Source organism: Bradyrhizobium sp. CW1, from assembly GCF_023100665.1.
GTDB classification, from domain to species: domain Bacteria; phylum Pseudomonadota; class Alphaproteobacteria; order Rhizobiales; family Xanthobacteraceae; genus Bradyrhizobium; species Bradyrhizobium canariense_D.
On record NZ_CP064684.1, the window covers coordinates 8,199,611 to 8,254,306 of the forward strand.

55 protein-coding genes, 1 tRNA gene and 1 pseudogene (2 of these 57 only partly in view) are annotated in these 54,696 nt (G+C 64.9%); 29 read left to right on the top strand and 28 right to left on the bottom strand.

The genetic code is table 11. The features are described 5' to 3' along the window. Positions 1-27, bottom strand: the start of a protein-coding gene (locus IVB54_RS39090) for a hypothetical protein (protein WP_157642950.1). 159 nt of this gene lie to the left of the window's left edge; the window shows 27 of its 186 coding nt (coding positions 1-27); its start codon is at positions 25-27; its stop codon lies beyond the left edge, outside the window. A 44-nt stretch (positions 28-71) separates the two neighbouring features. Further along, positions 72-158 (bottom strand) — tRNA-Leu (locus IVB54_RS39095). 163 nt (positions 159-321) lie between these two features. Between IVB54_RS39095 and IVB54_RS39100 the strand changes: the two genes are divergently transcribed. Then, positions 322-1,287: a complex I NDUFA9 subunit family protein gene (locus IVB54_RS39100; RefSeq protein ID WP_018455737.1), complete on the top strand. Its 966-nt coding sequence runs from the start codon at positions 322-324 to the stop codon at positions 1,285-1,287. A 33-nt stretch (positions 1,288-1,320) separates the two neighbouring features. Here IVB54_RS39100 and IVB54_RS39105 read toward each other — a convergent pair whose 3' ends face one another. Continuing rightward, a complete protein-coding gene (locus IVB54_RS39105) occupies positions 1,321-2,127 on the bottom strand; it encodes an undecaprenyl-diphosphate phosphatase (RefSeq protein ID WP_026233013.1) in 807 nt (268 codons plus the stop codon). Positions 2,128-2,297: 170 nt separating this feature from the next. On the opposite strand from IVB54_RS39105, the gene IVB54_RS39110 reads away from it, so the two are divergent. From IVB54_RS39110 to IVB54_RS39120, 3 genes are all read left to right on the top strand, one after another. Then, the gene (locus IVB54_RS39110) at positions 2,298-2,990 is read left to right on the top strand and encodes a glutathione S-transferase family protein (protein WP_018455735.1); all 693 of its coding nucleotides are present in this window, start codon (positions 2,298-2,300) and stop codon (positions 2,988-2,990) included. After that, positions 2,939-4,129: a tRNA epoxyqueuosine(34) reductase QueG gene (queG, locus tag IVB54_RS39115; protein ID WP_018455734.1), complete on the top strand. Its 1,191-nt coding sequence runs from the start codon at positions 2,939-2,941 to the stop codon at positions 4,127-4,129. The genes IVB54_RS39110 and queG overlap by 52 nt, the downstream gene beginning before the upstream one ends. A gap of 200 nt (positions 4,130-4,329) precedes the next feature. Further along, on the top strand, positions 4,330-5,127 hold the full coding sequence (locus IVB54_RS39120; protein ID WP_018455733.1) for an acyl-CoA thioesterase domain-containing protein: 798 nt from the start codon (positions 4,330-4,332) through the stop codon (positions 5,125-5,127). A 17-nt stretch (positions 5,128-5,144) separates the two neighbouring features. On the opposite strand, the gene IVB54_RS39125 is transcribed toward IVB54_RS39120, so the two are convergent. Both IVB54_RS39125 and IVB54_RS39130 read right to left on the bottom strand, forming a co-directional pair. Beyond that, the gene (locus tag IVB54_RS39125; protein WP_018455732.1) at positions 5,145-5,612 is read right to left on the bottom strand and encodes a nuclear transport factor 2 family protein; all 468 of its coding nucleotides are present in this window, start codon (positions 5,610-5,612) and stop codon (positions 5,145-5,147) included. A gap of 144 nt (positions 5,613-5,756) precedes the next feature. Beyond that, a complete protein-coding gene (locus tag IVB54_RS39130; protein ID WP_018455731.1) occupies positions 5,757-6,569 on the bottom strand; it encodes an alpha/beta hydrolase in 813 nt (270 codons plus the stop codon). A 249-nt stretch (positions 6,570-6,818) separates the two neighbouring features. Between IVB54_RS39130 and infC the strand changes: the two genes are divergently transcribed. Then, complete coding sequence (gene infC / locus IVB54_RS39135) at positions 6,819-7,358, top strand: translation initiation factor IF-3 (RefSeq protein WP_085349942.1); 540 nt, start codon at positions 6,819-6,821, stop codon at positions 7,356-7,358. Between the two features lie 117 nt (positions 7,359-7,475). On the opposite strand, the gene IVB54_RS39140 is transcribed toward infC, so the two are convergent. Beyond that, positions 7,476-7,880 (bottom strand): hypothetical protein, encoded by a 405-nt coding sequence (locus IVB54_RS39140; protein ID WP_026233012.1) that lies wholly within the window; start codon positions 7,878-7,880, stop codon positions 7,476-7,478. A 270-nt stretch (positions 7,881-8,150) separates the two neighbouring features. Here IVB54_RS39140 and rpmI point away from each other — a divergent pair, with 270 nt between their 5' ends. Both rpmI and rplT read left to right on the top strand, forming a co-directional pair. Then, complete coding sequence (gene rpmI, locus IVB54_RS39145; protein WP_007598540.1) at positions 8,151-8,351, top strand: 50S ribosomal protein L35; 201 nt, start codon at positions 8,151-8,153, stop codon at positions 8,349-8,351. Positions 8,352-8,432: 81 nt separating this feature from the next. Further along, complete coding sequence (rplT, locus tag IVB54_RS39150; protein WP_007598538.1) at positions 8,433-8,792, top strand: 50S ribosomal protein L20; 360 nt, start codon at positions 8,433-8,435, stop codon at positions 8,790-8,792. 1 nt (position 8,793) lies between these two features. Here the strand turns inward: rplT and IVB54_RS39155 are convergent, their stop codons facing one another. Then, entirely contained in the window at positions 8,794-9,204 is a 411-nt protein-coding gene (locus IVB54_RS39155; RefSeq protein WP_026233011.1) for a hypothetical protein, read from the bottom strand. A 151-nt stretch (positions 9,205-9,355) separates the two neighbouring features. Here IVB54_RS39155 and pheS point away from each other — a divergent pair, with 151 nt between their 5' ends. Genes pheS through IVB54_RS39170 form a run of 3 tightly spaced genes read left to right on the top strand, consistent with a single transcriptional unit; the run spans position 9,356 to position 13,636 of the window. Next, complete coding sequence (gene pheS, locus IVB54_RS39160; protein WP_026233010.1) at positions 9,356-10,438, top strand: phenylalanine--tRNA ligase subunit alpha; 1,083 nt, start codon at positions 9,356-9,358, stop codon at positions 10,436-10,438. Continuing rightward, positions 10,435-12,843, top strand: coding sequence for a phenylalanine--tRNA ligase subunit beta (gene pheT, locus IVB54_RS39165; RefSeq protein ID WP_247777013.1), 2,409 nt, complete (start codon positions 10,435-10,437; stop codon positions 12,841-12,843). The genes pheS and pheT overlap by 4 nt, the downstream gene beginning before the upstream one ends. Before the next feature lie 22 nt (positions 12,844-12,865). Then, positions 12,866-13,636, top strand: coding sequence for a sulfite exporter TauE/SafE family protein (locus IVB54_RS39170; protein ID WP_018455726.1), 771 nt, complete (start codon positions 12,866-12,868; stop codon positions 13,634-13,636). Positions 13,637-13,799: 163 nt separating this feature from the next. Here IVB54_RS39170 and IVB54_RS39175 read toward each other — a convergent pair. Together IVB54_RS39175 and IVB54_RS39180 are read right to left on the bottom strand one after the other, a co-directional pair. Next, a pseudogene (locus tag IVB54_RS39175) lies at positions 13,800-14,660 on the bottom strand (IS30 family transposase); the annotation flags it as partial. 158 nt (positions 14,661-14,818) lie between these two features. Beyond that, complete coding sequence (locus IVB54_RS39180; protein WP_247777014.1) at positions 14,819-16,207, bottom strand: FAD-dependent oxidoreductase; 1,389 nt, start codon at positions 16,205-16,207, stop codon at positions 14,819-14,821. 192 nt (positions 16,208-16,399) lie between these two features. Here IVB54_RS39180 and IVB54_RS39185 point away from each other — a divergent pair, with 192 nt between their 5' ends. Next, entirely contained in the window at positions 16,400-17,377 is a 978-nt protein-coding gene (locus IVB54_RS39185) for a YiiX/YebB-like N1pC/P60 family cysteine hydrolase (RefSeq protein ID WP_018459587.1), read from the top strand. Between the two features lie 103 nt (positions 17,378-17,480). On the opposite strand, the gene IVB54_RS39190 is transcribed toward IVB54_RS39185, so the two are convergent. After that, positions 17,481-17,756, bottom strand: coding sequence for a metal-sensitive transcriptional regulator (locus tag IVB54_RS39190; RefSeq protein WP_007598521.1), 276 nt, complete (start codon positions 17,754-17,756; stop codon positions 17,481-17,483). A 50-nt stretch (positions 17,757-17,806) separates the two neighbouring features. On the opposite strand from IVB54_RS39190, the gene IVB54_RS39195 reads away from it, so the two are divergent. Beyond that, the gene (locus IVB54_RS39195; protein WP_247295837.1) at positions 17,807-20,242 is read left to right on the top strand and encodes a heavy metal translocating P-type ATPase; all 2,436 of its coding nucleotides are present in this window, start codon (positions 17,807-17,809) and stop codon (positions 20,240-20,242) included. A gap of 300 nt (positions 20,243-20,542) precedes the next feature. On the opposite strand, the gene IVB54_RS39200 is transcribed toward IVB54_RS39195, so the two are convergent. Both IVB54_RS39200 and IVB54_RS39205 read right to left on the bottom strand, forming a co-directional pair. Continuing rightward, positions 20,543-21,490, bottom strand: a complete 948-nt coding sequence (locus IVB54_RS39200) for a hydroxymethylglutaryl-CoA lyase (RefSeq protein WP_018459589.1) — start codon at positions 21,488-21,490, stop codon at positions 20,543-20,545. Continuing rightward, positions 21,487-22,680: a CoA transferase gene (locus IVB54_RS39205; RefSeq protein ID WP_018459590.1), complete on the bottom strand. Its 1,194-nt coding sequence runs from the start codon at positions 22,678-22,680 to the stop codon at positions 21,487-21,489. The genes IVB54_RS39200 and IVB54_RS39205 overlap by 4 nt, the downstream gene beginning before the upstream one ends. A 192-nt stretch (positions 22,681-22,872) precedes the next feature. On the opposite strand from IVB54_RS39205, the gene IVB54_RS39210 reads away from it, so the two are divergent. Both IVB54_RS39210 and IVB54_RS39215 read left to right on the top strand, forming a co-directional pair. Continuing rightward, positions 22,873-23,613 (top strand): sulfate transporter family protein, encoded by a 741-nt coding sequence (locus IVB54_RS39210; RefSeq protein ID WP_247777015.1) that lies wholly within the window; start codon positions 22,873-22,875, stop codon positions 23,611-23,613. A 219-nt stretch (positions 23,614-23,832) separates the two neighbouring features. Continuing rightward, complete coding sequence (locus IVB54_RS39215) at positions 23,833-24,624, top strand: phytanoyl-CoA dioxygenase family protein (protein WP_018459592.1); 792 nt, start codon at positions 23,833-23,835, stop codon at positions 24,622-24,624. A gap of 52 nt (positions 24,625-24,676) precedes the next feature. Here IVB54_RS39215 and IVB54_RS39220 read toward each other — a convergent pair whose 3' ends face one another. From IVB54_RS39220 to nth, 3 genes are read right to left on the bottom strand one after another with little or no spacing between them, the layout of a single operon-like run. Next, complete coding sequence (locus tag IVB54_RS39220) at positions 24,677-26,305, bottom strand: MFS transporter (protein WP_018459593.1); 1,629 nt, start codon at positions 26,303-26,305, stop codon at positions 24,677-24,679. Next, the gene (locus IVB54_RS39225; protein WP_026233848.1) at positions 26,292-27,428 is read right to left on the bottom strand and encodes an HlyD family secretion protein; all 1,137 of its coding nucleotides are present in this window, start codon (positions 27,426-27,428) and stop codon (positions 26,292-26,294) included. Before IVB54_RS39225 ends, IVB54_RS39220 begins: the two co-directional genes overlap by 14 nt. A 34-nt stretch (positions 27,429-27,462) precedes the next feature. Further along, complete coding sequence (nth, locus tag IVB54_RS39230; protein WP_026233849.1) at positions 27,463-28,215, bottom strand: endonuclease III; 753 nt, start codon at positions 28,213-28,215, stop codon at positions 27,463-27,465. A 22-nt stretch (positions 28,216-28,237) separates the two neighbouring features. On the opposite strand from nth, the gene IVB54_RS39235 reads away from it, so the two are divergent. Beyond that, positions 28,238-28,771 carry a DUF2244 domain-containing protein gene (locus IVB54_RS39235; protein ID WP_247777016.1) on the top strand — a complete coding sequence of 178 codons (534 nt, stop codon included), beginning with the start codon at positions 28,238-28,240 and terminating at the stop codon, positions 28,769-28,771. Positions 28,772-28,827: 56 nt separating this feature from the next. Beyond that, complete coding sequence (locus IVB54_RS39240; RefSeq protein WP_018459598.1) at positions 28,828-29,724, top strand: bifunctional helix-turn-helix domain-containing protein/methylated-DNA--[protein]-cysteine S-methyltransferase; 897 nt, start codon at positions 28,828-28,830, stop codon at positions 29,722-29,724. A gap of 94 nt (positions 29,725-29,818) precedes the next feature. Here the strand turns inward: IVB54_RS39240 and IVB54_RS39245 are convergent, their stop codons facing one another. The 8 genes from IVB54_RS39245 to dnaK form a co-directional block, all read right to left on the bottom strand. Next, entirely contained in the window at positions 29,819-30,442 is a 624-nt protein-coding gene (locus IVB54_RS39245; protein WP_018459599.1) for a 2,3-bisphosphoglycerate-dependent phosphoglycerate mutase, read from the bottom strand. An 81-nt stretch (positions 30,443-30,523) separates the two neighbouring features. Continuing rightward, positions 30,524-31,339, bottom strand: a complete 816-nt coding sequence (gene dapB, locus IVB54_RS39250; RefSeq protein WP_018459600.1) for a 4-hydroxy-tetrahydrodipicolinate reductase — start codon at positions 31,337-31,339, stop codon at positions 30,524-30,526. A 258-nt stretch (positions 31,340-31,597) separates the two neighbouring features. Continuing rightward, positions 31,598-31,909, bottom strand: a complete 312-nt coding sequence (locus tag IVB54_RS39255; RefSeq protein ID WP_018459601.1) for a DUF1330 domain-containing protein — start codon at positions 31,907-31,909, stop codon at positions 31,598-31,600. A gap of 23 nt (positions 31,910-31,932) precedes the next feature. Further along, entirely contained in the window at positions 31,933-32,643 is a 711-nt protein-coding gene (pyrF, locus tag IVB54_RS39260) for an orotidine-5'-phosphate decarboxylase (protein WP_018459602.1), read from the bottom strand. 6 nt (positions 32,644-32,649) lie between these two features. Further along, entirely contained in the window at positions 32,650-33,228 is a 579-nt protein-coding gene (locus IVB54_RS39265) for an NAD(P)H-dependent oxidoreductase (protein ID WP_026233850.1), read from the bottom strand. A 57-nt stretch (positions 33,229-33,285) separates the two neighbouring features. Then, positions 33,286-33,885, bottom strand: coding sequence for an rRNA adenine N-6-methyltransferase family protein (locus IVB54_RS39270; protein ID WP_007598495.1), 600 nt, complete (start codon positions 33,883-33,885; stop codon positions 33,286-33,288). Positions 33,886-33,973: 88 nt separating this feature from the next. Further along, complete coding sequence (dnaJ, locus tag IVB54_RS39275; protein WP_018459605.1) at positions 33,974-35,107, bottom strand: molecular chaperone DnaJ; 1,134 nt, start codon at positions 35,105-35,107, stop codon at positions 33,974-33,976. A gap of 275 nt (positions 35,108-35,382) precedes the next feature. Then, entirely contained in the window at positions 35,383-37,284 is a 1,902-nt protein-coding gene (dnaK, locus tag IVB54_RS39280) for a molecular chaperone DnaK (protein ID WP_007598490.1), read from the bottom strand. A gap of 394 nt (positions 37,285-37,678) precedes the next feature. Between dnaK and IVB54_RS39285 the strand changes: the two genes are divergently transcribed. Both IVB54_RS39285 and pncA read left to right on the top strand, forming a co-directional pair. Continuing rightward, the gene (locus IVB54_RS39285) at positions 37,679-38,620 is read left to right on the top strand and encodes a hypothetical protein (protein WP_018459606.1); all 942 of its coding nucleotides are present in this window, start codon (positions 37,679-37,681) and stop codon (positions 38,618-38,620) included. 146 nt (positions 38,621-38,766) lie between these two features. Then, positions 38,767-39,489: a bifunctional nicotinamidase/pyrazinamidase gene (gene pncA / locus IVB54_RS39290; RefSeq protein ID WP_026233851.1), complete on the top strand. Its 723-nt coding sequence runs from the start codon at positions 38,767-38,769 to the stop codon at positions 39,487-39,489. Between the two features lie 142 nt (positions 39,490-39,631). On the opposite strand, the gene grpE is transcribed toward pncA, so the two are convergent. Continuing rightward, a complete protein-coding gene (gene grpE / locus IVB54_RS39295; protein WP_018459608.1) occupies positions 39,632-40,249 on the bottom strand; it encodes a nucleotide exchange factor GrpE in 618 nt (205 codons plus the stop codon). Between the two features lie 96 nt (positions 40,250-40,345). Beyond that, positions 40,346-41,434 (bottom strand): heat-inducible transcriptional repressor HrcA, encoded by a 1,089-nt coding sequence (gene hrcA / locus IVB54_RS39300; RefSeq protein WP_007598483.1) that lies wholly within the window; start codon positions 41,432-41,434, stop codon positions 40,346-40,348. Positions 41,435-41,615: 181 nt separating this feature from the next. On the opposite strand from hrcA, the gene rph reads away from it, so the two are divergent. The 3 genes from rph to hemW are packed head-to-tail and all read left to right on the top strand — an operon-like array spanning position 41,616 to position 44,117. Beyond that, entirely contained in the window at positions 41,616-42,329 is a 714-nt protein-coding gene (rph, locus tag IVB54_RS39305; RefSeq protein WP_007598482.1) for a ribonuclease PH, read from the top strand. Between the two features lie 11 nt (positions 42,330-42,340). Continuing rightward, a complete protein-coding gene (gene rdgB / locus IVB54_RS39310; protein WP_018459609.1) occupies positions 42,341-42,976 on the top strand; it encodes an RdgB/HAM1 family non-canonical purine NTP pyrophosphatase in 636 nt (211 codons plus the stop codon). Next, positions 42,963-44,117 (top strand): radical SAM family heme chaperone HemW, encoded by a 1,155-nt coding sequence (hemW, locus tag IVB54_RS39315; RefSeq protein WP_247777017.1) that lies wholly within the window; start codon positions 42,963-42,965, stop codon positions 44,115-44,117. The genes rdgB and hemW overlap by 14 nt, the downstream gene beginning before the upstream one ends. A 51-nt stretch (positions 44,118-44,168) precedes the next feature. Here hemW and IVB54_RS39320 read toward each other — a convergent pair whose 3' ends face one another. Beyond that, entirely contained in the window at positions 44,169-45,359 is a 1,191-nt protein-coding gene (locus IVB54_RS39320) for a penicillin-binding protein activator (protein ID WP_018459611.1), read from the bottom strand. 408 nt (positions 45,360-45,767) lie between these two features. Between IVB54_RS39320 and rsmI the strand changes: the two genes are divergently transcribed. From rsmI to IVB54_RS39355, 7 genes are all read left to right on the top strand, one after another. After that, positions 45,768-46,718, top strand: a complete 951-nt coding sequence (gene rsmI / locus IVB54_RS39325) for a 16S rRNA (cytidine(1402)-2'-O)-methyltransferase (protein ID WP_018459612.1) — start codon at positions 45,768-45,770, stop codon at positions 46,716-46,718. Further along, positions 46,705-47,106, top strand: coding sequence for a YraN family protein (locus IVB54_RS39330; protein ID WP_018459613.1), 402 nt, complete (start codon positions 46,705-46,707; stop codon positions 47,104-47,106). The genes rsmI and IVB54_RS39330 overlap by 14 nt, the downstream gene beginning before the upstream one ends. A gap of 10 nt (positions 47,107-47,116) precedes the next feature. Next, a complete protein-coding gene (gene gshB / locus IVB54_RS39335) occupies positions 47,117-48,061 on the top strand; it encodes a glutathione synthase (RefSeq protein WP_018459614.1) in 945 nt (314 codons plus the stop codon). Between the two features lie 364 nt (positions 48,062-48,425). Beyond that, positions 48,426-49,229 (top strand): Flp pilus assembly protein CpaB, encoded by an 804-nt coding sequence (cpaB, locus tag IVB54_RS39340; protein WP_018459615.1) that lies wholly within the window; start codon positions 48,426-48,428, stop codon positions 49,227-49,229. Between the two features lie 10 nt (positions 49,230-49,239). Further along, positions 49,240-50,757: a type II and III secretion system protein family protein gene (locus tag IVB54_RS39345; protein WP_247777571.1), complete on the top strand. Its 1,518-nt coding sequence runs from the start codon at positions 49,240-49,242 to the stop codon at positions 50,755-50,757. Positions 50,758-50,814: 57 nt separating this feature from the next. Next, the gene (locus IVB54_RS39350; protein WP_018459617.1) at positions 50,815-51,549 is read left to right on the top strand and encodes a pilus assembly protein CpaD; all 735 of its coding nucleotides are present in this window, start codon (positions 50,815-50,817) and stop codon (positions 51,547-51,549) included. Then, on the top strand, positions 51,546-52,835 hold the full coding sequence (locus IVB54_RS39355) for an AAA family ATPase (RefSeq protein WP_018459618.1): 1,290 nt from the start codon (positions 51,546-51,548) through the stop codon (positions 52,833-52,835). The genes IVB54_RS39350 and IVB54_RS39355 overlap by 4 nt, the downstream gene beginning before the upstream one ends. Positions 52,836-52,904: 69 nt before the next feature. Here the strand turns inward: IVB54_RS39355 and IVB54_RS39360 are convergent, their stop codons facing one another. Further along, the gene (locus IVB54_RS39360) at positions 52,905-53,690 is read right to left on the bottom strand and encodes a tetratricopeptide repeat protein (protein WP_018459619.1); all 786 of its coding nucleotides are present in this window, start codon (positions 53,688-53,690) and stop codon (positions 52,905-52,907) included. 80 nt (positions 53,691-53,770) lie between these two features. Beyond that, positions 53,771-54,016 (bottom strand): PilZ domain-containing protein, encoded by a 246-nt coding sequence (locus IVB54_RS39365; RefSeq protein ID WP_007598461.1) that lies wholly within the window; start codon positions 54,014-54,016, stop codon positions 53,771-53,773. Between the two features lie 228 nt (positions 54,017-54,244). Here IVB54_RS39365 and IVB54_RS39370 point away from each other — a divergent pair, with 228 nt between their 5' ends. Then, on the top strand, positions 54,245-54,696 hold the 5' portion of the coding sequence (locus IVB54_RS39370; RefSeq protein ID WP_085359551.1) for a YifB family Mg chelatase-like AAA ATPase. Its footprint extends 1,087 nt past the window's final position; 452 of the gene's 1,539 nt are visible here — the first part of the coding sequence; it begins with the start codon at positions 54,245-54,247; its stop codon lies off the right edge, out of view.

Here is a 54,696-nt window from a genome sequence, read left to right on the forward strand (position 1 = left end):
GCCTCGGTTTTGAGTACCGGTCAGCAACTCAAATTCCCTGCAAAAGCGATTTCAATCGCTTGAGTAGGAGATGGTGCCCAGGAAAGGACTCGAACCTTCACGGCCGTTAAGCCACTGGCACCTGAAGCCAGCGCGTCTACCAATTCCACCACCTGGGCATGCCGGTTAGGCACGGAGGCGGTTACTACGGTTCGGTGACGCGGTTGTCAATTCATGCTTGAACCCCGCTTCGGGATGCGGATTGCGCATCGCAAACCGGCCCGATACAAGCCTGACGAGACGCACTCTTCCCGCAGGATATGGACCCCAGGAATGGATCCCATGGCATCGAATCTGGACACGCTCGTCACGGTTTTCGGCGGATCGGGGTTTTTGGGCCGGAATGTCGTCCGCGCGCTGTGCCGGCGCGACTACCGGGTCCGGGTCGCGGTGCGGCGGCCGGAGCTGGCCGGGTACCTCCAGCCCTCCGGCAAGGTCGGGCAGGTCCACACCGTGCAGGCGAATGTCCGTTATCCGGCCTCGATTGAGGCGGCACTGCGTGATTCGCAGATCGTGATCAATCTGGTCGGCATCCTCGCCGAGGGTGGCGCGCAGAGTTTTGACGCCGTCCAGGCCAAGGGCGCCGAGACCATCGCCAAGGCGGCCGCGGCCGCGGGGGCACAGCTGATCCATGTCTCGGCGATCGGCGCCGACGCGGAATCGCCCTCGCGCTATGCCAGGGCCAAGGCGGCCGGAGAAGCCGCGGTCCTGGCCGCGGTGCCGTCGGCGACGATCTTCCGCCCCTCCGTGATGTTCGGCCCCGAGGACCAATTCACCAACCGCTTCGCGGCGCTGGCGCGGATGTCGCCGGTGCTGCCGCTGATCGGCGGCGACACGAAGATGCAGCCGGTCTATGTCGGCGACGTCGCCACCGCGGTCGCGGATGCCGTCGACGGCAAGGCCAAGGCGGGCGCGACCTACGAGCTCGGCGGCCCGGAAGTCCTGACCATGCGCGAGATCATCGAGGCCATTCTCGCGATTGCCGATCGCAAGCCGATGCTGATGCCGCTGCCGTTTGGCCTCGCCCGCTTCAAGGCCAACTTCCTGCAATTCGCGCCGGGCGCGCTGAAGCTGACGCCGGACCAGGTCACGCTGCTCGCGCGCGACAATGTCGTGTCGGACGCGGCGAAGGCCGCTGGGCTAACGCTGGAAGGCCTCGGCATCGCGCCCGACTCGCTTGAAGCGATCGCCCCGCAATATCTCTGGCGTTTCCGCGCCGCCGGGCAATTCCAGCGCAAGAGCGCGTAACCATCCCCGCAGTCAATTGTTTGAAGTTCGGGGTTACCGCCCCAGTGCCAGCGCGATCAGGCCGAGGGTGCCGACGATCACGCGCCACCAGGCGAACACCACGAAGCCGTGGCGGGTGACGTATTCCAGGAACGTCTTCACCACGATGATGGCGGTGACGAACGACACCACGAAGCCGATCGCGACGATGCCCATGTGGTCCATCGTCATCTCGGAGCGGTTCTTGTAGAAATCGTAGGCGAACGCGCCGATCATGGTGGGAATGGCGAGGAAGAACGAGAACTCCGCCGCCGCGCGCTTATCGGCCCCGAGCAGCATGGCGGAGACAATGGTTGCACCGGAGCGCGACACGCCCGGGATCATCGCCAGACACTGCGCGATACCGATGTAAAGATACATCAGCAGCGGAAACCGGGTGGCGTCATGCTCGCGCGCCTTGAGATCGAGCTTGTCGACCCAGAGCAGGATGGCGCCGCCGACGATCAGCGAGAAGCACACCACCCAGGGATTGAACAGCAGACTCTTGATGTATTTGCCGCCGACGAGACCGACGATGACGGCGGGAAGGAACGCCACCAGCACGCCGATCACGAAGCGGCGTGCATAGACGTCACCCGTGAACATCCCGATCGCGACGTCCCACAATTTCTTGAAGTACAACACGACGATCGCGAGGATCGCGCCGAGCTGGATCAGGACCGTAAACGAATCCCAGAACGCGCCTTCGCCGAGATGGAAAAAGCGCTCAGCAAGCAGCAAATGGCCGGTCGAGGACACGGGAAGGAACTCGGTCACACCCTCGATGATGCCGAGGATCACTGCCCGTATTGCATCTGACATATTTACGGTCCATTTCGGCTGGAAAAGCGGGGCTCTTCTCGCCCATCCGCTCCCTTGCTGCAATCGCAAAATGCAGCGTCGCGCCCTTGCTTCGCGGTTTTGAATGACTAGTGTGGCGCCGCACAAAACATTGATGGATTCTTAAGCACCATCACATAGTCAAAGGCTTCATGTTTACGCTGTTTCATCATCCGTTCTGTCCGCATTCGCGGTTCATCCGCCTGATCGCGGGAGAATACGGGCTTGAGCTGAAGCTGATCGAAGAGCGCAGCTGGGAGCGGCGCGAAGCATTTCTGCTGCTCAATGCGGCGGGCACGACGCCCGTCCTGGTGGACGACGAGCAGCCGCCGATCCCGGGCGCGGCGATCGTCGCCGAATATGTCGACGAGGCCTATGGCTCTGAGATGGGACTTAAGCGCCTGATGCCGGACACGATCGGCGAGCGCGTCGAGGTCCGCCGGCTGATGGCCTGGTTCAACGAAAAGTTTTTCGAGGAAGTCTCCCACCCGCTCGTCACCGAGCGCATCTACAAGCGCTTCATGAGCGAGGACAACGGCGGGGGCCCGCCCTCGGCCGACGTGATGCGCGCCGCCAAGGCAAACGTGCGCTATCATCTGGCCTATATCGGCTGGCTGGCGCAGACGCGTAATTTCCTCGCCGGCGACCGGCTCACCTACGCGGATCTCGCCGCCGCGGCGCACCTCTCGGCGATCGACTATCTGGGCGACGTGCCATGGAGCGAGGACGACGCGGCAAAGGCCTGGTACGCACGGGTGAAATCCCGCCCGTCGTTCCGTCCGCTGTTGAGCGAATGGCTGGCGGGCGTGCCGGCGTCGCGGACCTACGTGGACCTGGACTTCTGAACTCCGATCCGACCGAACTGAAGACGGCGCTGGCAAACGAAGCACGTGCGCTCGGCTTCGACTGCATCGGCATTACGGAGCCCGGCACGATCGAAAGCGCCGGAAAACACTTTCTCGAATTCATCGCATCCGGCGGCCATGGCGACATGGACTGGCTCGCCGCGCAGCCGGAGCGCCGGGTCGATCCCCGCGGGCTGTGGCAGGACGTGCGCAGCGTCATCATGCTCGGCGTCAATTACGGCCCCGACCAGGATCCGCTCGCGATCCTGCAACAGCGCACGCGCGCGGCGATCTCGGTCTATGCGCAGGGCGACGACTATCACGACCTCATCAAGAAGCGCCTGAAGGCACTGGCGCGATGGCTGGTCGCGACCGCAACTTGTGAGGTGAAGCCTTGTGAAGTGAAAGTATTCGTCGACACTGCGGCCGTGATGGAGAAACCGCTGGCGCAAGCCGCGCATCTGGGCTGGCAGGGCAAGCATACCAATCTGGTCTCGCGCGAATTCGGCTCATGGCTGTTTCTCGGCGCGATCTACACCACGCTGGAACTGCCGCGCGACGACGCCGAGATCGATCATTGCGGCTCGTGCCGGGCGTGCCTCGACATCTGCCCGACCGCGGCCTTTCCCGCGCCCTACAGGCTCGATGCGCGGCGCTGCATCTCGTATCTCACCATCGAGAACAAGGGCCCGATCCCGCGCGAATTTCGTAAAAGCATCGGCAACCGCATCTATGGTTGCGACGATTGCCTCGCCGCCTGTCCCTGGAACAAGTTCGCGCAGGAGGGCCGTGAGGCCAAGCTCGCCGCACGTGACGCTTTGCGCGCGCCAGGTCTTGCCGAGCTCGCACGGCTCGACGACGCTGCGTTTCGCGCGCTGTTCACCAAATCGCCGGTGAAACGCATCGGCCGCGACCGCTTTTTGCGCAACGTGCTGATCGCGATCGGCAACTCCGGTGATGCGGCACTGGCGGACGAGGCGCGGCGATTGCTGGAGGATGAGAGCGCGCTGGTACGCGGGGCTGCGGTATGGGCGCTGGGGCAGTTGGTGCCGCGGGATGAGTTCGAAACGATGAGAGCAACCGCCATAGCGCGCGAGCGTGATGACGGCGTGCGCGAGGAGTGGGAGCTCGCTTCCTAATCCTCGGTGTCATGCCCCGGCTTGACCGGGGCATCCAGTACGCCGCGGCCTATCGATTCAATCACGAGCGCCGCGGAGTACTGGATCGCCCGGTCAAGCCGGACGATGACACCGTTGTTGTGGTAAGAGCGCTTCGCGCCTCCTCACCACGAGGATTGAGCATCTTGATTTCCCCGCACGTTCCTCCAAGCTCGCGCGTCATGACAAACATGCCTTTCTTCACCCGCGACGGCGACACATTCCACCCGACGGAAGTCGCCAATGGGCCGTGGGATCCGACATCGCTGCACGGACGCGTCATCGTCGGCCTGCTCGGCTTCGCCATCGAGGAGCGCCATTCCGGTCCTGAATTCGTGCCGGCGCGGCTGACCGTCGATATGTTTCGGCTGCCCACCATCGACAAGCCGATCGAGGTGACGACACGGCTGGTGCGCGACGGGATGCGCATCCGCGTCGTGGAAGCAGAGTTCTTTTCCGGCGGCATCGGCATGGCGCGCGCCTCGTGCCAGCTGTTACGGCGAACGCAGAATCCCGACGGCAATGTCTGGTCGCCGCCGAACTGGGACGTGCCGAAGCCGGCCGACATTCCCAAGCCGACCGATCCCAGGCTCGGCATGAACGGCAAATGGACCACGCGACCGATCGTCGGTCACATGGGCTCGCTCGGGCCACGAAAGCTCTGGATGAGCGAGGTGCGCGAGCTGGTCGCGGGCGTGCCGATGACGCCGTTCGTCCATGTCGCCATCGGCGCGGACTTCGCCAGTCCGTTCGCGAACGCCGGCGACAAGGGGCTCGGCTACATCAACAGCGACGTCACGATCTATCTGCACCGCCTGCCGGTGACGAACTGGATCGGCTTCGAGGTGGTGAACCACCAGGCCACCGACGGTGTGGCGATCGGCGAATGCTGGCTCTATGACGAGCAGGGCCCGATCGGCACCGCCACTGTCGCGGCGCTGGCGCAGCGCAAGCCGATGGTAAATCCGTCGAAGCGGTAGGTGCGCAAGAACGACGGCTAACCCAAATGTCGCTTCATCTCCGGCCGCGCCTTGAGCTCCGCGCCCTGTCTGGCGACGATCTTCGCAATCCGTTCCGGCGCAAACTTCAAATCGACAAACGCCGGCGCGGTGTTGGCGACCTCGTGATAGCTGACGATCCTTCCGTCCCGGAGCGTCATGATCGCCACGCCCTCGAACATCGCCCGCGCGCCATCAGCCTCCGGCAAGATCGAGCGATAGCTGAACGTGTAGCGCGCATAGAGCGTGGTGCCGTTCGACACCGGGTCGTGCATGTCCCAGCGAAAGTCGGTCGCCGTGCGATAGAACCAGTCGTCGATCATCGCGGCGATCTTCTCGCGGCCGGCGAAGGCGCCATAGAACACGTCGTGATAGACGCCGTCCTCGGTGAAGAGATCCGCAAAGGCTTTTCCGTTGCGTTGTTCGACGGCGTCGCAGAAGGCGCGCAGCATGGCGGTGGTGGTCATCGGCGATTCTCCCCTCCCATTCTCAGTCATGCCCCGACCGGGGCATCCAGTACGCCGCGGCTTCTCGGCTTGAGCACGAGCGCCTCTGGAATACTGCATCGCCCGATCAAGTCGGGCGATGACACCGAGTGCTAGGTGACGATTTCACCCGATCTCGGCCACGGCGGCAAGAATGCGGGCGATGTCCTGCGGGCGCGAGAGGCGGTGATCGCCGTCCTGGATCATGGTCAGCACGACGTCGTCGGCCGGCAGGCGATGGGTCAGGGCGAACGCGTGCTGCCAGGGCACGTCAGGATCCTGCGCACCTTGCAGGATGCGGACGGGACAGCCGAGATCGATGGCGCTGCCGAGCAGGAGGTGGTTGCGTCCCTCCTCGATTAGATTCCGCGTGATCGGATAGGGCAAGCCGTCGCCATAGTTCGACGGTCTCAGCCAGACGCCTTTGGTCTCGATTTCTTTCTTCACCGCGGCCGGAAAATTCTTCCACATCAGCTCCTCGGTGAAATCGGGCGCCGGCGCGATCAGCACCAGGCCCGCCAGCGAGGCTTTGGCTTGCAGTTTCTTTTGCCGCTTTTTGATCTCGCGCGCGAGCAGCAGCGCCATCCAGCCGCCCATGGACGAGCCGATCAGGATTTGCGGGCCGTCGCAGAACCGCTCGAATACCGCGACGCTTTCCTCGAGCCAGCGCCCGATGGTTCCGTCGACGAAATCGCCACCGGATTCGCCGTGGCCGGAATAATCGAACCGGACCACGGCGCGGCCGTGATCCCGGGCCCATTCGTCCAGCGCCACGGCCTTGCTGCCCTGCATGTCCGACTTGAAACCGCCGAGCCAGACCAGCCCAGGTCCTTGACTTGATTCTTGGGCCGCGCGGCGGCGCACCGCGATCCGGCGTGTGGACGGGCCTTCGCCCACATCGATGAAGTCGAGCACGGCATCGGGAATTGGGTGATTCATGGAACGTTTACTCTGGCTGTGCGGTTTGAGCTGTCCGGACGTGCTCCGCAGCGCAGCCGGACGTCGGCATTGGCCCTTTGGGACGCTTGCGGAACAGAAGCAAGGTGTCTATGTCCCTCTGCGTGCCCCGCCGTGGCCAAAATGCCTCGCATTTGAGGCTTTTTCGACCGCCGCACGAGCGATTGCTTGCCGGCAACCGTATCTTCCTGCAAAATAGCCGCCTCTTTTCATAACTTTGGAGAACCACCCATTCGCCGTCCAAATAAAGCCCCGCCCACTGCCGCCAAAGACGGGCCGCGCATCAATGACGATATTCGCAATGCGCAGATCCAGCTGATCGATCAGACCGGTGACAACAAGGGCACCATCGAGACCGTCGCGGCTATCCGCTTGGCCCAGGAAGCCGGCATGGATTTGGTCGAGATCTCGCCGAACGTCAGCCCTCCCGTCTGCAAGATCATGGACTACGGGAAGTATAAGTATTCCGCGCAGAAAAAAGCCGCCGAAGCCCGCAAGCGGCAGAAGATCGTCGAGATCAAGGAGATCAAGCTCCGCCCGATGATCGACGACCACGATTACGAAGTGAAGATGCGCGCCATGCAGCGGTTCTTCGAAGAAGGCGACAAGGTCAAGATCACCCTGCGCTATCGTGGCCGCGAAATGGCGCACCAGGAGATCGGCACCAAGCTGCTCGACAAGATCAAGACCGACGTCGCCGAGCTCGCCAAGGTGGAGCAGGACGCGCGGTTCGAGGGCCGTCAGGTCGTCATGGTGCTGGCGCCGCGCTGACGCTGGTTCTTTAGGCTGAAGAATTCAACGGCCCGTCCGGATCTCCGGCGGGCCGTTTTGTTTTTTTGCCTCTCCCGCTTGCGCAAGAGAGAGCGCACCGTCCTCTGGAGGCGATAATTACGTCCTCGTCGCATGCCAGGTGCCGCTGCACTGATCGCCGGAGATGATACCCCTCCACGAACCGGCGCCGTTCACGCCAGCGAGGCGGCCGCCGCCGCTGGCATGGGAGGCCCCGACCGAGACCTGGACCGCGACGGTACCGCTGCGATTGACCCTGCCGGAGACCCGACCGCCGCCGGCGGACGACACTCGGCTGCCGGTGACGGTGAAGGGGACGCTGTAGCCCGAGCTGCAATTGCCGCGGGTGGTGGCGAAGGTGACGTTCCAGACGCCGTCATAGCCGCGGATGCGCGCATTGGCACTCGACGGAAACGCGGCCATGGCGAGCACGGCCAACAGCGCCAGGCAGCGCGGACGAGCGACATCAGTCAAGGACGACAGCGTTTGGGAAAAAGGGGGCATTCTGGTCCTGCTCCGGGTCACACGGCTCGGACATGAGGTTAGCAATTCCGGATAGTCGCCGGCTAGGTTCCACCGGTTCATCGTTGCCAATTCGCCCGTCCTCTGTCATAAGCCCAGCCTTCATTGCCCGGCTGATTAAGGGCTGCCGTGGCGGTGTCCGTGCGGGTTTCGCGCTTGTTCGTAAAACCTGAGCACAATCAACGCTCTAACGAGCATTTTGACGGCCAGCCGCCTTTGCGGGCGGATTTCTATGGCCATTAGGAGAGCCAAATGCCCAAGCTGAAGACCAAATCGGGCGCTAAAAAGCGCTTCAAGGTGACTGCCACCGGCAAAGTGATGTTCGCTCATCGCAGCAAGCGTCACGGCATGATCAAGCGGACGAAGAAGCAGATCCGGCAGCTGCGCGGCACCGCCGTGCTGTTCAAGACCGACGGCGACAACGTCAAGAAGTACTTCTTGCCGAACGCCTGATCGCGTCCACGATCATTGCCACCCGCGCCGCAGCTTTCGCGGCGATCCGAACATCAAGTCATCTTTCGAAGGATTTTTGTCATGGCTCGCGTCAAACGCGGTGTGACCGCCCACGCCAAGCACAAGAAAGTCTACAAGGCCGCCAAGGGTTTCCGCGGCCGCCGCAAGAACACGATCCGCACCGCCAAGCCGGCGGTCGAGAAGGCTCTCGTCTATGCCTTCCGTGATCGCAAGCGCAAGAAGCGGACGTTCCGCGCGCTCTGGATCCAGCGCATCAACGCCGCCGTGCGTCCGTTCGGCCTGACCTACAGCCGCTTTATCGATGGCATGGCCAAGTCCGGGATCACCGTGGACCGCAAGGTGCTGTCGGATCTCGCGATCAACGAGCCCGCGTCGTTCCAGGCGATCGCCGAGAAGGCCAAGGCCGCTCTGGCGGCCTGAGCTAGCGGCCGGCTCCGCCGGCCTTCAGCGCGCGTTGCGAGTAGCGCCGGGCGACCTCCGCCCGGCAGAATGCCGTGAACGACAGATACATGGTGCCGGATTTATTCCGGTACTTCCGGTCACACACGCGCATCTCGCGTTGGTAAGCCTGTTTCCGCGCCATGTTGAGGCCGGGCATGAAGTCCGCCTCGCATTTCTTCTCGACGGCGGCGCCGAGCTGGACATCGCCGCTCGCGGTCAATTGGCAATCCTGAAACACCTTGATCGCGCTTTCGCAGCCCTTCTGAGCAGCGATGGTGTCGACGACCTCGTCCAGCGTCATGGATTTCTCCATGCACACCATGGCGCGCGCCGGGTTGCCGGCGACCAAGAGAACGGCGGCGACAGCAGCCAGACCGGATCTTGAGAGCATCGCGAAAGCCTCCTCGTATCCCCCTTGGTGCCAGGCCCCCGCGCGAGGTTCAACCCAGCCGCTCGTCAGCCCGAAATGACCGGCTTTTCGCTTGACGTTACAGCCTTCGGGCGGCGACAACCCAGCCGAATTTGGCAGCAGGGATTTGACCGTGTCCGACCTCGCAATGCTCGAAACATCCATCCTCGACCACATCGCCGCAGCCGGCGATGAGGCCGCCCTCGAAGCGGTGCGCGTCGCAGCCCTCGGCAAGAAGGGTTCGATCTCGGCGCTTCTTGCCACGCTCGGAAAAATGTCCCCGGACGAGCGCAAGACGCAAGGCGCCGCGATCAACCAGGCCAAGGACAAGGTCACTGAGGCGCTCGCGGCGCGGCGCGACGTCTTGAAATCGGCGGCGCTCGACGCGCGGCTTGCGTCGGAAACCATCGACGTCACCCTGCCGCTGCGCGATGCGCCCGCCGAGGCCGGCCGCATCCATCCGCTGAGCCAGGTCTGGGACGAGCTGACCACGATCTTCGCCGACATGGGATTCTCGGTTGCCGAAGGCCCCGATATCGAAACCGACGACTACAACTTCACCAAGCTGAATTTTCCGGAAGGCCATCCCGCGCGCGAGATGCACGACACCTTCTTCTTCCACCCGAAGGAGGACGGCTCCCGCATGCTGTTGCGCACCCACACCTCGCCGGTGCAGGTGCGCACCATGCTGAGCCAGAAGCCGCCGATCCGCGTGATCTGCCCGGGCCGCACCTATCGCATCGATTCGGACGCGACCCACACGCCGCAATTCCACCAGGTCGAAGGCCTCGTCATCGACAAGCACTCCCATCTCGGCCATCTCAAATGGATCCTGCACGAGTTCTGCAAGGCGTTCTTCGAGGTGGACCACATCAACATGCGCTTTCGGCCCTCGTTCTTCCCGTTCACGGAGCCGTCGCTGGAAGTCGACATCCAGTGCCGCCGCGACAAGGGCGAGATCCGCTTCGGCGAGGGCGAGGACTGGCTCGAGATTCTCGGCTGCGGCATGGTGCATCCGAACGTGCTGCGCGCCTGCGGCATCGATCCCGACGAGTACCAGGGCTTTGCCTGGGGCATGGGCATCGACCGCATCGCCATGCTGAAATACGGCATCGCCGATTTGCGCCAGCTGTTCGACAGCGACGTCCGCTGGCTGTCCCATTACGGCTTCAAGCCGCTCGAAGTACCGACCCTCGCGGGAGGGCTGAGCTCGTGAAATTCACTCTCTCCTGGCTGAAGGAACATCTCGACACCGACGAGCCCTTGGACAAGCTCGCCGAGAAGCTCACCATGATCGGGCTCGAGGTCGAGAACATCGAGGACAAGGCGAAGGCGCTGAAGCCTTTCACCATCGCGAAGGTGATATCCGCCGAGCAGCATCCGAATGCGGATCGGCTGCGCGTCTGCATGGTCGACACCGGTGATGGCGGCGCACCCGTGCAGGTGGTGTGCGGCGCGCCGAATGCGCGTGCGGGTCTCGTCAGCGTGTTCTCCCCGCCCGGCACCTACATTCCCGGCAAGGACATCACGCTCGGTGTCGGCACCATCCGCGGCGTCGAGAGCCGCGGCATGCTGTGCTCGGCGGCTGAGTTGCAGATTTCCAACGACCATGACGGCATCATGGAATTGCCCGCGGATGCGCCGATCGGCGCTGCCTACGCCGCATGGGCCGGCCTCGGCGATCCCGTAGTCGAGATCAACCTGACGCCGAACCGGCAGGACTGCACCGGCGTGCACGGCGTCGCGCGCGACCTTGCCGCCGCCGACATGGGCAAGTTCAAGGACCCCACAATCAAGCCGATCAAGGGCGAATTCCCCTGCCCGGTGAAGGTCACGGTCGAGGACGCGGCGCTGTGCCCAGGCTTCGCGCTGCGGCTCGTGCGTGGCGTGAAGAACGGGCCGTCGCCGGAATGGCTGCAGAAGCGACTGACCGCGATCGGGCTGCGCCCGATCAACGCGCTGGTCGACATCACCAACTTCATGACCTACGACCGCGCACGGCCATTGCACGTGTTCGACGCGAAGAAAGTGAAGGGCAATCTCGTGGTGCGCCGCGCCCGCGACGGCGAGACGCTGCTCGCGCTTGACGGCCGCAGCTACAATCTCGATCCCGCGATTTGCGTCATCGCGGACGAGCACGGCGTCGAATCGCTTGCCGGCATCATGGGCGGCGAGGCCTCGGGCTGCGACGAGACTACCACCGACGTGCTGATCGAATCGGCGCTGTGGAACGAGATCAACATCGCCCAGACCGGCCGCAAGCTCGGCATCAATTCGGACGCGCGCTACCGCTTCGAGCGCGGTGTCGATCCGGCTTTCATGGTGCCGGGGCTGGAGCTCGCGACAAAACTCGTGCTGGAGATGTGCGGCGGCACGCCGTCCGAGAACGTCGTGGTCGGCAAGAGCTTCGGCGACGACCGCGTGATCGATTTTCCGGTGACCGAGGTCAAGCGCCTCTCGGGCATCGAGGTGCCGATGCCGGAGATGAAGCGCATCCTGACTCATCTCGGCTTCATGATGGCGGGCCCGGGGCCCGTCGTGAAGCTCGCGGTGCCGTCATGGCGGACCGACGTGCACGGCAAGGCCGACATCGTCGAGGAAGTCGTCCGCATCTACGGCGTCGACAAGGTGCCGATGACGCCGTTCGAGCGCGGCGAGGACGCACGCAAATCCGTGCTGACCCCGCTCCAGCTCCGCACCCGCCGCGCCAGGCGCGCGCTGGCGAGCCGCGGCATCATCGAAGCGGTGACCTGGTCCTTCATCACCAAGTCAGCCGCAGAGCTGTTCGGCGGCGGCCAGCGCGAACTCGAGGTCGCCAACCCGATCGCGTCGGATTTGTCCGACATGCGCCCGACCCTGTTGGCCGGCCTGATCGCGGCGGCGCAGGCCAATGCCGATCGCGGCTTGAGCGATGTCGCGCTATTCGAGGTAGGGCAGGTGTTCAAGGGCGATCGCCCGCAGGATCAGTTCATGGCGGCAAGCGGCCTCCGCCGCGGCTTTGCGTCGTCGCAAGGTCTGGGACGACACTGGTCGGGTTCGGCGCAGGCTGACGTGTTCGATGCCAAGGCCGATGCGCTCGCGGTACTCGCCGCCGCCGGCGCACCAATGCAGGCCCTTCAGATCGTCGCGGGCGGCCCGTCCTGGCTGCATCCCGGGCGCTCCGGTACGATCCAGATCGGGCCGCAAAACGTGCTCGGCTATTTCGGCGAGATGAATCCGCGCGCGCTCGAGGCGCTCGGTGCCGGCGGCCCGCTGATGGTGTTCGAGGTGATCCTCGACCGCATCCCCGAGGCGAAGAAAAAGCCGACCCGTGCCAAGCCCGTGATCGAGCTGTCGGCATTCCAGCCTGTGTCGCGTGACTTCGCCTTTATCGTCGACCGCACCGTGAAGGGCGGCGACATCGTGCGCGCGGCTCAGAGCGTCGACAAGAAGCTGATCACCGCTGTGAACGTGTTCGACGTCTACGAAGGTAAGGGCATCGACGACGGCAAGAAGTCGATCGCGATCGCGGTGACGATTCAGCCGCGCGAAAAGACCCTGACCGACCAGGAGATCGAGGCCGTCGCCGCGAAAATCGTGGCGGAGGTGACGAAGAAGACCGGCGGCACTTTGAGAGCATGATCATGCTCGAGAATCATAGAGCATGAATCTCACTGACTTTCTTCCAAAGGACGTCAGCCTCACCATTGCGATGGCGCTCTGCGCCGTCGCTTTCGTTTCGGGCACCGCGCGCGGCTTCTCCGGCTTCGGCTCGGCGCTGATCTTCATGCCGTTGGCGAGCAGCATCGCGGCGCCGCGTCTGGTTGCCGCGCTGCTCCTCGTGATCGATTTCGTCGCGGCCGCGCCGCTGCTGCCTGACGCCTGGCGCAAGGCCGACCGCAAGGCCACCGCCGTGATCGTGCTGGGCGCGCTGGTCGGCGTGCCCGTCGGCACCTATTTCCTCAGCGTGCTCGAACCCGTTACGACGCGGTGGATCATCTCCTGCTTCGTCGCCGCGCTGTTGCTCTTGCTGCTGTCGGGCTGGCGCTATCGCGGCAAGGACCACGCGTGGCTCTCGGTCGGCATCGGCAGCCTCTCCGGCTTCTGTAGCGGCCTCGCCCAGACCGGCGGCCCGCCGATCGTCGGCTACTGGCTCGGCCGCCCGGTCGCATCGATCGTCGCGCGCGCCAACATCTTGCTGTTCTTCGGCGCGTCGGATTTCTTCTCGATGATCAGTTACGCGACCACAGGCCTGATCTCACGCGAATCGCTTGTGCTATCGCTCATCGTCGGGCCGGTCTATGCGATCGGCGTCGCCTTCGGTGCGTCGCTGTTCGGCCGTGCCAGCGAGAAAGTGTTTCGCGCCATCTGCTACGCGCTGATCGCGCTCGCGGTGATCGCGGGACTGCCGCTGCTGGACGGGGTGTTACGGTAAGTCTCTCCGCGAGTCGTCCTGGCGAAAGCCAGGAGGTGGATTCACACTCGAAGTGCAACAGTTGAGAGGAGAAGGCCTCTGCCGGGGTTCTGAAGTCAAGGCATTTGCGCGGGGTGTTGTTGTAGGCGGCAATGGACTGACGGAAGCGCTTGGTTGGGAGCTTTTCAAGGTCGGTCTTTCGGGGGATGAAGCGGCGCAAGCGGCCGATGGCGTTCTCGATGCCGCCCTTTTGCCACGGCGCGTGCGGGTCGCAGAAGAAGGTCTTCATCAAGAGGCGCTGCAAGGAAAGGTGGGCGGCGAACTCGGTGCCGTTGTCGAAGGTGACGGTACGGCGCAGTGCCTCCGGTACGGCTTTGAACAGGCGTACGAGATGGCTAGCGATACCGGCGGCGAACTTGCGTTCGATGGGAACGGCGAGCAGCAGGCGCGAGGTTCGCTCGTGGACGGCCAGGATGGCCTGCCGGTATTTGGAGAACATCATCAGATCGGCTTCCCAGTGGCCCGGGACTTTGCGATCGGCGACCTCGGCAGGCCGTTCTGCCAGCGAAACACGGCCTTCGATGAAGCTTGCGGGGCTCCCGCCTCGTTTGCCGCGGTGGCCTCGCTTGCTCTTGCCCCGAGGCAGATAGCGCCGCCAGGTGAAGTCCGTCGTGCGTGTGATCTGGGCGTAGATGAAGCGGTAGATGCTCTCGCAGGAGATCACCCTACGGCCACGTTCCCGGGCCAGCCTGCCTGCGACCTGTTCGGGTGACCAACCGCGGCTCAAGCCTGCCAAGACCTCGCGGCGCAAGCTGGCGTCCCGCTCGAGGCGAGAGCCCTTCCAGCGCCGCGCCCGGGTCTGCTGCTGAGCATAGCTTGGCTTGTAGCCGACTTGCCTGCCACGGTTCCGCCTCAGCTCCCGAGAGATCGTTGATGGCGGCCGATCCAAAGCTGCCGCGATTTGCCCGACCGAGCCGCCATTGGCCGAAAGGCGGGCAATCTTGCATCGATCGTCAAGGGAGAGCTGTTTGTAAGTCCGCCCCATGGCAACACCTCCAGATGGAAGTGTTGCACTTCGTTTGTGAACTCAGGGGACCCATTACCCCAGCGTTTGTAGCGCGAGCTGGCCACCACAAGTCTTCGCCAAACGACTTCTGGGGTCATGGGTCCTGGATCTGCGCTGCGCTTGTCCAGGTCAATTGCCTATGGCCGCGGCGCTCGCCGCTTCTTCGTGGACTGCGTCGGGACGTCGGCCGGCTCGTCCTTGAGCGCGCCGATCTTGCGCAAGGCCGCGTCCGCGGCGCGCTCGCCGCTTTCCCAGGCGCCGTCGACGGTGCCCCAGAGCGTCTCGTGCGTGGCTTCGCCGGCGAGGAACATGTTGCCGATCGGCTCGGCGAGGATTCTTCGCGAGAACTGACCGCCGGGCGAGGCCGCCGACATCGCACCCATCACGAACGGCGAGGCGTTCCAGCGCGTCACGCTGGCTTTCTGCACGGCTGCGGCGACCTCGCTGCCGAACAGCTTCGTGATCCATTCTCTGGCGAAGGCCGTCATCGCCTTCTCGCCTTGCTGGGTGAGATCACGGCCGAACGAGCCGCCGACATCGATCGAGCACAGCGAGGAGCCGCCGATATTGGCGAACATCAGCGCCGTGCGCGTCGAGTTGCTCTGCTCGATCAGGATGTCGTCGCGCGACAGGCCGAGCGGATTGCCCGGTAGCTGCAGCACGATGTGATCGTAGCTCCCGAGCGTGAGCTTTGATGCGGCATCGAGCGTGCGCTTCGGAATGTCAGGCCCGAACTTGATCGCGCCCGAGGTCAGGACATTAGTCGAGACCGTAATGATGGCCGCGCGGGCGGCGATCCTGCCGGCCTGTGTCTCCACGCTGACGTCGCGATTGCTCCAGACGATCCGGCTCGCCGGTGTCGACAGTGCGACCGGCGCCTGCTCACCCAGTTTGGTGATCAGGGTCCCCAGGCCCTGGCGGCAGGCGATCGCGGCGTTGCGATCCTGTGCACGCGCCTTGTCGATCACAGACAGCTCCTTCAGGTCCTTGCCGGCGAAGCTCGCACCCAACATGAACTCGGCCGCCCCGGCCCAGTCGCCGAGATCCTTCGGCAGCACCGAGGCGCAGGCGGTATCGAGCTTGCCGCGCGCGGCCTCGTCGATGGCGCGGTTGGCCCGGACCAACGCCGCCAGGAACTCCTCGGTCTCGCCGGCCCGTGCGTTGCGGCGGCCGATGCGCATCTTCTGGCCTGAGGGCGCCGGCAGAACGTCGAGCCCGGCACTGCGCGCCAGCCGGATCATCGGATTGGTGTCGGGATTGTGCATCCAGCGCGCGCCGCGATCGAACGGCGTGTCGAAGGTGGTCGTATCCGTGATGCAGCGGCCGCCGATCTGCGACGCAGCCTCCACCACCACGACCTTGCGATTGGCCGCCATGATACGCCGCGCCGCGGCAATTCCCGCCGCGCCCGCGCCGATCACGACAATGTCAGCCTCGCGCGGCAGGGTCGCGGCGGTTGCGCGCAGGACCGGCATCGCGGCAAGGCCCGCCGACGCCGATAGGAAGCTGCGGCGCGTGATTGTCATGTCATGGTTTCCGGAGACTTGCGGCAAACGGGAACAGCTAGCGAACCTTGCCGTATCTGATGTTGCGCGGCAACCATCATGGTGAATCAATCGTGCTTGATGTCACAAATCGATGAACCGAATTGCAACACGTTCCGACCATGGTAGAGAAGAGAAAAAGACGGCCGGAAAAGGCCGTGGGGGAGTTTTGAAATGGGGACGGTCCTGGACTCAGTCGGCAAGCTGATTGCCGCGTACCTCTCGAAGGAGGTGCCGGGCTATGAGCCGTTCACGCCGAGCGACCCGGAGCATCTGCGCGGCGTCATCGAGCCCGGCGACGTGCTGCTGGTCGAGGGCAACAACCGCATCTCTGGCATCATCAAATATCTGACGCAGTCGACCTGGTCCCACGGCGCACTCTATGTCGGCCCGATCGAGGGTGCGGAAGAGCCCGACGGCGAGCCGCACGTGCTGATCGAGGCCAATATCGGCGAAGGCGTCACCTCCGCGCCGCTGTCGAAATATTTTCCCTATCACACCCGCGTCTGCCGCCCGGTCGGGCTGTCCTATGAGGACCGCACCACGGTCTGCCGCTATGCAATCAACCGCATCGGCTTCGGCTACGACACCAAGAACATCGTCGACCTGATGCGCTTTCTGTTTCCGCTGCCGATCCCGCAGCGCTGGCGGCGGCGCATGATCTCGATCGGCTCGGGCGATCCCACCAAGATCATCTGCTCGGCCCTGATCGCGCAAGCGTTCGACGCCGTGCGTTACCCGATCCTGCCCAAGATCACCAAGGCCGGCAGCCGTGCTGCCCGCCGCGAGATCCTGCACATCCGCGATTCCTCGCTCTACATGCCCCGCGACTTCGACATCTCGCCCTATTTCGAAGTCGTCAAACCCACCATCGTGCACGGCTTCGACTACACCGCCTTGCACTGGGCCGACAAGCAGAAGCCGCTCGAGGAGGTAGCCGGCACCTTCGGTGTGTTTCCAGAAACGTTCCGTGCGCCGCCGCTCGTTCCTGAAACGATTGACGAAGAGGCGCCGATTCCGGCTGAAGAAGTGAGCGCGCACCCAGCGGAGACGGTCGATCGCGTCACCGTCTCGGAGCGCTTCCGGCGGCTGAAGAAGCTGGCCATGGACCGCCCAAGGCGGCGCGGTCGGGCGCGCGAACGGGCGGCGTAGCCGTCGCTCCACTATCGTCATTGCGAGCGCAGCGAAGCAATCCAGGTCTCTGCCTGAGCAGTCTGGATTGCTTCGTCGCTACGCTCCTCACAATGACGGCGATCTACCGCTCCGCCCGCCCAATCACCGCCATCAGCTCCGCGATCTTCTCGCGCTGGTCCGCCTTGTCGCCGCTCGCGATCGCATGCTCGACGCAATGGGCGACGTGATCTTTCAGAACCTCTTCCTCGACCCGGCGCAGCGCGGCGCGCACCGCCGAGATCTGCGTGACGATGTCGATGCAATAGCGGTCTTCCTCGACCATTTTCGAGAGGCCGCGAACCTGCCCCTCGATCCGGCCGAGACGTTTTCCGACGGATGCCTTGATGTCCTTGCGCATGCGGACTATATACCCCCCTGGGGTATCACTTGCAAGGCCGGAGCGTGGCAATGAACGACGCCGAACACGAGCACCATCGCAAGCCGGAAACACATTCCGGCTGCGGCTGTTCCAGTAAGGCTGTCCCGGTCGAGAAGCCCGCGGCTGCCTCATGCTGCGGCGCGCACGGCTATCACGCGCATGACCACCGCGCCGCGGCAAAAGTCCGCGATCCCGTCTGCGGCATGACGGTCGATCCCGCGACGTCCAAGCACCGCTTCGATCATCACGGCGCGACCTTCCATTTCTGCTCGGCCGGCTGCCGCAGCAAATTCGCCGCCGACCCCGCAAAATATCTCGCCAAGGACAAGACACCCGAGCCCGAGATGCCCGCAGGCACGATCTACACCTGCCCGATGCATCCGCAGATCCGCCAGGCCGGACCCGGCACCTGCCCGATCTGCGGCATGGCGCTGGAGCCGGAAGTGGCGAGCCTGGAGACCGGTCCCAATCCCGAGCTTGCCGACATGACGCGGCGGTTCTGGATCGGCGGCGCGCTGGCGCTGCCGGCCGTCGTGCTGGAGATGGGCGGCCATCTCGCGGGCCCGCACAATTGGATCGATGCGACGCTGTCGAATCGGATCCAGCTCGTCTTTGCAACGCCAGTGGTGCTGTGGGCCGGCTGGCCGTTCTTCGTCCGCGGCTGGCAGTCGCTGCTGACGCGCAACCTCAACATGTTCACGCTGATCGCGATGGGCACGGGCGTCGCCTATGTCTACAGCCTGATCGGCACCATCACGCCGCAGATTTTCCCGGCCACCTTCCGCGGCCATGAAGGCGCGGTCGCGGTTTATTTCGAGGCCGCGGCGGTCATCACCGTGCTGGTGCTGCTCGGGCAGGTGCTGGAGCTGCGCGCACGCGACGCGACCTCAGGTGCGATCAAGGCGCTGCTGCAGCTCGCTCCGAAGACCGCGCGCCGCGTCGATGCCGACGGTAGCGAGCATGAGGTCGAAATCGACGCCCTTCATGCCGGTGATAGCCTGCGCGTGCGGCCGGGCGAAAAAGTGCCGGTCGACGGCGTCATTCTGGAAGGCCGCTCCTCGCTCGACGAGTCGCTGGTAACAGGCGAATCCATGCCGGTCACCAAGGAGACGGGCGCGAAGGTGATCGCCGGCACGCTCAACCAGTCCGGCAGCTTCATCATGCGCGCCGAGAAGGTCGGGCGTGAGACGCTGCTGTCGCAGATCGTGCAGATGGTCGCGGACGCGCAGCGCTCGCGCGCGCCGATCCAGCGTCTCGCCGACCAGGTCGCGGGCTGGTTCGTGCCGGCGGTGATCGCCGTTGCCGTCATCGCGTTCGCAGCCTGGGCCTGGTTCGGACCGGAGCCGCGGCTGGCCTTCGGCCTCGTCGCCGCCGTCAGCGTGCTGATCATCGCCTGCCCCTGCGCGCTTGGCCTGGCGACTCCGATGTCGATCATGGTCGGCGTCGGCCGCGGCGCGCAGGCAGGCGTGCTGATCAAGAACGCCGAGGCGTTGGAACGGATGGAGAAGATCGACACGCTGGTGGTCGACAAGACCGGCACGCTGACCGAGGGCAAGCCGAAGGTGGTCGCGATCGTGCCGGCGGCCGGCTTTGCGGAAGATGACATCCTCCGCTTGGCCGCCAGCGTGGAGCGCGCCAGCGAGCATCCTCTGGCCGACGCGATCATGCGCGCGGCGAAAGAGAAGCAGCTCGCGCTGGGCCAGGTCGAGCAATTCGATTCGCCGACAGGCAAGGGCGCCACCGGCAAGGTCGACGCCAAAACCATCGTGCTCGGCAATGCCAAATATCTGATGTCGATCGGCATCGACACCAAAACGCTCGATGGCGAGGCCGAACGGCTGCGCGGCGATGGCGCGACCGTGATCAACATGGCCGTCGACGGCCGGCTCGCCGGCCTGTTCGCGATCGCCGATCCGGTCAAGGCTTCCACGCCGGAGGCGCTGAAGGCACTCGCGGCCGAAGGCATCAAGGTCATCATGCTGACCGGCGACAACCGCACGACGGCGGAGGCTGTCGCGCGCAGGCTCGGCATCGCCGATGTCGAGGCCGAGGTGCTGCCGGATCAGAAGAGCGCGGTGGTGACAAAGCTGCAGAAGGCCGGCCGCAGCGTCGCGATGGCTGGCGACGGCGTCAACGACGCGCCAGCGCTGGCCGCAGCCGAAGTCGGCATCGCCATGGGCACCGGCACGGACGTGGCGATGGAGAGCGCCGGCGTCACCTTGCTGAAGGGCGATCTGACCGGCATCGTGCGTGCGCGAAAATTGTCGCAGGCGACGATGAGCAACATCCGGCAAAACCTGTTCTTTGCCTTCATCTACAACGCCGCAGGCATTCCGATCGCGGCCGGAATCCTTTATCCAACGTTCGGCGTGCTGCTGTCGCCGATCATCGCCGCGGCCGCGATGGCGCTGTCCTCGGTCAGCGTCGTTGGAAACGCGCTGCGGCTACGGGCAACGCGGCTGTGAGCGAGCGCCTTCTCTCTCGCACCGTTCACGAAACGCGGTAAGATGCGCGTAGCCTGGACGAAGCGGAGCCGACGAAGGCACGCCAGCACGCGCACCGGCATGAGTAGATTTGCCGCGCAGGCGGTGCGTTCCCCTCTCCCCTTGTGAGAAAGGGTGGCTTGCCGCGAAGCGGCGAGACGGGTGAGGGGTATGTCTCCGCGACTACTTTCCTTCGAGCTTGCGGAGAGAGACCCCTCATCCGGCGCTTCGCGCCACCTTCTCCCGCAAGGGGGAGAAGGGAAGGGCGTTCCGCTTGCGGATTTAAGCCGCCTTCGCCGCGCTCCCACCCGGCAATCCCGCCCGAGCGAGGCCGCCGTAGAGCTGCTCGTTCGGCATCTCCTCGCGCAGGATCCTGCGCACCGTGATCAGCTTCTCCAAATCGATGCCGGTCGCAAAGCCCTTGCTCTCGCACAGGAACACGAGATCCTCGAACACGACATTGCCGGTCGCACCGGGGGCGAAGGGGCAGCCACCGAGGCCGCCGAGCGAGCCGTCGAGGATCCGCGCGCCTTCGTCGAGCGCCGCGGCCGCGTTCGCGATGCCCATGCCGCGGGTATCGTGTAGATGGATGCAGATCGGCTTCGACCCTGCGAGCTTCACCGCGGCGCGCGTCAGCTCCGCCACCTGCTTCGGCCCGGCATAGCCCACGGTGTCGGCGATGCCGACGAAATCGACACCGGCTTCGAGGCATTTGTCGACCAGCCGCAGCACTTCTGCAGGGTCGACCGCCCCGGTGATCGAGCAGCCCAGCGCCATCGAGATCGCCGCGTTGACGAGCGGCTTGTGGCTGGTGGCATCGCGCATCTCGCACAGGCGTTTCAGATTGGCGATGGCGGACTCGCGCGAGCGGTGCGCATTGGCCTGGCTGTGCTCTTCCGTCGCAGAGACCACGGAGGCGATTTCGCCGACGCCGGATTCCAGCGCCTCGTTCACGCCGCGTTCGTTGAGCGCAAGCGCGATGCCATGCGCGCCGGACAATGAAGCGACGGTCGCGACGACATCACGAACATCGACGAATTGCGGAAAAGTCTTCGCCGGCAGGAACGAGCCGACCTCGAAATGCCGCACGCCAGCGGCATATTCCTCGCGCACCCAGCGTTGCTTGGCGTCGGTGGACGGAATTTTCTTCACGAGCTGGAGCCCGTCGCGCAGGCCGACTTCGCGCAGGCTGACGCGTTCTGCGGGGTAAATCTCCTGAATCCGGCTCATCCGCGCCTCCCTGTTGTTTTTGACGTGACATCTTCATTTTCATTGTCGATCTCGGCGCGAACGGCCGCAGTGTCGGCGCCGAGCGGCGCGACCCTCAGGCCTTCGCCGATATGGCTGCCGTTCCATTCGATCGGCAGCGCCGGCACCCGGAACGGCTTGCCGTCGGCGGTGACATTGTTGACGAGCCCGCCCGGCCGCAGCACATGCGGATCGGTGAAGAGATCCTCGGGCCGGTTGATCGGCGAAAAGCAGATGTTGAGCGCATCGAGCCTCTCGGACAGTCTTGCCACGTCCCACTGCCTGATGATCCCGGCCGCGCGCGGAATGATCCGGCCACGCGCCAGGATGCGATCGGTCGTGGTGCGCAAGGCGGGATCATCGAGGAATTCAGTCAGGCCGAACTCGCGGCAAAAGCTCTGCCAATGGCCTTCGGTGACGACGCCGATGAAGATGCGCTCGCCGCCGGCGGTCTCGAAGATGTCATAGATTGGCCAGGCATGCTCGCGCTCCGGCATCGAGCGCGGCTTGTTCCCGGTCATCTCGTATTCGACCATGTGCTGGGCAACCAGAAACAGGCAGTTCTCGAACAGGCCGATGCGGATGTCGGCGCCGTCGCGTTTTCCTCCGCGCTTCTGATAGAGCGCCGCGAGGATCGCGATCACACCGAACATGCCGCCCATGATGTCGTTGGCGGACGAGCCGACGCGCTGGGGCTTTTCGCTGGTGCCGGTCATGGCGGCAAGGCCCGCCATCATCTGCACCACCTCGTCGAGCGCGGGGCGGTGCTCGTAGGGACCGGAGAGGAATCCCTTGTGGCCGGCAATGATCAGACCCGGATGCCGGCGGCGCAATTCGTCCGCGCCAAGCCCCTGCTTACCGAGCTGGCCGTCGCGAAAATTCTCAAGGAACACGTCGGCGGTCGCCAGCAGCCGGTGCATGGTGTCGCGATCCTCAGTCTTCTCGAAATCCAGCACCACGCTGCGCTTGCCGCGGTTGAACAATGGGAAAAAGGCGGTCCCCATGCCCCCCAAGCTCCGGGTCTTGTCGCCCGCAGGCGGCTCGACCTTGATCACGTCGGCTCCGAGCTGCGCCAGGATCATGCCGCAGGTCGGGCCCATGACCATGTGGGTCATCTCGACCACGCGCACGCCTGCAAGCGGCAATCCGTCCGCCGATTCTTCCATCGCCATATGCGCCTGTTCCTTTGCCGCGCTGGTTCCGCTTGTTGTCAAGCGGGTTGGTGGAGCAACGGTCTTGCCGAATTCATCGTGGCTTCGTTGATGCCAGCGGTCAATCCGGCCATAAGCGGTGCCGCCGATCTCCCTTGCCGAAGTGGCCCGGGGTGTCTACCTCTCGCGGGTGATTTCGTGAGAGGAACTCCCATGCTGGATGCCGCCGTCAAGGCGCTGTCACAAATGATCTCGCCGCCGATGCGCTCGATCCTGTGGCGGTCGATCGGCGTCGCACTGGTGCTGATCATCGTGCTGGCGATCGGCTTGCAGCGGCTGCTGAGCTGGTTTGCGACCTGTGGCGAGGCGTGGCTGGAAGGCCTGCTCGGTCCGGGTTGGCACTCATCGCTCGAGGTGTTGTCCTGGATCATTTCGATCGCCGCGGGCCTCGGCGTCGTGTTCGGGGCTGTGTTCCTGATGCCCGCGATCACCTCCCTGGTTGCGAGCGTGTTCGTCGACGACGTCGCCGACATCGTCGAGCGCGAGCACTATCCGGCGGAGCGGCCGGGGATCGCGCTGCCGTTCAGCCAGGCGATCTACGAGGGCGTCAAGACCGCGCTGCTGACGATCCTGGTCTATCTGGTCGCATTACCGCTGGTGCTTTTCGCCGGCGCCGGTTTCCTGGTCTTCTTCCTCGCCACGGCCTGGCTGCTCGGCCGCGAATATTTCGAGCTCGCGGCGATGCGGTTTCGCTCGCCGGAGGAAGCCAAGGCGATGCGGCGCGACAACGCCGCCACCATCTTCACCGCGGGCCTGTTCATCGCAGCCTTCGTCTCGATCCCGATCGTCAATCTGGCGACGCCGATCTTCGCCATGGCCTTCATGGTTCACATGCACAAGCGGCTGTCAGGTCCGCGGCCCGAGCTGATCGAGCCGGCGCGGCAGATGCGGTAGGTCAAGCGGACTTGGCGGCGCGCTCGTACGACGCCCCCTCGTAGAGGCGCTCTGCGTCCCGCTTGTCTTGATTTTGCTCTCCGCCGCCGTAAGGTACGCAGCATGATTTTCATGTCCACATTCTTCCCGCTGATCTGAGCGACCAAGTCGTTCCGGCGTATCGCGCCAATCAGATCAAGACGGCTGCGCTGACGCGGTGGCCGAACGGAGAAATGTGCAATGCCCAAAACCGAGCGCATCGGCGTGACCTCTCATCGGGTCCTAAACTTCATCGACGACGGTTTCATCAAGATCGAGAACGCCTTCAGCACGCACCTTGCGGAACAATGCAGGGACGAATTGTGGGCGGATATTGGTCTATCGCCACACGAGCCCGAAAGCTGGACCCAGCCGGTCATTCGGGTGGGATCCAAGACCTCGCCACCATTCATTGAAGCCGCCAACACGCCGATCCTGCACGAAGCCTATGACCAACTCGCGGGTGACCGCCGCTGGATCGCGCCCAATGCGCTCGGAACTTTTCCGGTCCGCTTTCCCTCACCGGAATCCCCTGGTGATGATGGCTGGCATGTGGACATGAGTTTCGGCTTCGATAATCCGGATTTCATGCAGTGGCGCGTCAATGTGAAGAGCAGCGGACGCGCATTGCTAATGCTCTTCCTGTTCTCGGGCGTAGGCCCTGAGGATGCGCCAACGAAGATACGGAAAGGTTCGCACGCCACCATCGCCCGGGAGCTGCTGCCCTATGGCGATGCAGGCGCAACGCTGGAGCAGATCTCTGCCAACGGTTACGCTTCTACGGAAGATTGCGACGTTGAACTGGCAATCGGTGCGGCAGGGACCGTTTATCTCTGCCATCCATTCCTGGTTCACGCCGCGCAACCTCACCGGGGGAAGCGCCCGCGTTTCATGGCACAGCCGCCGCTGCTGCCAACAGGCGAGTTCGACCCGGCGTTGCCACCCTCGCCGGTTCAGATCGCCATCCGTCGGGCTTGTGGTCTGACGTTATAGTCAGAGCCAACCCGGACCGTCGCTCGGCGCGTGGGTCGTCTGGATCCTGAACCTACGTCAGGGGCACTCCGCATCTGCGCAACAGCATCCTGGCGAAGCCGAACGGCGCCGGCGTGAACGGGCCGGGCGGGGCACGGGTGACTAGGGCGACGACGCCGAGCGCCGCCATCGCGACCCAGAAGCACAGCCAGAAGCCGTCGATATAGGCGAGCACATTGGCCTCGCGCTGGACGAGGCCGGCGAGCGTACCGACCGCGCGTGCCTGTGCCGAGCCGGCACCATGGGCCGCAAAATGGTCGGCGAGCTGTTTCAGCATGCGGACCACGTCGACGTCGCCGACACCGAGATTCTGGCCGAGATAGAAGGAATGGATCTGCTCGCGGACGCGCAGCCACGTCCCCATCAACGCGACGCCGATCTCGGCGCCACCGAGCCGCATGATCTGGATATAGGCGGCAAACGAGGTCGCACGGCTCGGATCGGAGTTGGACAGCAGCGTGATGATCAGCGGCAGCAAGGTCAGCGACTGCCCGATCGCCTGGAGCAGCACGATGCCCGCGAAATCCTCGCGCGCCCAATCATGGCTGAGCTGCGTGCCCCAGAGATTGGCGGCGGCGAAACAGGCAAATCCCACGACCACCACCGTGCGCGTATCGAAATGCCGCAGCAGCCAGATCGAGAGCGGCACCAGCACGAACATTGGCAAGGCGCCATAGGTGAGCAGCAGCAAGCCACTCTGCTCCGGCCTGAGCAGGGCGATGGTGGCGAGGAAATTCGGCACCAGCGACGCGTTGGAGAGGCTGGTCAGCGTGTAGAGCAGGATCAGGACCAGCCCCAGGCCGATATTGCGCGAGAACAAGACGTTCACATGCGCCCAGGGCTGCCGCACCAGGGACTCGTTGACGAGGAAGCCCGCGACCAGCACCGCGCCGGCAATGATCAACGCCATCACAGTCCCCGACCCCAGCCAGTCCAGACGGTTGCCCTGGTCGAGCCCGGCATAGATCATCGAGACGCCGGCGCCGAGCAGCAGCATGCCGCCCCAATCGGCGTCGCGCAGCAAAGCGCGATTCACCGGCTCATTCGGCGTGCCCCAATAGACCATCAGGCCCATCAGCGGCGCGATCAGGACGCTCTGCCAGTACAGCCATTGCCAGCCGAGATGGTCGACATAGAAGCCGACCAGCGAGCTCGATGTATCGAGCGCGAAGCCGACGCGGATCGAATAGATCGAGATCGCCGGAAGCCACCAGCGGATCGGTAAATTGCGGAACACGATCATCAGCGTCGCCGGCACGAAGGTGCCGAGCAGGAGGCCATGCACGACGCTGAGCGCGAGCAATGTCGGATAGTCGTGCACGAACGGGATGATCAGCGAGACCGCGGCATAGACGAGGCTGGGGATACCCAGCACGCGACGCAGGCCGAATACGGTGGCAAGCCAGGCCACCGCGGGCGCGATGAAGATCTGCGAGCCGATGCCCGCCGTGGAGAGCCATGCGCCTTCGTCGAACGAGAGCGAGAACGCGCCGCGCAGGTCCGGCAGGCCAATCGTGGTCAGCCGGCTGTCAAAATTGGCGAGGAACGAGCCGAGCAGCACCGCCGCCACCGCAAACAGCGGCTGCGGGGCGACGCCGCCGCGCGAGAGCGGTCCGCGACTGGAATCGTCATTTTCCGCCATTGCCGGCCTTGGTGTCGATGCTGGTGACGACCGACATGCCCGGCACCAGCCGCGCCAGCAGCGGCTGGTTGTCGTCGAACTGGATGCGCACGGGAATGCGCTGCACGACTTTGGTGAAGTTGCCGGTTGCGTTGTCCGGTGGCAGCAGCGCGACCTGCGCGCCGGTCGCGGGCGCAATGCGCTCGACCCGGCCGCGCAGCTTCTCGCGCGGGAAACTGTCGACGGTGATCTCGACCGGCTGACCCGGTGCGACGTGGGTAAGCTGGGTCTCCTTGTAATTCGCGATCACATAGACCTTCGGCAACGGCACGACGTTGATGAGGTTGGTGCCGATGTTGACGTAGTCGCCGGGCTGGACCTGTCGCTCGCCGACGACGCCATCGAACGGCGCGGATATCTTGGTGTAGCCGAGCTTTAGCTTCGCGCTCGCCAGCGTCGCCTTGGTCGCTTCGAGATCGGCCGCGCGCTGCTTCCTGGTGCCTTGCAGGACTTCGAGCTGATGCTGCTGGGCCGCGATCACGGCGCGGCTCGCGCGCACGTCGGCCTGCGCCTTGGCATAGCCTGCGACCGCCTGTTCGAAGCGCTGCCGCGTACCGGATTCGGTCTGCGACAGCGACTGCTGACGCTCCTGCTCCTGCCGCGCCTCGACCTCCACGGCTTCGGCCGAGAGCCGCGCGGCTTGCGCCTGCGCGATCGTCGCATATTGCAGCTCGATCTGGTTCGCCAGATTGTCGAGCACGGCCTGCGCAGCGGCGACCGCCGCTTCGGCCTGCGCGACTTGCGTCTCATAGTCGGCAGGATCGATCTGGATCAGGAGATCGCCGGCCTTGACGCGCTGGAAGTCGGTGACCCCGACGGTCAGCACTTCGCCGGAGACGCGACTGGCGAGCCGCGTCAGCTCGGCGCGCACATAGGCGTCGTTGGTGGTCTGGACCACCGAATTGCCGACCCATTCGTCGAAGCGCTGCGTTGCAAGCGCGACGAAGCCGAGCGCGACGATCACCGCGAACAGCGGAATCGCGAGCCGGCTCCAGAGCGAACTCGCCGGTGGCTGCGTTGGCTTCGGTGGCGGCGGCGGTGTAGCAGGAGGTGGCGATGGCGAGATTTGTTCCTGCTGACTCACGCTAGACTCCAAACCACTTTCCCGAACGCTATTTTCAGACCGTCTTTTCCGGCCACCGGCAGAGATCGTTGATCAGGCAAACCTCGCAGCGCGGCTTGCGCGCGAGGCAAGTATAGCGGCCATGCAGGATCAGCCAATGATGGGCATGCAGCATGAACTCGGCCGGGATCACCTTTTCGAGACCGAGCTCGACCTCCAGCGGCGTCTTGCCGGGCGCAAGTCCGGTCCGGTTGCCGACGCGGAAGACATGCGTATCGACCGCCATGGTGTGCTCGCCGAAGGCCATGTTGAGCACGACATTGGCGGTCTTGCGCCCGGCGCCGGGCAACGACTCGATCCCGACGCGCGTGCGCGGCACCTCGCCGCCGAACTCGCTGAGCAGCTTCGCCGACAGCGCGATGACGTTTCTGGCCTTGGTGCGATAGAGCCCGATGGTCTTGATGTACTCGCGCAGGCGTTCCTCGCCGAGGTCAAGCATCTTCTGGGGCGTGTCGGCGACCGCAAACAGCGCGCGCGTCGCCTTGTTGACGCCGGCGTCAGTCGCCTGTGCCGACAGCACCACGGCAACCAGCAGCGTGAACGGATTGACGTGCTCGAGCTCCCCCTTTGGCTCCGGGTTAGCCTTGCGGAAACGGCTGAAGGCCTCGCGGACTTCGGGCGGCGTCCAGGGTTTCATGGCTTTGAGAGATTTCTTGCCGGGGGCCTTGGGCTTCGCGGCGGCCACCTTCGCCTTTTTCTTCGGCACGGACGTTTTGCGGGGGGCCGGCGTGCGGGTGATTTTCGCCATGATCGGGATATACTGAGGGACGATGAGCACAGGCAATGAAATTGAGCGCGAACGATCTGCAAGCGAGGCTGAGCCTCAGATCTTTTCCGCGCGCCTGACGCCGCACCGCTCGCTGAACCGCACCGGCTTCCTCGCCGTGATGCTGTTCCTGAGCACCGTCAGCTTCGTCACCGGCCTCGTCTTCCTGATGATGGGCGCCTGGCCGGTGTTCGGCTTTTTCGGCCTCGACGTGCTGGTGATCTGGTGGGCTTTCAAGGCCAATTTCCGTGCGGCGCGGGCCAGCGAGGAGATCGTGGTCACGCCATCTGAATTGCGCGTGCGGCGCGTCAGCCAGCATGGCCAGGTCGTCGAATGGACCTTCAATCCGCTCTGGGTTCGACTCGACATGGAAATCGACGAGGATTTTGGCATCGAGCACCTCTATCTGATCTCGCGAGGTCACCAGATCCAGATCGCCCGCTTCCTGGGGCCGGACGAAAAGGCAAGTTTCTACAAGGGTTTGGTTGAGGCCTTAAATGCCGCCAGGCGCGGTCCGACCTACAATCCGGTGACCTGATTTGCGGATCGGAAATCGGGTGGTTTCGTACCCCGCCCCCTCCTACATTTCCAGGCATGATGACACTCGCGATACATGACCAGCGCCTGGCCGGGCCGGGCTCCCAGAACGCCGCGATGCGCGACTATGATTCCGTGCGCCGGGCGATCGCCTTCATCTCCGAAAAATGGCGCACGCAGCCGACCATCGAGGCGATGGCGGATGCGGCCGGCGTCACCCCGGACGAGCTGCACCATCTGTTCCGCCGCTGGGCCTCGATCACGCCGAAGGCTTTTATGCAGGCGCTCACGCTCGATCACGCCAAGGGCTTGCTCAGGGATTCGGCGAGTATCCTCGACGCCGCGCTTGACTCCGGTTTGTCGGGTCCGGGCCGGCTGCACGATCTCTTCGTCACCCATGAGGCGATGTCGCCGGGCGAATGGAAGAACGGCGGCGCCGGCCTCACCTTGCGCTACGGCTTCCATCACTCACCGTTCGGCACCGCGATCGTGATCGCGACCGATCGCGGATTGTCGGGACTCGCTTTCGCCGATCCCGGTGAGGAACAGGTGGCGCTTGCCGATATGACGCGGCGATGGCGGAACGCAACTTACGTCGAGGATCACGAAGGTACCGCACCATTGGCGCAGCGCATCTTCGACACAAAACTCTGGCGGCCGGACCAGCCGCTGCGCGTGGTGATGATCGGTACCGATTTCGAGGTGCGGGTGTGGGAGACCTTGCTGAAGATCCCGATGGGCCGCGCGGTGTCCTATTCGGACATCGCCTGCAACATCAACAGCCCGAAAGCGTCACGCGCCGTCGGCGCCGCCGTCGGCAAGAACCCGGTGTCCTTCGTCGTGCCCTGCCACCGCGCGCTCGGCAAGAGCGGCACGCTCACCGGCTACCACTGGGGCATCACTCGCAAGCAGGCGATGCTGGGCTGGGAGGCCGGGCAGCTGGGGCTGCAGTAAGAGTTGCCACGCGTAAACTGCCCCACTTAGTCGTCCTGGCGAAAGCCAGGACGACACCGAGTGCTTGGCGGGACTCAGTCGCGCGCGAACGTCTTTATCCCGCCAGATCCAGCTTCGATGCCACCGTCGAATCCGCATTGAGCCGGTAGATGATCGGCACGCCGGTGGCGAGCTCGCGCTTCAAAATGCCTTCGGGCGAGAGCTTTTCCAGCACCATGATCAGCGCGCGCAGCGAATTGCCGTGAGCCGCGACCAATGTGCGCTTGCCGTTGAGCACGCCGGGCAGGATCTCCTGCACGTAATACGGCAGCGCGCGCGCCAGCGTGTCCTTCAGGCTTTCGCCACCGGGCGGCGGCACGTCGTAGGAGCGGCGCCAGATCAGCACCTGGTCCTCGCCCCATTTCTTGCGGGCGTCATCCTTGTTGAGACCGGAGAGATCGCCATAGTCGCGCTCGTTCAGCGCGAGGTTCTTCGTCGTCGACAGGCCCTTCTGGTCGAGCTCGCCGAGAATGAGATCGAGCGTGTGCTGTGCGCGCGTCAAGACCGAGGTGTATGCAACGTCGAACACGAGACCCTGCGCCTTCAGCTTGCGGCCGGCTTCCGAGGCTTCCTTGACGCCGAGCTCGGTGAGATCAGGATCCTTCCAGCCCGTGAAGAGGTTCTTCAGATTCCATTCGCTCTGGCCGTGCCGCACCAGCACGAGAAGACGTTCGCTCATCGACTGCTTTTCCGTTTCGTTCGTTGTTTAAGCATGATCTTGTCGGAAAACCGCTTCACACTTTTCCGGATCATGCTTCGTTCAGATGTCGGACAGGCCGAGTACGTCGGCCATGGAGTAGTGCCCCGGCTTCTTGCCATGCGCCCAGAGCGCGGCTTTCAGCGCGCCGTGGGCGAACAGCATGCGATCCTCCGCGTGATGCGACAGCGTCAGGCGCTCGAACGCGCCGAGGAAGCTCACGCTGTGATCGCCGGCCGCGGTGCCGCCGCGCAACGACGCAAAGCCGATGTCGCCGGGCTTGCGTGCGCCGGTGATGCCGTCGCGGCCGCGGTCTGCATGCTCGTCGAGCGCGATGCCGCGGCCGCTAGCTGCGGCCTGGCCCAGCATCAGTGCCGTGCCCGAGGGCGCGTCGATCTTCATGCGGTGATGGGTCTCGACGATCTCGATGTCGAAGCTCTCGTCGAGCGCCTTGGCGACTCGCTTGACCACAGCGGCAAGCAGATTGACACCCAGGCTCATATTGCCGGACTGCACCACGACGGCGCGGTTGGTGACGCTCTTGATCACGGCGTTGTCGGAGCCCGACAGGCCGGTCGTTCCGACCACGTGCACGAGGCCGCGCTCGGCGGCGATCGCGACATTGGCGAGGGTCGCCGCGGGCACGGTGAAATCCAGAATGCCGTCGGCGTCCTTCGACATCGCCCAGAGATCGCCGGAGAGTTTGATGCCATTGGCCGGCAGACCTGCCAGCACGCCGGCATCCTTGCCGAGCAGCTCCGAGCCCGGCGCCTCCAGCGCGCCGGCCAGCACCGCGCCTTTGGTCTCGGCAATCGCCCGCGTCAGCGCCCGGCCCATCCGGCCGCCGGCTCCAGCAACGATCAAGCGCATATCGGACATGGTGCGATCCTCTCACGGCCGTTGTAGCGGGGGGATGCAGTTCCGGCAACCGAGGGGGATTAGGGGCAGGTCGCCTGCGGCCATCCTTCGAGACGCCCGCCTGTGGCGGCCCTCAGGATGAGGTCGCGTCTTGCGGCAAGATATCAGACCCTCATGGTGAGGAGCCCGCAAGGCGGGCGTTCCGGACGATGCTCTGCATCGCCGGGCGAACCATGCAGGCCGAGCATTTCGGCAAGAGTAATAAGAGGAGTTCGCGCCTCAGCCGTCTGACGGTTGCGGGCCGTCATAGCCCTCGATGACGATGAGGTCGGCGACGGAGTGCGGCTGGCGCACCTTGATGTTGGCCTGGTATTCCGGCGAGTTGTAGCAGGCGATCGCGGTCTCGTAGTCCGGGAATTCGATCACGACATTGCGGGTGCGGCTGGCGCCTTCGACGGTGGTGAACTTGCCGGCGCGGACGACGAAGCGGCCACCCCATTTCTTGAAGATCGGACCATTGGCGACGGCATAGGGCTTGTAGCCCTCGTCACTGCTCACGTCGACGCGTCCGATCCAGTAGCCTTTTGCCATTGTTCTTCTCCCTGTGTTGGTAGTTAGCCGAGCGCTTGCGCGATCTCGGCCTGGATGGCCTCGGCGATCGCCCTGGAGTCCGTGGCTTCCACCACCGGCCGCCCGACCACGAGATAATCCGCGCCGGCCGCAATCGCGCGGCCCGGCGTCATGATGCGTTTCTGGTCGCCGCTCGCGGCGCCCGCCGGCCGGATGCCGGGGGTGACGAGGCTCATCTGGTGGCCGACGATCTTGCGCAAGGCTCCGACTTCCTCGGGCGACGATACCAGCCCGTCGATGCCGAGCACCTGCGCCTGCTGCGCGCGCGCTTCGACGAGCTCGGAGACGCCGAGCCGGAAGCCTGCCGCGTGCAGATCGTCCTCGTTGTAGGACGTCAGAACAGTGACGGCGAGGATCTTCAGGTTCGAGCTGCCGCGACCTTCGACGGCACCCTTCATGGTCTGCGGATAAGCGTGCACGGTGAGGAAGGTCGCGCCGAGCCTTGTGATGCTGTCGACGCCCTGCGCCACGGTGTTGCCGATGTCGTGCAGCTTGAGATCGAGAAAGACCTTCTTGCCCTGGTCGGCGAGCTTGCCGACCAGCGGCAAGCCGCCGGCATAAGCGAGCCGATAGCCGATCTTGTAGAAGGTGACGCTGTCGCCGAGCCGGTTGACCATAGCTTCCGCGGCATCAACGCTGGGCAGATCGAGCGCGACGATCAGGCGGTCTTTCGGGGCAATCTCGGCTGGCGTCATGTCACCTCACATCATGCGTTGGGAAACGTCGATCAACTGCCGCACCAGTTCCTTCAACGCGGCGATATCGCCCTCGTGCTTCAGCCTGTCCATATCGTCATAGGCCTGGTCGGCAAAGGCGAGCGTCAGCTGGCTGGCAATCACATTGGCGTGGCAGGAGGTCAGGATCAGCCGCAACGCCTGCAGCGCGCGAGCCGCGCCAAGCCGGCTCTGCGAGGCGCCGGCGAGCGCGAAGACGCGGTTGCGGAACACCTCGCCGCGCGGCTCGTGCAGCTCATGCACGCGGCTGACCCAGTCGATCGCGTTCTTCAGCAGCGGCGGCACCGAGGCGTTGTATTCGGGCGAGACGATCAACACGCCATGATGCGCGCCGATCATGCGCTTGAGATTGATCGCGTGCTTCGGCACACCGGATTTGGCCTGCAGGTCGCCGTCATAAATCGGCAGCGGAAAATCGGCGAGCGAGATCCGGGTGACGTCGACACCGGCCTGATCGAATGCATAGGCAGCGACCGCTGCCAGCTTCGCATTTTGCGAGCCGGTGCGCAGGGAGCCGGGAATGATCAGAATTTTCGGTGCGGACATCCGCTTCCATGCGTTCGGCGAAACGAGACCGCCACGCAAACAGGAATGCCGGCGGAATTAGTCCTTGCGATACACCCAGACGCGGGCCGGCGGAAGGTTCATCCAGATCCGTTCGGAGGCCTCTGTGGACACGCCGGGCAGCGATTTCGGAATCGGCGGCACCACCGCATAGGTGAACTGGACGAAGGGCGCACCGGGCGCCAGGGCCGTGAAGGCGTCGCGGATGAGCCGCAGCCGCGTCAGCATCGGTTTTGTGACCAGCGGCAGGCCGGAGACGACCGCGGAGGCCGGCGCGCTCAGCACGTTCCACAGGGTGTCGCGCAGACGATAGGCATCGCCCTGCACCACCTTGGCCTGCGGATAGCGGTCGCGCAGCAGGGCGCAGAAGCCCGGATTGTATTCGACGAGGACGAGACGTTTCTGATCGACGCCGCGCTCGACCAGGGCCGAGGTGATGGCGCCGGTGCCGGGCCCAAGCTCGACCACCGGTGCGTCCGAATTGACGTCGACGTAATGGGCCATGGTCCGGGCCAGCAGCTTGCCCGACGGCATCACCGCACCCATGTGCAGGGGCTTTTCGATCCATGACCGGAGAAAACGCACCTCGTCATCGAGACGGGGCTTCTTCAACGCACGCGCGGACGATGGCAATGGCATGTCGGGACCGGCCGGGACCGCGGGACCGCGGCGTGTCAGAAAATGGTCATAAAGACGTATAGGCCGAAAGCGGCACGGTCAAGACGCGTCAACTCGCCCGATTACCGAAGAAATCCTTGACCTTGGTGAAGAAACCCTCGGATTCCGGCTGGGTGTTGCCGGAGGAGAGTTTGTCGAACTCGGCCAGCAATTCCTGCTGCTTTTTGGTGAGATTTTGCGGGGTCTCGACCACGACCTGAACGTACATGTCGCCCATCTGGCGCGAGCGCAGCACCGGCATGCCTTTTGATGCGATGCGGAATCGACGGCTGGACTGGGTCCCCGCAGGGACCTTCACCTTGGTCTTGCCCTTCTCGATGGTCGGCACCTCGAACTCGCCGCCAAGCGCCGCCGTCACCATCGAGATCGGCACGCGGCAATGCAGATCGGCGCCGTCGCGCTGGAAGAACTGGTGCTGGGCCAGCGACAGGAAGATGTAGAGGTCGCCGGGCGGGCCGCCGCGGACCCCGGCCTCGCCCTCGCCGGCAAGCCTGATCCTGGTGCCGTCCTCGACTCCAGGGGGAATGTTGACCGACAGCGTCCGCTCGCGGGTGACGCGCCCCTGACCCGAGCAGGACGGGCAGGCGTCCTCGATCATCTGGCCGCGGCCCTGGCAGCCCGGACAGGTTCGCTCCAGCGTGAAGAAGCCCTGCGACTGCCGTACGCGTCCGGCGCCGCCGCAGGTCGAGCAGGTCTTCGGCTTGGTACCGGCCTTGGCTCCGATGCCCGAGCAGGCTTCGCAAGTGACCGAGACCGGGATCTCGATCTGCGCGGTCTTGCCGCCAAAAGCTTCCTCGAGCGTGATTTCCATGTTGTAGCGCAGGTCGGCGCCGCGCTCGCGGCCGCCACGGCCCCCGCGCTGTCCGGCCATGCCGAACAAATCTTCGAAAATGTCGGAAAAGGAGGAGGCGAAGCCCGCGCCGAAACCGGCGCCGCCACCGCCGCCCTGCTCGAAGGCGGCATGGCCGTAACGGTCATAGGCGGCGCGCTTGTCCTTGTCTTTCAGGACCTCGTAGGCCTCGTTGATTTCCTTGAACTTGACTTCGCTGGTGTTGTCCCCGGGATTACGGTCGGGGTGAAACTTCATCGCCAGCTTGCGGAACGACGATTTCAGCGCGGAATCGTCGGCATCGCGTTCGACTTCGAGGGTTTCGTAGTAGCAGCGCTTGGTGGACGTGGACATGATGAGCTCGGTCTATCCGATCGCGATTCAAGTCGGAGCGAAGCAACGTCGCCATGCAGCGATATAAGCACCCTTCCGCCTCGCGGCAGAGGATTGCACGGCAGTGTTCAGAATAACGGCTGGGAATTGATCGATCGTAACGGCCCCGATTTTATCAGTGCCGATTTTATCAGTGCCTTGGCTTGTCGAGCCCGACACGATGGCCTCCCCCGCGAGGGAGGAGGCCGTTGGCGTGTGGAGGGTCCAAGCCGTCCGCATCATCACCCTCGCGGGGTTCAGGCGGACTTCTTGTTGGTCTTGTCGTCGTCGACTTCGGTGAATTCCGCGTCGACGACGTCGTCCTTGGCCGCATCCTTCTTGGCGTCGGCCTCGGCCTGCTGCTTGTACATGGCCTCGCCGAGCTTCATCGAAGCCTGGGCCAGCGTTTGGGTCTTGGCCTTGATCGCTTCGGCATCGTCGCCCTTCAGCGCTTCCTTGAGGTCGCTGACGGCATCCTCGATGGCGCGGCGCTCGGTCTCGGCGACCTTCGAACCGTGCTCGGCCAGTGCCTTCTCAGTCGAATGCACCAGTCCATCCGCGTCGTTTTTGGCAGTCACGGCCTCGCGGCGCTTCTTGTCCGCCTCGGCATTGGCCTCGGCGTCCTTGACCATCTTCTCGATGTCGGCTTCCGACAGACCGCCGGAGGCCTGGATGCGGATCTGCTGCTCCTTGGACGTGGCCTTGTCCTTGGCCGAGACGTTGACGATACCGTTGGCGTCGATGTCGAAGGTCACCTCGATCTGCGGCATGCCGCGCGGGGCCGGCGGAATGCCCATCAGGTCGAACTGGCCGAGCATCTTGTTGTCGGCCGCCATTTCACGCTCGCCCTGGAAGACGCGGATGGTGACCGCGTTCTGGCTGTCCTCGGCGGTCGAGAACACCTGGCTCTTCTTGGTCGGGATCGTGGTGTTGCGGTCGATGATGCGGGTGAACACGCCGCCCAGAGTCTCGATGCCCAGCGACAGCGGGGTCACGTCGAGCAGCAGCACGTCCTTGACGTCGCCCTGAAGCACGCCGGCCTGGATCGCGGCGCCGATCGCCACGACTTCGTCTGGGTTGACGCCCTTGTGCGGCTCCTTGCCGAACAGCTGCTTCACGACTTCCTGGACCTTCGGCATGCGCGACATGCCGCCGACCAGCACCACTTCGCCGATCTCGGCGGCGGTGAGGCCGGCATCCTTCAGCGCCTTGCGGCAGGGCTCGACGGTCTTCTGAACGAGGTCATCGACCAGCGCCTCGAACTTGGCGCGGGTGAGCTTCATCGTCAGATGCTTCGGGCCGGTCTGGTCCGCGGTGATGAAGGGCAGGTTGATCTCGGTCTGCGTCGTCGACGACAGCTCGATCTTGGCCTTTTCGGCGGCTTCCTTTAGGCGCTGCAACGCGAGCTTGTCGTTGCGCAGGTTGATGCCCTGCTCCTTCTGGAATTCGTCGGCGAGATAGCCGACCAGGCGCATGTCGAAGTCTTCGCCGCCGAGGAAGGTGTCGCCGTTGGTCGACTTCACCTCGAACACGCCGTCGCCGATTTCGAGAATCGAGATATCGAACGTGCCGCCGCCGAGATCGTACACGGCGATCGTGCCGGCCTTGGTCTTGTCGAGGCCGTAGGCGAGCGCGGCCGCGGTCGGCTCGTTGATGATGCGCAGCACTTCAAGGCCCGCGATCTTGCCGGCGTCCTTGGTCGCCTGGCGCTGGGCGTCGTTGAAGTAGGCGGGCACGGTGATGACGGCCTGGTCGACCTTCTGGCCGAGATGGGCTTCCGCGGTCTCCTTCATCTTCTGCAGGATGAACGCCGAGACCTGCGAGGGCGAGTAGGTCTGGCCGTCGGCCTCGACCCAGGCGTCGCCGTTGGAAGCCTTCACGATCTTGTACGGAACGAGCTTCTTGTCCTTCTCGACCATCGGGTCGTCGTAGCGGCGGCCGATCAGGCGCTTCACTGCGAAGAACGTGCGCTCGGGATTGGTGACGGCCTGGCGCTTGGCCGGCTGGCCGACGAGGCGCTCACCGTCGTCCGTCACGGCGACGATCGAAGGCGTCGTGCGCATGCCTTCGGAATTCTCGATGACTTTGGCGTTCTTGCCATCCATTACGGCGACGCACGAATTCGTGGTGCCGAGGTCGATCCCGATGACCTTTCCCATGGTCCTGTATCCTTGTTTTTGCGGCAGGCTGGCTGGGCCCAGAAGGCACCCGAACCGAAACCCCCTAAGATCAAACATTCGCGATATTGCGATGGTTGGGGGTCATATAGGAGGGGGGGAGGTGCCTGCAAGGACCGAACGCAAGTTTCGGCCGTGAAAACATTGGGTTTTGGAAGAACATATCCGGGCTGCACCGCCCTTGCGGGTGAGGAATTATTAACAGGTCCGCGATTGGCCGGCATCCGCTACCGCATCCCGCCCCGCCCTGTTGCGGCCAGACCAAAACCGTTAAAAGGCGGGCAGCCGGCCGGGCTCGTCCTCGGGCTGCCTCGCGCGACAAAGCGGCCGGCTGGCCACCATCGAACGGCCTCAATGTGAACCAATCAGAGTGCCCATGAAGCTGATCCGCCCCCTCGCCGCGCTCGCCCTCCTCGTCGCCTCTACGCTTCCGGCTCTGGCCGCCGACGCCGTTTTCCCACCCGGCTTGCGCCTCGGCATGGTGCCATTGGTCGGCCTCAGCACGGCCAAGACCTTTCCCGGCTTCGAGAGCGAGGACGGCAACGTCAAGGTGCTGATCACGGAGCTGCCGCCGGCCGCCTATGGCGAGGTCGTGAGCGCCTTCAACTCCAACCCGGCCGGCACCAACGGCGTCAAGCAGGACAAGATCGAGACGCCCGCGGGCGTGGCCTATTTCACCACGGAGAGCGGCAAGGCGGGCGAGACGCCAGTGCGGCGCTATTCGATGATCGTGCCGGGCGCCGGCTTCTCCGGCTACGTCGCGGTGCAGATTCCGGAGAATGCGATCAAGATCTACACCGACGAGGCGGTGCGGCAGATGTTCGCGAGCGTCGTCACCCGGAAGCAGGTCTCGGCCGAAGAGCAGATCGCACTGATGCCGTTCAAGATCACCGATCTCGCCGACTTCAAGGACGTCCGCACGCTGGCGCCGGGCTCGAGTATCATCCTGGCCGACGGCGACGAGAGCTCCGGCTATGAATCGAAGCCGTTTATCATCCTCGGCGTGATTGGCGCCACACCGCAAGCCGCCGACGACCGCGCCCGCTTCGCCCAAGAGGCGGCGCTCCAGATTCCCGGCGTGCGCGAGTCGCGCGTCACCATGTCCGAGCCGATCCGCATCAGCGGCCAGCAGGGTTTCGAGACCCGGATCGACGGCGTCAGCGGCAAGGACAAGACGCCGGTGACCGTGGTGCAGTGGATCCGCTTCAGCAGCGGCGGCGCCTCGCTGCGCATCATCGCCAGCGCCCCGCGCGAGCAATGGCCGGCCGCCTTCACCCGCTTCCGCGCGGTCCGCGACGGCATCCAGCCGAAGGGCTAGCAGCATCCGCAAGCGGGAGAGGTGCACCGAACCCGCGGCTCAAGCCCAACCACTCACCAAAGCCGGCTGCATTTTCGGGCTTCTGTTCGTATACGAACGGAACTAGGCTCCCCCTCCGTTGAGTTCATCCTGGAGGGAGGCGAATGATGCTGGATCGGCGACAAGTCTTGGCGGCGCTCGGGACGAGCGCGCTCGTGGCGCTCGCGCCAACCGCAATTCTGGCAGCGGCATCGATCAAGCCGGACGATGCATCCGCGCTGCTCGTGATCGACGTGCAGAATTGCTTCCTGCCCGGCGGCAGCCTCGCCGTGAAGGAAGGCGAGCAGGTGGTGCCCGTCATCAACAAGATCTCGAAAGCATTTTCGAACGTGGTGATGACGCAGGACTGGCACACGCAAGGCCATATTTCCTTCGCGTCAGTCCACGCCGGCAAGAAGCCGTTCGAGACCGTCGATCTTCCCTACGGCAAGCAGGTGCTGTGGCCCGACCATTGCGTGCAGGGCACCGACGGCGCCGCGCTGTCGAAAGACCTTGCGATCCCGCACGCCGAGCTCATCATCCGCAAGGGTTTTCACAAGGACGTCGACAGCTATTCGGCCTTCCTCGAAGCCGACGGCAAGACCTCGACCGGTCTCGCCGGCTATCTGAAGGCGCGCAAGATCAAGCGCGTCTTCGTCGCGGGGCTGGCGACGGATTTCTGCGTCGCCTGGACCGCGCTCGACGCGCGCAAGGCGGGCTTCGAGGTCTATGTGGTGGAAGACGCCTGCCGCGGCATCGACAATCAGGGTTCGCTGGCAAAAGCCTGGGCCGACATGGCAAAGGCCGGCGTGAAGCGGATTCAGTCCGCGGATATCGCGGCGAGCGCGTAGGCCCGGTCAAAAAACTGCAAGACCCTCAGCCTGAGGAGCGCGCTTCTTCGCGCGCGTCTCGAAGGATGAAGGCCGCGCTGCAGCAGCGCGGCCTGCATGGTTCGAGACGGCGCTGACGCGCCTCCTCGCCATGAGGATCGACTTAGTTGGCCGCGCCGTTCGGCTCGTTGCTGTTGGCAGCGGGCGCAACCTTGGCGCCGCCCTTGGCGACACCGACCAAGGCGGGACGCAGCACGCGCTCGCCGATGGTGTAGCCGGCCTGCATGACCTGCACGACCGTGCCTGCGGGCACCGACGCATCGGGCACCTCGAACATCGCCTGCTGGAAGTTCGGGTCGAACTTCTGGCCCGAGGGGTCGAACTTCTTCACGCCGTGTTTTTCCAGCGCGCTGAGCAGCGAGCGCTCAGTCAGCTCGACGCCCTCGATCAGCGAGGCGAGGCCTGCATCGGCCGCCGCACGGGCTTCGGCCGGAACGGCATCGAGCGCGCGCTGCAGGTTGTCGGCGATGTCGAGCACGTCGCGGGCAAAGCCGGTGATGCCGTAGAGGCGGGCATCCGCGACCTCCTTGGTGGTCCGCTTGCGCAAATTCTCCATTTCGGCCAGCGTCCGCAGCATGCGGTCGCGCGCCTCGGCGACTTCCTTCTGCAGAAGCTCGACGGAGCCGGGCTCGGGATCGTCGGGCATGATGTAGGGTTTTGACACCACGGGCTCGCCGGCCGCAGCACTCGTGTCTTCGGGTTGCCGGTCTCGATCGGTCATCGGCTCTCTTTTCGCATTCGTCTCAGGGGGTTTCTGGCCCGGATATCGTGCTTCGGGCGGCGAAAATCAAGCGCCCGTGATCGGCCCGGCCGCCGGTCAGCCCCCCAAGAGCCGGCTGACGATGCGGGCAGCGTAGTCCACGGTGGGGATCACGCGGGCATAATTCAGCCGCGTCGGCCCGATCACGCCCAAAACGCCGACGATATGGCCGGCGGCGTCCCGATAGGGCGAGATGATGGTGGACGAACCCGACAGCGAGAACAGCTTGTTCTCACTGCCGATGAAGATCCGCACGCCTTCCGCGGTTTCGGCCCGGCCGAGCAGGTCGATCACGCCGCGCTTGGTCTCGAGATCGTCGAACAGCAGGCGAACGCGCTCGAGATCCTCCAGCGCATGCAAATCCTCGAGCAGATTGGCGTGGCCGCGGACGATGAGCTGACGATCCTCGTTCTCGCCGCCGGACCAGCTGGCGATGCCGGCCGAGATCACCTTGTGCGTCAGCTGATCGAGCTCGGTGCGCGCCTCTCCGAGCGCGGTCTCGAGCTCCAGCCGCGCCTCGGCCAGGGTCCGGCCCCGAATGCGGGCATTGAGGAAGTTGCCGGCTTCGGTCAACGCCGAGGATGGAACTCCCGGCGGCAGCGTCAACACGCGATTTTCGACCTGCCCGTCCTCGCCGACCAGGATCACCAATGCCTTTTCCGGTTCCAAGCGGACGAATTCGATATGTTTCAGCCGCGCATTGGATTTCGGCGTCAGCACGACGGCGGCGGCGCGGGTCAGGCCGGAGAGCCGCGTCAATGCCTCCTCGAGCGCAGCCTCCACCGATTGCGCGTGGCCGACGGAGGTCAACTGGCTCTGGATCGCCTGCCGTTCACTGTCATTGAGGTCGCCGACCTGCATCAGGGCATCGACGAAGAACCGCAGGCCAAGTTCCGTCGGCAATCGGCCGGCGGAGGTGTGCGGGGCGTAGATTAGGCCAAGCTGTTCCAGATCGGCCATGACGTTGCGGACCGAGGCCGGCGAAAGCGGCATGGCAATCAGGCGCGAAATATTGCGCGAGCCCACCGGCTCCCCGGTCGCGAGATAGCTTTCGACGATTTGACGAAAGATGTCGCGGGAACGCTCGTTGAGCTGGGCGAGGCCCGCGCGCGGCGCGATCAGATGGATCGGATCGTGATGGGCCACAGACGGTAACTCCTCTAAGACACAGGTAATTTGTCTATCCCGGATGCTTCTGACAAGCGTGGCGTTGGCGGATTGGAAATCGGGGGTGAAGAAGGCCTCGATCTTCCCCCTTGCCGCCCACCCTCACCCCCCCTACAAGCACCGCCAACAGCACTTTTTTGAGAGTTTTGGAGGATTTCCCATGCGGCCAAGCCGCCGTGCGCCCGACGAATTGCGCCCCGTGACGCTGGAGCGCGGCGTGGTCAAATATGCGGAAGGCTCGTGCCTGGTGAAATTCGGCGACACTCACGTGCTGGTCACCGCCACGCTGGAAGACCGCCTGCCGCCATGGCTGAAGGGCCAGGGCCGCGGCTGGGTCACCGCCGAATACGGCATGCTGCCGCGCGCGACCTCGGAACGCACCCGCCGCGAGGCCTCCGCCGGAAAGCAGAGCGGCCGCACCGTCGAAATCCAGCGCCTGATCGGCCGCTCGCTTCGCACCATCATCAATCTCGAAGCGCTCGGTGAGCGCCAGATCACGGTCGATTGCGACGTGCTCCAGGCCGACGGCGGCACCCGCACCGCCTCGATCACCGGTGCCTGGGTCGCGCTCGCCGATTGCGTCAGCTGGATGAAGGCGCGCAACATGGTCAAGGCCAATGTGTTGCGCGACAACGTCGCCGCGATCTCCTGCGGCATCTACAAGGGCACGCCCGTGCTCGACCTCGACTATGCCGAGGACTCCGAAGCCGACACCGACGCCAATTTCGTCATGACCGGCGATGGCCGCATCATCGAGGTCCAGGGCACCGCGGAACGCGAGCCATTCACGGAAGCCGAGTTCCTGGCGTTGATGGCGCTGGCGCGCAAGGGCGTCGCGCGTCTCGTGGACTTGCAGAAACTGGCGGTAGCGTAGTCAATAGCCCGATGCACCGCCGAATCACCGGAAAGCTGGTTATCGCGACCCATAATCCCGGCAAGCTCGCCGAGATGAAGGAGCTACTCGCGCCTTACGGCATCGAAGCAGTGTCGGCCGGCGAGCTCGGCCTTCCCGAGCCGGAAGAAACCGGAAACGATTTCCGCAGCAATGCCGCGATCAAGGCGATCGCGGCGGCGCAGGCAACGAAGCTGCCGTCTTTCGCCGATGATTCCGGCATCGTGGTCGACGCGCTCGACGGCGCGCCCGGCATCTACTCGGCGCGCTGGGCCGGCCCGAACAAGGATTTTGCCGCAGCGATGGCGCAGATCGAGCGTCTGTTGCAGGAGCGCGGCGCGACCACGCCGGCCAAACGCAAGGCGCACTTCGTTTCCGCGCTCTGCGTTGCATGGCCCGACGATCATCTCGAAGAGGTCGAGGGGCGCGTCGACGGCACGCTGGTGTGGCCGCCGCGCGGCACCGCCGGCTTCGGCTACGACCCGATGTTTTTGCCCGACGGCCATAGCCGCACCTTCGGCGAGATGGAGAGCATCGAGAAGCACGGCCTGCCGCCGCTCGGTCTCGGCCTGTCGCATCGTGCCCGCGCCTTCGTGAAACTGGCGGAGATCTGCCTTGAGCCGCGCTAAGGAAGCCTTCGGCGTCTACGTGCACTGGCCGTTCTGCCTGTCGAAGTGCCCCTATTGCGACTTCAACAGCCACGTTCGCCACGCCCCGATCAACGAGCCGCGGTTTGCGTCAGCATTCGCGCGCGAAATCGCTGCGACCGCCGAGCGCGCGCCCGGACGCGAAGTCACCTCGATCTTTCTCGGCGGCGGTACGCCCTCGCTCATGCAGCCTGCAACCGTCGGCGCTGTGCTCGACGCCATCGGCAAGCACTGGACCGTGGCGAAAGACGTCGAAGTCACGCTGGAGGCAAACCCGACCAGCGTCGAGGCTACGCGCTTCGCCGGCTATCGCGCCGCCGGCGTCAACCGCGTCTCGCTCGGCGTGCAGGCGCTCGACGATGCCTCGCTGAAAGCGCTCGGCCGCATGCACAGCGCGCGCGAGGCCCTCGATGCCGTCGCTATCGCGCGCCGCTCGTTCGATCGCTATTCGTTCGACCTGATCTACGCCCGTCCCGACCAGACGCCGGCGATGTGGGCCGATGAATTGCGTCTCGCGATCGGCGAGGCGGCCGAGCATCTGTCGCTCTATCAATTGACGATCGAAGAAGGCACGCCGTTCTTCGGCCTACATCAAGCCGGCAAGCTGAAGACGCCGGATGAAGCGGTCGCACGCGCGCTCTACGACGTCACGCAGGAGACCTGCGACAGGCTCGGCCTGCCCGCCTACGAGATTTCAAATCACGCGCGGCGCGGCGCCGAGTGCCGGCACAATCTGGTCTACTGGCGCGGCGAAGAATATGCCGGCATCGGCCCCGGCGCCCATGGCCGCCTCGACATCGACGGTATCAGGCACGCGACCGCCACCGAGAAGCGCCCCGAAGCCTGGCTGATGCGGGTCGAGACCAACGGCCACGGCGTCGTCACCGACGATCTCCTCAACAGCGAAGAGCGCGCCGACGAATTCCTGCTTATGGGATTGCGCCTCGCCGAGGGCATCGACCCCGAGCGTTACAAAGCGCTCTCCGGCCGCTCACTCGATCCCAAGCGCATCACGCTGCTGAGCGAAGAAGGTGCAATCACGGTGGATGCAACGGGACGGCTGCGCGTGACGAGCAGCGGTTTTCCGGTGCTGGACGCGGTGGTCGCGGATCTCGCGGCGTAAAGTCTCTCCATCGTCGTCCTGGCGAAAGCCAGGACGACGTCGAGGAAACAGCTACGCCCCAAAGCTCTTCGGCGAGCCCGCGACCGCAACGCCGCCGCCGGTCGTGACCTTCATCACCGCCAAGCCCCGCTCATTGGTGCCGTCGGCGCGAAAGCGGAACAGGCCGTCGATGCCGGCAAAGCCAGAGGGATTGGTGAGCACGTCCGACGAAAAGCGCGTCGTGCCCTGCGTACGCGCCAGCGCGGCCACCAGGGCGACCGCATCATAGGCAAGCGTGGCGGTGCGCACGGGCTCGGCGCCATATTTGGTGCGATAGCGGCCGGAGAAGGCGCGGAAGCCGGCCGGGTCCGGCGCGGCGTAGAGGCCGCCTTGCAAGTTGGAGCTGGCATAGACGCGCGGACTGTCCCACAGGCCGGTGCCGAGCAGCTGGATATTGCGCAGATTCGCACCCGCCGCGCTCATCGCATCGGCGACCGAGACGACGGCGTCGCCATCATCGGCGATGAACAGCGCATCGGCGCTGCCGAGCTGCTGCGCCACGGTCCGGGCCGGCGTGGCGCGATCGGCGCCGTATTTCTCGAACGCGACGATGCGCCCTCCGCGGCGCGGCACCGCCGCCTTCACCGCGGCCTCGACCACATTGCCATAGGCATTGTCGGGCACGAGCACGGCGACGGAGCGCTTCCCGATGCTGGCGGAATATTCGACGATGCGGTTGACGTCGGACTCCGGCAGGAAGCTCAGCAGATAGACACCGCGGCCGGCGATGCTGGAATCGGTCGAGAACGCCATCACCGGGATGCCGCGCGTGCGCGCGATCTGCGCCACCGCAGGCACCGACTGCGCGAATAGCGGCCCCAGGATGATCTCGGCGCCCTCATCGACCGCCTGCTGCGCACTGGCCTGCGCGCCCTGCGGGCTACCATTGTCGTCCTTGATCAGGAGCTGGATGTTGGGATTCTGGAACTCGGCCAGCGCCATCTCGGCGGCGTTGCGCATCGACTGCGCGGCAAGGCCGGCATTGCCAGATGCCGACAGCGGCAGGATCACGGCAACCTTCACCCCGCCGGTGCCGGCGGTCGTCGCCTGTTGCGGCGGGCCGGCCGGCTGGGCCGGAGGCGGGGAGGAACTGCTGAACGGATTGGAGAACTGGCTCAGGCTCTGCTGCACGCCGGCGCAGGCCGACAGCAGCGGCGCGCCGAGCAACAGACCGAGCGCGCTTCGCCGCGTCGCCCCTGACATCAGGGGCCCCTGAACGGGAGACTCCTCCGAAAAGGAGGATCTGGGATCACGTGGGCCCGTCATGACAGTTTCTCTTCCGACCGACCGTCGCCAGCCGGTCACGACATTCTTTCCACGACACCGGCCATGGATTCAGGCATATTGTCGGCAAATAGTTAACTCAAACAAAAGGATAATGCCCGCTTAACGCGGCTTCCTTTCAAGTTCTGGCTAGCTGTCTGCCGTCCGTCACCCAGCATCAAGGCGGCGTTTCCGCCGCGAATATGGCGCTGACGCTTCATTCCCTGGGGAATGTGATGCCGAATGGATCACATTCCAGTCCTGCCTCGCCCCTTGCCTCGCCCAGGCACGATCTTTTTCCGGGGACCGGTTCCCAGCCCCGGGGATCATACCTAAGTTCGTCTGATTATGCGCGCAAAGCCGTCCCCGACAAACACACCTGAGACGACGGAGGCCGCCTCGCGCGGTTTCTCCGTCGACGCCCATCGGCTTGTCGCGCCGAAGGCCGCGCCTGGCCTGCACCTGGTGGCGACCCCCATCGGCAATCTCGGTGACATCACGCTGCGGGCGCTGCAGACCCTCGCCGGGGTCGACGTCATCGCCTGCGAGGACACCCGCATCACGCGGCGTCTGACCGAGCGCTACGACATCTCTGCGCAGCTCAAGCAGTATCACGAGCACAACGCTGAAGCGGCCCGTCCGAAGATCCTGGAGCGGCTTTCGCAGGGCGGCTCGATCGCGCTGGTGTCGGATGCCGGCACGCCGTTGATCTCGGACCCCGGCTACAAGCTGGTGCGCGAGGTCTGCGCCGCCGGCCACGCGGTCTACGCGCTGCCCGGCCCGTCCTCGGTGCTGGCGGCGCTATCGGTCGCAGCGCTGCCGACCGACCGCTTCTTCTTCGAAGGCTTTCTGCCTTCGAAATCCGCCGCGCGAAAGTCGCGCGTGGCCGAGCTTGCGCGCATCGATGCGACGCTGGTGATGTTCGATTCCGGCAACCGCGTGCAGGACACGCTCGCCGAGCTCGCCGAGATCATGGGGACCCGGGAAGCCGCGATTTGCCGCGAGCTGACCAAACTGCACGAGCAGATTTCGCGCGCGACGCTGCGTGAGCTGGCGCGCGATGCCGACACGCTGGAGACGCGCGGCGAATTCGTGCTGGTGATCGCTCCGCCTGCGGCGGATGCCGAGATGCTGACATCGGATGCGCTCGACGACGTCCTGCGTGAGCAGCTTGCCGCGAACAGCGTCAAGGATGCGGTGGCGCATGCGGTCGCCCTCTCGGGCCGGCCGCGCCGCGAGGTCTATGCCCGCGCGCTTGAGCTTGCCAAAGATCTGCGGGGCGGCGATGGCGAAGACTGACGTCCCGTCGGAACCGAAAATCGCCTCGCCCGAGCGCGTCGCCGCGTTCCACACCGGCATCTCTGCGGAAAGCCGCGCTGCGGCTTATCTCATGGCCAAGGGCTACCGCATCCTCGCCAAACGTTACCGCACGCCGCATGGCGAGATCGACATCGTGGCGCGCCGCCGCAATTTGATCGCCTTCGTCGAGGTCAAGGCGCGCGCGACGCTGGACGACGCCGCCTTCGCCGTGACGCCGCGCCAGCAGCAGCGCATCATCGATGCCGCGCAAGGCTGGCTCGTCGCGCATCCCGAGCATGCGGAATTTGAAATGCGATTCGATGCCATGCTGATTGCGCCGAAACGACTTCCACGCCATGTGTTGGCGGCATTCGACGCCTCGACCTGAAAGGCAGACCATGAAACTGAACGTCGCCGTCCAGATGGACCCCATCGCCCGCATCAACATCAAGGGCGATTCCACCTTTGCGCTGCTCCTGGAGGCGCAGAAGCGCGGCCACGGCCTGTCCTATTACACGCCCGACAAGCTCTCGATGGTCGGCGAGGAAATCGTCGCTCCGGTTCAGCTGCTCACCGTGCGCGACGAGCCCGGCAATCATTTCACCCTGGGCGAACCCAGGCGCGAGGCGCTCAACAGCTTCGACGTGGTGTTGCTGCGCCAGGATCCGCCGTTCGACCTCGCCTACATCACCTCGACGCACCTTCTCGAACGCATCCATCCGAAGACACTCGTCGTCAATGACCCCGCATCGGTGCGCAACGCGCCGGAAAAGCTGTTCGTGATGAACTTCCCGCAGCTGATGCCGCCGACGCTGATCTCGCGCGATCTCGACGAGATCAACGCCTTTCGCGACAGGCATGGCGCCGTCGTCATGAAGCCGCTGCACGGCCATGGCGGCGCTGCGGTGTTCCGCGTGATGCCGCAGGACATGAATTTCGGCTCGCTGTTCGACATGTTCTCGGTGACATTCAAGGAAGCCTGGGTGATCCAGCAGTTCATCCCCGAGGTGAAGCACGGCGACAAGCGCATCATCCTGATCAACGGCGAGTTCGCGGGCGCGGTGAATCGTGTCCCGGCCGCCGACGACCTCCGCTCCAACATGGTGCGCGGCGGCGCTGCGCAGGAGACCGAGCTCACGCCGCGCGAGCGCGAGATCTGCGCTACCGTCGGCCCGGCGCTGCGCGAGCGCGGGCTGTTGTTCGTCGGCATCGACGTCATCAACGGCAACCTCACCGAGATCAACGTGACCTCGCCGACCGGCATCCGCGCCATCGCGCGGCTCGGCGGACCGGACGTTGCCGCAAAGCTCTGGGACGTGATCGAGCAAAAGCGCGCGAAGTAGCCGCCGGCCCGTAGCCCGGATGGAGCGCAGCGAAATCCGGGATGCCACATCATGTTCAGCGGCCCCGGATTGCGCTTCGCTCCATCCAGGCTACGTAATGCATGCGCGGCATCACCCCACACACCACTAACCACCCATTCACCATGACGCCGCGCGCATCATTCGAACGCAGTGGCCGCACTGCGTGAAACTACGGGGCCGGTGGCCGACCGGCTAACGCGACGTTCACCATCTGCCGAAAGACCACAGCGCGGCCGTCGATCACATTCGGCCTCGCAACACCGCTTATACTTTTGCTGCCTACTCATCGATGTCGGGGAGCCCGCCAGGTGCGGTTCGAGTGCCCCGCGTAGAGTAGAAGCGTATGAACACCGCACGCATTGTCGTTCTCGTCATCGCACTGGGCGCCGGCGGCGTCGCTGCGTATCTGGCGAGCGGCTATGACAACAAGCCCGCGCCCGTTCTCCCCGTCGCCGAGAAGCTGCCGACGGTCGAGGTCCTGGTCGCCAAGAACGACATCCAGCTCGGTCAAGCCGTGAAGCCCGAGGACCTGCAATGGCAGCTCTGGCCGGCGGCGACCGCGAGCAGCGCCTTCATCCGCCGCGACAACAGGCCCGAGGCGCAGATCCAGATTGCAGGCTCGATCGCACGCGTGCCGTTGATGCAGGGCGAGCCAATCCGCGAGCAGAAGCTGGTCAGGGCCGACGGCTCCGGCTTCATGGCCGCGATCCTGCCGTCGGGCATGCGCGCCGTCTCCACCGAGATTTCAGCCGAGACTGCCGCCGGCGGCTTCATCCTGCCGAATGACCGCGTCGACATCATGCTGACCCGCCGCCTGAAGAATCCTGACGGGGCCGCCGGTAACGACCTCATCCTATCCGAAGCGATCCTGACCAATATCCGCGTGCTCGCGATCGACCAGGCGCCGAAGGAAAAGGACGGCCAGAACGCCGTCGTCGGCAGGACCGTCACGCTCGAGCTTAAACCCGACCAGGTCGCCGCGCTATCGGCAGCGCGCCAGGGCGGCACGCTGACACTCGCGCTGCGCAGCATCGTCGATGCCAACTCGGTCGACAGCACGCCCGAGGACCAGGCGAGCAAGCGGTCCGGCGGGGTCAACGTGATCCGCTACGGCGTACAGGCGCGGCAACTGACGTCACAGAAGTGATGGGGACATGATGAACTACGGGGATGATCGGACGGGCATGCGCATTCGGGGGAATCGCGCGCGCTCGTTCTGGACGGGGACGATGCTGACCCTGGGGCTCCTCGCAGCCCCCGATGTCGTCAGCGCCGCAGATGCGCCGGTCGGCGACCAGGCGCCGATGCAGGCAGCCGATCTCGATGTTTCGCCGGTCGGGACGATCGCGCCGGCGAAGACGCGCTTCCTGTCGCTCGGCGTCGGCAAGTCCGCCGTCATCGACCTGCCGCGCGACGTCAAGGACGTGCTGGTCGCCGATCCCAAGATCGCCAATGCCGTGATCCGCTCGGCCCAACGCGCCTATATCATCGGCGGACAGGTCGGCCAGACCAACGTCGTGTTCTTCGCCGCAGACGGCCAGCAGGTCGCCGCCTACGATATCGCGGTGAAGCGCGATCTCAACGGCATGCGCACGGCGCTGCGCCAGTCGCTGCCGGGCGTGCAGATCGAAGGCGTCGGCGACAGCGTGATGCTGACAGGCTCGGTATCGAGCCCGGTCGAGGCCCAGCAGGCCGGCGACGTCGCCGCGAAACTGGTCGGCGGCTCCGAAAAGGTGGTCAATAACATCATCGTGCGCGGCCGCGACCAGGTGATGCTCAAGGTCGTCGTCGGCGAAGTGCGCCGCGATATCGTCAAGCAGTTGGGCGTCGATCTCAGCGCCAGTCTGAACGCCGGCACCGCGGTGGTGAACTTCAACAATTCCAACCCGTTCTCGGTCAGCGGCGGACCGATCGTCAGCAACAACGGATTAGGTGTCGCCGGTCTCACCAAAGGCTTCGCGACCGTCAGCGCCACGATGCGCGCGATGGAAAGTGCCGGTGTCATGCGCACGCTCGCCGAGCCGAGCCTGACCGCGATCTCCGGCGAATCCGCCACCTTCATCGCCGGCGGCGAATTCCCCATTCCCTCGGGCTATGCCTGCGATCCCGTCACCCACGTTTGCACCACCCAGATCACCTACAAGAAGTTCGGCATCTCCCTGAACTTCACCCCGGTCGTGCTGAGCGAGGGACGGATCAGCCTGCGGGTGATGACCGAGGTGTCCGAGCTGTCGAACCAAAGCGCCATCACGGTGACCCAGGCGCTGTCGTCGAGCTCGACCAACTCGATCACCATCCCCTCGATCCAGACCCGCCGCGCCGAAACGACGCTGGAAATTCCCTCGGGCGGCTCGATGGCCATGGCCGGCCTGATCCAGCAGCAGACCAAACAGGCGATCAACGGCCTGCCCGGCGTCGACCAGGTGCCGATCATCGGCGCGCTGTTCCGCAGCCAGGACTTCGTCAACAACGAAACCGAGCTGATGGTGATCGTGACGCCCTATGTGGTGCGCGCGGTGGCTCAGAAGGAGCTGTCCCGCCCCGACGACGGCTTCGCCCCGGCGTCTGACGCCCAGACGGCGCTGCTCGGTCGCATGAACCGCCTCTATGGCGTCGCGCGCCGCGTCGATCCGATCGCGGGCACGCCCGGCGATTTCGGCTTCATCATCGACTGACGACGAACGGACAGGTTGGGGAACGGGGCAAGAGACGGGGCACGAGGGGATGAAGCGATGACGAAGACCATGGCCGATCGACGTCGCGGGTTGAGCGTCGCGCTGGCACTGACGGGGCTCTCCGTCATGCTGGGCGCCTGCAACACCACCGGCGAGATCGTCACCCAGACGGTGCCGACCGACTATCGCCAGCGTCACCCGATCGCGGTCGAGGAAGCCAAGAAGTCGATCGTGATCTTCGTCGGCAAGGCTCGCGGCGGCCTCTCGGCCGCGCAGCACGCGGACGTCGCCGGCATTGCCCGGGACTGGGTGCGCGAAGGCACCGGCTCGGTCGTGGTCGACGTCCCGGTCAACGCGGCGAATTCGCGCGCGGCGGCGGCGACCTATCACGAGATCCGTTCCGTGCTCGCATCCGTCGGCGTGCCATCGCGTGCCATCGTCCAGCATCCCTATCGGCCCGAGGATCCAGGGCTGCTGCCCACCATCCGCCTGAGCTATTCCCGGATCGCCGCGGTCGCCGGCCCCTGCGGGCTGTGGCCGGAAGATATCGGCCCCTCCATCCTCGACCCCGGCTACAACGAGAACCGGCCCTATTTCAATCTGGGCTGCGCCAGCCAGCGCAACCTCGCGGCCATGATCGACAATCCGGCCGACCTGGAGCAGCCGCGGTCCGAGACGCCGGTCTATAACGCACGGCGTGACATGGCCTTCGAGCGCTATCGCAAGGGCACGCCGATCGCGAGCAGCAATCCAGACGCCGACAAGGCCAAACTCAGCGATACAGGCAGATGACACGCGTCCACGACGAAGAAGCGGACGATCCGCAGCACCCCGAGGAACACATTGCGCCGGTTCCTCGCATCTCCGTGCAAGCCTTTTGCGAGACCGCGCAGACGCTCGCCGCGGTGACCGCGGCCGGGCAGGATCGCCGTCTCGCCAAGGCGCATCTCACGGCCAAGGACGGTGGCCTCGCGGCGGCAATCGAAGTCTATGAAACGATGCCGACGCCGAACGTCATCGTGATCGAATCCGACGGCACCCGCGACATCCTCGAGGGCCTCGACGACCTCGCCGGCGTCTGCGATCCCGGCACCCGTGTGGTCGTGATCGGCAATCCCAACGACACCGCGCCCTATCGCGAGTTGGTCCGCCGCGGCGTCAACGACTATGTGGTGGGACCGGTCGAAACGCTCGACGTCGTCCGCTCGATCTGCAGCCTGTTCTCGGCGTCCGAAACCATCATCACCGGCCGCGTCATCGCGGTGGTCGGGGCCAAGGGCGGTGTCGGTGCCTCCACCGTCGCGCACAATGTGGCCTGGACCATCGCCCGCGACCTCGCGCTCGATTCCGTCGTGATCGATCTCGACCTCGCCTTCGGCACCGCGGGTCTCGACTACAACCAGGACCCGGTGCAAGGCATCGCCAATGCGGTGCTGTCGCAGGATCGGCCGGACACGGCCCTGATAGAGCGTCTGCTCTCCAAATGCACCGAGCGTCTCAGCCTGCTTGCTGCGCCCGCCACCCTTGACCGCGTCTACGATTTCGGCGCGGAGGCCTTTGACGCGGTGTTCGACACGCTGCGCATGACCACGCCCTGCATCGTGCTCGATGTTCCCCATCAATGGTCGGGCTGGACCCGTCGCGCGCTGGTCAACGCGGACGACATCGTCATCGTGGCCGAGCCCGATCTTGCGAACCTGCGCAACACCAAGAACATGCTGAACGTCTTGAAGGCGGCGCGGCCGAACGACCGGCCGCCGCTCTACTGCATCAACCAGGTCGGCATGCCCAAGCGGGCGGAGATCGAGGTCAAGGCCTTCGCCAAGACCATGGAGAGCCAGCCGATCGCGGTGATCCCGTTCGATTCGAAGCTGTTCTCGACCGCGGCCAACAACGGCCAGATGATCGCGGAGGTCTCCAAGAGCCACCGCACCACCGAGCTGTTCCAGAACATGGCGAACCGCCTCGCCGGGCGGGGCGAAGTGAAGAAGCCGAAGCGCTCGCTGCTCGGGCCGCTGCTGAAGAAGCTGAAGGGCAGGTCGGGTCGCGGGTCAGCCCCGCATCGCAAGGCATCCTGAGCAAGGCGTTCTGAGCAAGGCGTTCGGACCAAGGCTTCCTGACACGGCATCCTGACGCGCGCGAGCGAGTTACTTCTCCGCCCGCTGCTGCTTCTTCACCAGCAACTGCCGCAGCGCCGTGACCTTGGCCGCCGCCTGATCCGGCGGCAGGTCCGCCTTCACGATGGCTTCGGCCTCGGCCTGCTTTCCTTCGAGTCCCAGCACGAGCGCGAGATTGGCGCGCACGCGGAAATCGGCGGGATTGCGCTCGTGCGCCCGGCGCATCGTTTCCTCAGCCCGCGGCAGATTGTTCTGCAGCATGTAGGACAGTCCGAGATTGGACAGCACCGACGGCTCGTCCGGCACGATCTTCAGCGCGGCGGCGTAATATTGCTGCGCCTCCTCGTTGCGACCGAGCTGATCGAGCGCGGCGCCTTGCGCCGACAGGATATGCCAGTCGGGATCCTCGGGCGAATGCGCGCGGCCGAGGACGTCGAACGCCTGCTGGAAACTGCCGCTGTCGGCGAGCGCACGGCCGTAGCCGGCGAGCAGCGCCTTGTTGCTGGAATGGGCGAGCACGGCCTGCTCCAGCACCGCGAGCGCCTGCGCGCGCTGGCCGGTCTGGCGCAACGCCTTGCCGTATTCGAGCGCGACGTTGGGATCGCCAGGCTTGGCGCGATAGCGCTCGCGCAGCGCATCCATGTCCGGCTTCACGTCCGGCTTGGCCTCGGCCCTGCCAGCCGTGTCCGACTTTCCGCCGAGCGCGCCGGTGATGTCCTCGATGCCGGTTGTCTGACAGCCGCCGAGGGCCAGGATCAGAAGCGCGGAAAACAGATATCTCGCCGGAAGAGAGGCGACGGACAAACGCTTGGACATACTCTGATCACTCGGCGACTGATCAGAGATGCTTACCGATTAACGCTAAAGTCCCGTTAAGGCGGGGCGCTTCCGAAAGCTCAGTCGGTGAATTCAGCGCCGAACTCGCAGCCGATGCGCCAGCGCAGGCGGCACTGCCGGGAATAGTCGGGCGCGAAGATGATGGTGAATTGCGGCGGCACTTCCAGAAATTCCGCCACGACTTTCACGCCGCCATCCGAAATATCCGTGATCGTGCAGTCCCGCGGCAGCGAACCCGCGCCAAAATGAATCTTGGCGAGCCGCGTGCACATCCGTCGTTCGCTTCTCCGGCGATTTGCAAGCATTTGAATTGTTCACCCGTTAGACCACGGCCCATCCCGCACCCCTAGGAGTAGCGGACATTCGTTGGAATGTGCTGAGCAGAGCAGCTTGCATTCGAGGCGTAGTGTCTTCGTCGTGTTTACGATTGGTTAGGACCTTCCGGCGCCCCTCGACCCGTTCCTGTATTGTTCTTGCAAGAATTGGCCCGCTCTGCTACCCCTAATTGTGCAAAAGGGCAGGCTGGTTCGGGCATGGTTCAGCGGGTTTCTACCGTCGCCTTTGAGGGGATCGAGGCCCGCGCGGTCGACGTGCAGGTGCAGGTCGCGCCCGGTCTGCCGGCCTTCGCGATCGTCGGTCTCCCGGACAAGGCGGTGTCGGAGGCGCGCGAGCGGGTCCGCTCGGCGCTGATCGCCTCGGGGCTGGCGCTGCCGGCGCGGCGGATCACCGTCAATCTCGCGCCCGCCGATTTGCCCAAGGAGGGCAGCCATTATGACCTGCCGATCGCGCTCGGCCTGATGGGGGCGATCGGCGCGATCCCTCCGGATGCGCTGTCCGGCTTCACCGTTCTGGGCGAGCTTGGCCTCGACGGATCGATCGCGCCGGTGGCCGGTGTTCTTCCCGCCGCGATCGGCGCCAATGTGCGCGAGGAGGGGCTGATTTGTCCGGCGGCTTGCGGCTCGGAAGCGGCATGGGCGAGTCCGGA

Excerpts from the sequence above, each read along its gene's own strand:
- IVB54_RS39100 (WP_018455737.1), top strand. The coding sequence starts at position 322 with ATGGCATCGAATCTGGACACGCTCGTCACGGTTTTCGGCGGATCGGGG.
- IVB54_RS39105 (WP_026233013.1), bottom strand. The coding sequence starts at position 2,127 with ATGTCAGATGCAATACGGGCAGTGATCCTCGGCATCATCGAGGGTGTG.
- IVB54_RS39110 (WP_018455735.1), top strand. The coding sequence starts at position 2,298 with ATGTTTACGCTGTTTCATCATCCGTTCTGTCCGCATTCGCGGTTCATC.
- queG (WP_018455734.1), top strand. The coding sequence starts at position 2,939 with ATGGCTGGCGGGCGTGCCGGCGTCGCGGACCTACGTGGACCTGGACTT.
- IVB54_RS39120 (WP_018455733.1), top strand. The coding sequence starts at position 4,330 with ATGACAAACATGCCTTTCTTCACCCGCGACGGCGACACATTCCACCCG.
- IVB54_RS39125 (WP_018455732.1), bottom strand. The coding sequence starts at position 5,612 with ATGACCACCACCGCCATGCTGCGCGCCTTCTGCGACGCCGTCGAACAA.
- IVB54_RS39130 (WP_018455731.1), bottom strand. The coding sequence starts at position 6,569 with ATGAATCACCCAATTCCCGATGCCGTGCTCGACTTCATCGATGTGGGC.
- IVB54_RS39140 (WP_026233012.1), bottom strand. The coding sequence starts at position 7,880 with ATGCCCCCTTTTTCCCAAACGCTGTCGTCCTTGACTGATGTCGCTCGT.
- rpmI (WP_007598540.1), top strand. The coding sequence starts at position 8,151 with ATGCCCAAGCTGAAGACCAAATCGGGCGCTAAAAAGCGCTTCAAGGTG.
- rplT (WP_007598538.1), top strand. The coding sequence starts at position 8,433 with ATGGCTCGCGTCAAACGCGGTGTGACCGCCCACGCCAAGCACAAGAAA.
- IVB54_RS39155 (WP_026233011.1), bottom strand. The coding sequence starts at position 9,204 with ATGCTCTCAAGATCCGGTCTGGCTGCTGTCGCCGCCGTTCTCTTGGTC.
- IVB54_RS39170 (WP_018455726.1), top strand. The coding sequence starts at position 12,866 with ATGAATCTCACTGACTTTCTTCCAAAGGACGTCAGCCTCACCATTGCG.
- IVB54_RS39180 (WP_247777014.1), bottom strand. The coding sequence starts at position 16,207 with ATGACAATCACGCGCCGCAGCTTCCTATCGGCGTCGGCGGGCCTTGCC.
- IVB54_RS39185 (WP_018459587.1), top strand. The coding sequence starts at position 16,400 with ATGGGGACGGTCCTGGACTCAGTCGGCAAGCTGATTGCCGCGTACCTC.
- IVB54_RS39190 (WP_007598521.1), bottom strand. The coding sequence starts at position 17,756 with ATGCGCAAGGACATCAAGGCATCCGTCGGAAAACGTCTCGGCCGGATC.
- IVB54_RS39195 (WP_247295837.1), top strand. The coding sequence starts at position 17,807 with ATGAACGACGCCGAACACGAGCACCATCGCAAGCCGGAAACACATTCC.
- IVB54_RS39200 (WP_018459589.1), bottom strand. The coding sequence starts at position 21,490 with ATGAGCCGGATTCAGGAGATTTACCCCGCAGAACGCGTCAGCCTGCGC.
- IVB54_RS39205 (WP_018459590.1), bottom strand. The coding sequence starts at position 22,680 with ATGGCGATGGAAGAATCGGCGGACGGATTGCCGCTTGCAGGCGTGCGC.
- IVB54_RS39210 (WP_247777015.1), top strand. The coding sequence starts at position 22,873 with ATGCTGGATGCCGCCGTCAAGGCGCTGTCACAAATGATCTCGCCGCCG.
- IVB54_RS39215 (WP_018459592.1), top strand. The coding sequence starts at position 23,833 with ATGCCCAAAACCGAGCGCATCGGCGTGACCTCTCATCGGGTCCTAAAC.
- IVB54_RS39220 (WP_018459593.1), bottom strand. The coding sequence starts at position 26,305 with ATGGCGGAAAATGACGATTCCAGTCGCGGACCGCTCTCGCGCGGCGGC.
- nth (WP_026233849.1), bottom strand. The coding sequence starts at position 28,215 with ATGGCGAAAATCACCCGCACGCCGGCCCCCCGCAAAACGTCCGTGCCG.
- IVB54_RS39235 (WP_247777016.1), top strand. The coding sequence starts at position 28,238 with ATGAGCACAGGCAATGAAATTGAGCGCGAACGATCTGCAAGCGAGGCT.
- IVB54_RS39240 (WP_018459598.1), top strand. The coding sequence starts at position 28,828 with ATGATGACACTCGCGATACATGACCAGCGCCTGGCCGGGCCGGGCTCC.
- IVB54_RS39245 (WP_018459599.1), bottom strand. The coding sequence starts at position 30,442 with ATGAGCGAACGTCTTCTCGTGCTGGTGCGGCACGGCCAGAGCGAATGG.
- dapB (WP_018459600.1), bottom strand. The coding sequence starts at position 31,339 with ATGTCCGATATGCGCTTGATCGTTGCTGGAGCCGGCGGCCGGATGGGC.
- IVB54_RS39255 (WP_018459601.1), bottom strand. The coding sequence starts at position 31,909 with ATGGCAAAAGGCTACTGGATCGGACGCGTCGACGTGAGCAGTGACGAG.
- pyrF (WP_018459602.1), bottom strand. The coding sequence starts at position 32,643 with ATGACGCCAGCCGAGATTGCCCCGAAAGACCGCCTGATCGTCGCGCTC.
- IVB54_RS39265 (WP_026233850.1), bottom strand. The coding sequence starts at position 33,228 with ATGTCCGCACCGAAAATTCTGATCATTCCCGGCTCCCTGCGCACCGGC.
- IVB54_RS39270 (WP_007598495.1), bottom strand. The coding sequence starts at position 33,885 with ATGCCATTGCCATCGTCCGCGCGTGCGTTGAAGAAGCCCCGTCTCGAT.
- dnaJ (WP_018459605.1), bottom strand. The coding sequence starts at position 35,107 with ATGTCCACGTCCACCAAGCGCTGCTACTACGAAACCCTCGAAGTCGAA.
- dnaK (WP_007598490.1), bottom strand. The coding sequence starts at position 37,284 with ATGGGAAAGGTCATCGGGATCGACCTCGGCACCACGAATTCGTGCGTC.
- IVB54_RS39285 (WP_018459606.1), top strand. The coding sequence starts at position 37,679 with ATGAAGCTGATCCGCCCCCTCGCCGCGCTCGCCCTCCTCGTCGCCTCT.
- pncA (WP_026233851.1), top strand. The coding sequence starts at position 38,767 with ATGCTGGATCGGCGACAAGTCTTGGCGGCGCTCGGGACGAGCGCGCTC.
- grpE (WP_018459608.1), bottom strand. The coding sequence starts at position 40,249 with ATGACCGATCGAGACCGGCAACCCGAAGACACGAGTGCTGCGGCCGGC.
- rph (WP_007598482.1), top strand. The coding sequence starts at position 41,616 with ATGCGGCCAAGCCGCCGTGCGCCCGACGAATTGCGCCCCGTGACGCTG.
- rdgB (WP_018459609.1), top strand. The coding sequence starts at position 42,341 with ATGCACCGCCGAATCACCGGAAAGCTGGTTATCGCGACCCATAATCCC.
- IVB54_RS39320 (WP_018459611.1), bottom strand. The coding sequence starts at position 45,359 with ATGTCAGGGGCGACGCGGCGAAGCGCGCTCGGTCTGTTGCTCGGCGCG.
- rsmI (WP_018459612.1), top strand. The coding sequence starts at position 45,768 with ATGCGCGCAAAGCCGTCCCCGACAAACACACCTGAGACGACGGAGGCC.
- IVB54_RS39330 (WP_018459613.1), top strand. The coding sequence starts at position 46,705 with ATGGCGAAGACTGACGTCCCGTCGGAACCGAAAATCGCCTCGCCCGAG.
- gshB (WP_018459614.1), top strand. The coding sequence starts at position 47,117 with ATGAAACTGAACGTCGCCGTCCAGATGGACCCCATCGCCCGCATCAAC.
- cpaB (WP_018459615.1), top strand. The coding sequence starts at position 48,426 with ATGAACACCGCACGCATTGTCGTTCTCGTCATCGCACTGGGCGCCGGC.
- IVB54_RS39345 (WP_247777571.1), top strand. The coding sequence starts at position 49,240 with ATGAACTACGGGGATGATCGGACGGGCATGCGCATTCGGGGGAATCGC.
- IVB54_RS39350 (WP_018459617.1), top strand. The coding sequence starts at position 50,815 with ATGACGAAGACCATGGCCGATCGACGTCGCGGGTTGAGCGTCGCGCTG.
- IVB54_RS39355 (WP_018459618.1), top strand. The coding sequence starts at position 51,546 with ATGACACGCGTCCACGACGAAGAAGCGGACGATCCGCAGCACCCCGAG.
- IVB54_RS39360 (WP_018459619.1), bottom strand. The coding sequence starts at position 53,690 with ATGTCCAAGCGTTTGTCCGTCGCCTCTCTTCCGGCGAGATATCTGTTT.
- IVB54_RS39365 (WP_007598461.1), bottom strand. The coding sequence starts at position 54,016 with ATGCTTGCAAATCGCCGGAGAAGCGAACGACGGATGTGCACGCGGCTC.